At 70.9% G+C, this 47,444-nt stretch carries 43 protein-coding genes (1 of these 43 cut by a window edge); 17 read left to right on the top strand and 26 right to left on the bottom strand.

All coding sequences use genetic code 11. The features are described 5' to 3' along the window. Nucleotides 1–807 precede the first annotated feature (807 nt). The 5 genes from ACFPP6_RS30645 to ACFPP6_RS30625 form a co-directional block, all read right to left on the bottom strand. Nucleotides 808–954, bottom strand: coding sequence for a hypothetical protein (locus ACFPP6_RS30645; RefSeq protein WP_382049353.1), 147 nt, complete (start codon nt 952–954; stop codon nt 808–810). A 73-nt stretch (nt 955–1,027) separates the two neighbouring features. Next, the gene (locus tag ACFPP6_RS30640; protein ID WP_382049351.1) at nt 1,028–1,195 is read right to left on the bottom strand and encodes a hypothetical protein; all 168 of its coding nucleotides are present in this window, start codon (nt 1,193–1,195) and stop codon (nt 1,028–1,030) included. Nucleotides 1,196–1,315: 120 nt separating this feature from the next. Beyond that, entirely contained in the window at nt 1,316–1,954 is a 639-nt protein-coding gene (locus ACFPP6_RS30635; RefSeq protein WP_382049349.1) for a hypothetical protein, read from the bottom strand. Nucleotides 1,955–1,957: 3 nt separating this feature from the next. Further along, the gene (locus ACFPP6_RS30630; RefSeq protein WP_382049347.1) at nt 1,958–7,768 is read right to left on the bottom strand and encodes a DnaB-like helicase C-terminal domain-containing protein; all 5,811 of its coding nucleotides are present in this window, start codon (nt 7,766–7,768) and stop codon (nt 1,958–1,960) included. A gap of 275 nt (nt 7,769–8,043) precedes the next feature. Next, nucleotides 8,044–8,625, bottom strand: coding sequence for a hypothetical protein (locus ACFPP6_RS30625; RefSeq protein WP_382049345.1), 582 nt, complete (start codon nt 8,623–8,625; stop codon nt 8,044–8,046). Between the two features lie 889 nt (nt 8,626–9,514). On the opposite strand from ACFPP6_RS30625, the gene ACFPP6_RS30620 reads away from it, so the two are divergent. Next, complete coding sequence (locus tag ACFPP6_RS30620; RefSeq protein ID WP_382049343.1) at nt 9,515–9,784, top strand: hypothetical protein; 270 nt, start codon at nt 9,515–9,517, stop codon at nt 9,782–9,784. Between the two features lie 118 nt (nt 9,785–9,902). Here the strand turns inward: ACFPP6_RS30620 and ACFPP6_RS30615 are convergent, their stop codons facing one another. From ACFPP6_RS30615 to ACFPP6_RS30590, 6 genes are all read right to left on the bottom strand, one after another. Continuing rightward, entirely contained in the window at nt 9,903–10,982 is a 1,080-nt protein-coding gene (locus tag ACFPP6_RS30615; protein WP_382049341.1) for a hypothetical protein, read from the bottom strand. A 198-nt stretch (nt 10,983–11,180) separates the two neighbouring features. Beyond that, complete coding sequence (locus tag ACFPP6_RS30610) at nt 11,181–11,420, bottom strand: hypothetical protein (protein WP_382049339.1); 240 nt, start codon at nt 11,418–11,420, stop codon at nt 11,181–11,183. A 112-nt stretch (nt 11,421–11,532) separates the two neighbouring features. Continuing rightward, the gene (locus ACFPP6_RS30605; protein ID WP_382049337.1) at nt 11,533–12,105 is read right to left on the bottom strand and encodes a hypothetical protein; all 573 of its coding nucleotides are present in this window, start codon (nt 12,103–12,105) and stop codon (nt 11,533–11,535) included. Between the two features lie 13 nt (nt 12,106–12,118). After that, the gene (locus ACFPP6_RS30600) at nt 12,119–12,697 is read right to left on the bottom strand and encodes a hypothetical protein (protein ID WP_382049335.1); all 579 of its coding nucleotides are present in this window, start codon (nt 12,695–12,697) and stop codon (nt 12,119–12,121) included. A 347-nt stretch (nt 12,698–13,044) separates the two neighbouring features. Then, nucleotides 13,045–13,269, bottom strand: a complete 225-nt coding sequence (locus tag ACFPP6_RS30595; protein WP_382049333.1) for a hypothetical protein — start codon at nt 13,267–13,269, stop codon at nt 13,045–13,047. Nucleotides 13,270–13,438: 169 nt separating this feature from the next. After that, complete coding sequence (locus tag ACFPP6_RS30590) at nt 13,439–13,951, bottom strand: hypothetical protein (RefSeq protein WP_382049331.1); 513 nt, start codon at nt 13,949–13,951, stop codon at nt 13,439–13,441. Nucleotides 13,952–14,156: 205 nt separating this feature from the next. Between ACFPP6_RS30590 and ACFPP6_RS30585 the strand changes: the two genes are divergently transcribed. Then, entirely contained in the window at nt 14,157–14,351 is a 195-nt protein-coding gene (locus ACFPP6_RS30585) for a hypothetical protein (RefSeq protein ID WP_382049329.1), read from the top strand. Between the two features lie 72 nt (nt 14,352–14,423). Further along, nucleotides 14,424–15,242 carry a hypothetical protein gene (locus ACFPP6_RS30580; protein ID WP_382049328.1) on the top strand — a complete coding sequence of 273 codons (819 nt, stop codon included), beginning with the start codon at nt 14,424–14,426 and terminating at the stop codon, nt 15,240–15,242. A 1,245-nt stretch (nt 15,243–16,487) separates the two neighbouring features. Here ACFPP6_RS30580 and ACFPP6_RS30575 read toward each other — a convergent pair. From ACFPP6_RS30575 to ACFPP6_RS30525, 11 genes are all read right to left on the bottom strand, one after another. Beyond that, on the bottom strand, nt 16,488–16,757 hold the full coding sequence (locus tag ACFPP6_RS30575) for a hypothetical protein (protein WP_382049326.1): 270 nt from the start codon (nt 16,755–16,757) through the stop codon (nt 16,488–16,490). Between the two features lie 294 nt (nt 16,758–17,051). Further along, nucleotides 17,052–18,020 carry a hypothetical protein gene (locus ACFPP6_RS30570; RefSeq protein WP_382049324.1) on the bottom strand — a complete coding sequence of 323 codons (969 nt, stop codon included), beginning with the start codon at nt 18,018–18,020 and terminating at the stop codon, nt 17,052–17,054. After that, nucleotides 18,017–18,490, bottom strand: coding sequence for a hypothetical protein (locus ACFPP6_RS30565; RefSeq protein WP_382049322.1), 474 nt, complete (start codon nt 18,488–18,490; stop codon nt 18,017–18,019). Before ACFPP6_RS30565 ends, ACFPP6_RS30570 begins: the two co-directional genes overlap by 4 nt. A gap of 13 nt (nt 18,491–18,503) precedes the next feature. Further along, a complete protein-coding gene (locus tag ACFPP6_RS30560; protein ID WP_382049320.1) occupies nt 18,504–19,490 on the bottom strand; it encodes a hypothetical protein in 987 nt (328 codons plus the stop codon). Nucleotides 19,491–19,618: 128 nt separating this feature from the next. Beyond that, complete coding sequence (locus ACFPP6_RS30555) at nt 19,619–19,933, bottom strand: hypothetical protein (protein WP_382049318.1); 315 nt, start codon at nt 19,931–19,933, stop codon at nt 19,619–19,621. Then, a complete protein-coding gene (locus ACFPP6_RS30550) occupies nt 19,933–20,133 on the bottom strand; it encodes a hypothetical protein (protein WP_361528094.1) in 201 nt (66 codons plus the stop codon). The genes ACFPP6_RS30555 and ACFPP6_RS30550 overlap by 1 nt, the downstream gene beginning before the upstream one ends. A 210-nt stretch (nt 20,134–20,343) precedes the next feature. After that, entirely contained in the window at nt 20,344–23,055 is a 2,712-nt protein-coding gene (locus tag ACFPP6_RS30545) for a hypothetical protein (protein WP_382049316.1), read from the bottom strand. Nucleotides 23,056–23,575: 520 nt separating this feature from the next. Further along, nucleotides 23,576–23,752, bottom strand: coding sequence for a hypothetical protein (locus ACFPP6_RS30540; protein WP_361528098.1), 177 nt, complete (start codon nt 23,750–23,752; stop codon nt 23,576–23,578). A gap of 156 nt (nt 23,753–23,908) precedes the next feature. Beyond that, nucleotides 23,909–24,166 (bottom strand): WhiB family transcriptional regulator, encoded by a 258-nt coding sequence (locus tag ACFPP6_RS30535; RefSeq protein ID WP_382049359.1) that lies wholly within the window; start codon nt 24,164–24,166, stop codon nt 23,909–23,911. 105 nt (nt 24,167–24,271) lie between these two features. After that, nucleotides 24,272–24,472, bottom strand: coding sequence for a hypothetical protein (locus ACFPP6_RS30530; RefSeq protein WP_382049313.1), 201 nt, complete (start codon nt 24,470–24,472; stop codon nt 24,272–24,274). Between the two features lie 253 nt (nt 24,473–24,725). Then, nucleotides 24,726–24,992, bottom strand: coding sequence for a hypothetical protein (locus ACFPP6_RS30525; protein WP_382049310.1), 267 nt, complete (start codon nt 24,990–24,992; stop codon nt 24,726–24,728). Nucleotides 24,993–25,521: 529 nt separating this feature from the next. On the opposite strand from ACFPP6_RS30525, the gene ACFPP6_RS30520 reads away from it, so the two are divergent. Further along, nucleotides 25,522–25,968 carry a GntR family transcriptional regulator gene (locus ACFPP6_RS30520; protein WP_382049308.1) on the top strand — a complete coding sequence of 149 codons (447 nt, stop codon included), beginning with the start codon at nt 25,522–25,524 and terminating at the stop codon, nt 25,966–25,968. 15 nt (nt 25,969–25,983) lie between these two features. Here the strand turns inward: ACFPP6_RS30520 and ACFPP6_RS30515 are convergent, their stop codons facing one another. Next, complete coding sequence (locus ACFPP6_RS30515; RefSeq protein ID WP_382049305.1) at nt 25,984–26,619, bottom strand: hypothetical protein; 636 nt, start codon at nt 26,617–26,619, stop codon at nt 25,984–25,986. Nucleotides 26,620–26,846: 227 nt separating this feature from the next. On the opposite strand from ACFPP6_RS30515, the gene ACFPP6_RS30510 reads away from it, so the two are divergent. From ACFPP6_RS30510 to ACFPP6_RS30455, 12 genes are all read left to right on the top strand, one after another. After that, nucleotides 26,847–26,969: a hypothetical protein gene (locus ACFPP6_RS30510; protein ID WP_361528110.1), complete on the top strand. Its 123-nt coding sequence runs from the start codon at nt 26,847–26,849 to the stop codon at nt 26,967–26,969. 834 nt (nt 26,970–27,803) lie between these two features. Beyond that, nucleotides 27,804–29,558 (top strand): hypothetical protein, encoded by a 1,755-nt coding sequence (locus ACFPP6_RS30505; protein WP_382049302.1) that lies wholly within the window; start codon nt 27,804–27,806, stop codon nt 29,556–29,558. A 330-nt stretch (nt 29,559–29,888) separates the two neighbouring features. After that, a complete protein-coding gene (locus ACFPP6_RS30500) occupies nt 29,889–30,323 on the top strand; it encodes a hypothetical protein (protein WP_382049299.1) in 435 nt (144 codons plus the stop codon). Nucleotides 30,324–31,983: 1,660 nt separating this feature from the next. Next, the gene (locus ACFPP6_RS30495; RefSeq protein WP_382049296.1) at nt 31,984–32,850 is read left to right on the top strand and encodes a hypothetical protein; all 867 of its coding nucleotides are present in this window, start codon (nt 31,984–31,986) and stop codon (nt 32,848–32,850) included. A gap of 98 nt (nt 32,851–32,948) precedes the next feature. Then, nucleotides 32,949–33,227 carry a hypothetical protein gene (locus ACFPP6_RS30490; RefSeq protein ID WP_382049293.1) on the top strand — a complete coding sequence of 93 codons (279 nt, stop codon included), beginning with the start codon at nt 32,949–32,951 and terminating at the stop codon, nt 33,225–33,227. Further along, nucleotides 33,224–34,408 carry a conjugal transfer protein gene (locus ACFPP6_RS30485; RefSeq protein ID WP_382049290.1) on the top strand — a complete coding sequence of 395 codons (1,185 nt, stop codon included), beginning with the start codon at nt 33,224–33,226 and terminating at the stop codon, nt 34,406–34,408. Before ACFPP6_RS30490 ends, ACFPP6_RS30485 begins: the two co-directional genes overlap by 4 nt. Nucleotides 34,409–34,440: 32 nt before the next feature. Continuing rightward, the gene (locus tag ACFPP6_RS30480) at nt 34,441–34,767 is read left to right on the top strand and encodes a hypothetical protein (protein ID WP_382049287.1); all 327 of its coding nucleotides are present in this window, start codon (nt 34,441–34,443) and stop codon (nt 34,765–34,767) included. Next, entirely contained in the window at nt 34,767–35,387 is a 621-nt protein-coding gene (locus ACFPP6_RS30475) for a hypothetical protein (protein WP_382049284.1), read from the top strand. Before ACFPP6_RS30480 ends, ACFPP6_RS30475 begins: the two co-directional genes overlap by 1 nt. 58 nt (nt 35,388–35,445) lie before the next feature. Continuing rightward, nucleotides 35,446–38,052 (top strand): ATP-binding protein, encoded by a 2,607-nt coding sequence (locus tag ACFPP6_RS30470; protein ID WP_382049281.1) that lies wholly within the window; start codon nt 35,446–35,448, stop codon nt 38,050–38,052. Then, nucleotides 38,049–40,655: a hypothetical protein gene (locus ACFPP6_RS30465; protein ID WP_382049278.1), complete on the top strand. Its 2,607-nt coding sequence runs from the start codon at nt 38,049–38,051 to the stop codon at nt 40,653–40,655. Before ACFPP6_RS30470 ends, ACFPP6_RS30465 begins: the two co-directional genes overlap by 4 nt. A gap of 350 nt (nt 40,656–41,005) precedes the next feature. After that, nucleotides 41,006–41,425: a hypothetical protein gene (locus ACFPP6_RS30460; RefSeq protein WP_382049275.1), complete on the top strand. Its 420-nt coding sequence runs from the start codon at nt 41,006–41,008 to the stop codon at nt 41,423–41,425. A 13-nt stretch (nt 41,426–41,438) separates the two neighbouring features. Beyond that, a complete protein-coding gene (locus ACFPP6_RS30455; protein WP_382049272.1) occupies nt 41,439–42,911 on the top strand; it encodes a peptidoglycan DD-metalloendopeptidase family protein in 1,473 nt (490 codons plus the stop codon). Nucleotides 42,912–43,070: 159 nt separating this feature from the next. Here the strand turns inward: ACFPP6_RS30455 and ACFPP6_RS30450 are convergent, their stop codons facing one another. The 3 genes from ACFPP6_RS30450 to ACFPP6_RS30440 all read right to left on the bottom strand — a co-directional run bounded on the left by ACFPP6_RS30450 (nt 43,071) and on the right by ACFPP6_RS30440 (nt 46,425). Then, on the bottom strand, nt 43,071–43,613 hold the full coding sequence (locus ACFPP6_RS30450; protein ID WP_382049269.1) for a hypothetical protein: 543 nt from the start codon (nt 43,611–43,613) through the stop codon (nt 43,071–43,073). A gap of 720 nt (nt 43,614–44,333) precedes the next feature. Continuing rightward, entirely contained in the window at nt 44,334–44,966 is a 633-nt protein-coding gene (locus tag ACFPP6_RS30445; RefSeq protein WP_382049266.1) for a M15 family metallopeptidase, read from the bottom strand. 139 nt (nt 44,967–45,105) lie between these two features. Further along, a complete protein-coding gene (locus ACFPP6_RS30440) occupies nt 45,106–46,425 on the bottom strand; it encodes a helix-turn-helix transcriptional regulator (protein WP_382049264.1) in 1,320 nt (439 codons plus the stop codon). Between the two features lie 267 nt (nt 46,426–46,692). Between ACFPP6_RS30440 and ACFPP6_RS30435 the strand changes: the two genes are divergently transcribed. Continuing rightward, nucleotides 46,693–47,444, top strand: the 5' portion of a protein-coding gene (locus ACFPP6_RS30435) for an NAD-dependent epimerase/dehydratase family protein (RefSeq protein ID WP_382049261.1). The gene runs 286 nt beyond the window's last position; only the first 752 of its 1,038 coding nucleotides appear in the window; it begins with the start codon at nt 46,693–46,695; its stop codon lies off the right edge, out of view.

Raw genomic sequence — 47,444 nt, 5'->3', positions numbered from 1 at the left:
CTCCTCCGGAGACATGACGCGCCGTCACTTCGCGACGGAATGCTGTTGCGTTGCTCCGCAACGCCGAGGCTAGCAGTGATCCGGGGTGGTGACTCTTCGTGGTGATGGAGTCCAGCCGGCTAATCGAACGGTACTGCCGTCTTCTGGCGCCGGCTTCCGGTTCGTCTTGCTCTGATCTGGTATTTCTGCTGGTCAGAGCCTTGTGTTGTTGTTTTTCGGTGGGCCTGCGGCGCCCTCCGGGCTTCGTGGGCCCGACCTCTCGGTGGTTACAGTATGGCAGCTACGAGAGGGGGTCGGCAACTGGGCGCCGTCGCCGTCTTTCTGATGCCTCATCATATGGGCTTGTTACGGGTCTTGGCAAGTGGTCTATACCTCTTGCCTCTTTGTTACGTATTCTAGCTCCCGAAAAGCGGGCTTCGGAAGCCTTGGCGTGGAAATCCTGATCGGATTCTCACCATGGCACGTATAACCGGTGTTTCAATTGTATGTGTCCCCACGGAGTGACCCGTAACAAATGAGGTGATGGATTTCGTCGTCAGACCCGTAACTATTCGCGTCCGCGTTTTGTGATGGAGCGTTACGGGTTTACAGGACGACGCGAATTCAAAAGGGGCTTTGTGTTGCCTGTTGTGAGGCGTTCGCCGGACGGCCCCACCGGGCCGCAGGTCTTCGGTGTGCAGCTGGCCGCGCACGGCCGCCTCGTCCCGCCCGTCCCTCCACCGAGGAGGCGCAGCGGCGTGTCCTGGTCGGGGGTCGGCTCGTTGGAGGGGTTGGGGTGGGGTGTGCCCGCGTGGGGGGCCGACTTGTTCAGAGCTGCTGGTGCATCCAGGTGGGGAAGCGGTGGGCGCAGCTGGGGCAGTACAGGCGGTGCTGGACGGTCTGCCAGCCTCGTGCGGCCGCATGGACGTGGGTGATCTCGGAGATGCCGCAGGCGGCGCACGAGGGCTGTTCCACGGGTCTTTCCTTCTTGCTGGACGGGGTCGGCGCGGGCTACGCGCCGACGGCGCACCGAGGGCTTCAGCAGTCGCTACTTCTTCTTGGCCGCACGTTGCCGGGCGCGCCGGGCCGCGCGGCCTGTCAGCTGGCTGCCGGCGGGTTCGAGGCTCAGGACGGACTTGCTGACGCCGCCCTTCCTGAGGGTGCGGTCGATCCGTTCCGGGCTTGCCGGTGTCCCCGGGCTCTGTTCTACGGCCATCACTTCTTCTCCTTCGGCTGAAGTGTTCGGTGGGCGGCTGGGGAGAACCTACTGCGGGTCGTCGATGCCGGGCTCAAAGCCTTGGGTAGGGTCCGGCGCGGGCGCAGCGAGGCGCGGGGTTCAGGCTCCGAGGCCGACATAGGAGACGTAGGTGTAGGCGCCCCAGTCGCTGTCGAGGTCGCTGATGACGTCGTCCCAGATCTCTTCGAGCTTCTCGGCGTCGCCGGCGGCCATGGCGTCGACGGCGTCGTCCCAGATGTAGCGGACGGCGGGGAGGGAGCGGATGCCCTGGTCGCCCATGAGGTTGCGGCGGCGGGCGTGGTCGTCGACGAGGTCCTGGTTGATGGGGTGGATCTCGAGGGGGGTGCCGCGGCCGCGGTTGTTCAGGTGCTGCTTGAAGGCGCCGAGGTTGCGCAGCACGTTGTGGGCGCGCAGGTTCCAGTAGGCGGTGTCGATGAGGTCGAGGTTGGCGCGGCGGGGGGTCTGGGTGTGGGCGAACCAGTTGTTCAGGGCGCGGTCCTGGACGGTGACGCCGGCGGTGCGCAGGGCCTGGCGGCCGGCGTCGCTGTTGAGGTAGTTCAGCCGGGCCTTGAGGCCTCGGGGGGTGGTGACGGGGGAGCGGATGCCGCCTTCGCGGATCTGGCGGGAGAGGGCTTCTTCCATGGCGCGGCCGAGGGCGCGGCCGCCGCGGACGTTTTCCGGTGAGCGGTTGGCGCCGTAGGCGCCGAAGTTGCGCCAGCCGCTGTCGTCGTACGGCATCGGTTATTTCCCCCCGAGGGTGTACAGGCGCTTTTCCTTCATTTCGGCTGGCTTGCGGCCTTCTTTGAAGACCTGGCGCCAGTCGCCTCCGGCGACGTGGAGTTCGTCAACGCCGGATACCTGGACCAGGATAAGGCCATTCTGGTGGGCCTTGAATGCTTTCAGCCAGAGGCTTGCGTTTGCCTGGGAGCGAATGGTGTGGACCCACTCGGGTCGGCGGATCTCGCTGTTCTTTGCTGAGTGGCCGATAGTCGAGGTGAACTTGGAATACATGGCCTTGACGTATTCGATCGTGGCCGTGTCCTCGTTCTCGATCGCGGTCTGACGGGCCTGCTGGAGAACACGGCGGAACTTCTCCAGCAGCGCCTCCGAGGCGCCGGACGTCCACGACTCCAGGATCCGCGGCGCCTCGCACAGGTCGAGTTCGTGGCAGCGGATGAGGAGGCGCAGCGTGGCGTCGTCGAGGTAGTACGGGCCCGGCTCGATGCGGTTGCCCAGGGGGCTGGGCAGGTGGGGGTGGGTCCATTCGAAGTGGTCGACGCGGTGGATGCCGGCGCGGCGGCGGTCGAAGCCGCCGTTGGGGTCGTGGAGGAGGGTGCCGATGGGCAGGTGGGTCTTGAACGCGGAGAGGTAGGCGGCGTTCGTGTCCAGGGCCGTGACGTCCAGAGGGTCGTGTGTGCCCTTTTTGATAGCGGCGGCGAGGGGCTCGTTGCGCCATTTATGACGGGCTTCCCACACCTCGTCAGGTTCGCCCTGGGCAGGCTTGGCCAGGAAATCGAGCGAGCGCGGGTAAGCGGTGTGGACGTAATTCCCCCCTACCCGGGTCAGCTTGAAGAGGGCCATCGAGTCCGGCACGGCTTTCCGGACCAGGGCCTTGGTCGCGGCCTCCACGTCCCCGTCGTGCTCCTGGAGAGCCTGGTCCACCGCATCGGTGATCTTGTTCAGGAAGAACGTGTACACCCGCGCGCTCGTACGGGCCGCCGGGACATCGGCCTCCGGCGGCGCGGTCGTGTCCTGGAACGACTCCGACCCCACCACCTCCTCCTCGTCGTCGGGCGCCTCCGGCGCCTCGGCGGGCCCGGCAGCCGGGCTGGCCTCCTGGTCGCCGGGCGCAGCAGGCGTGGCGGCGGGGGGCTGCGGGGCGGGCTCGGCGACACTCAACGCCGCCGCGGGGGCGGGCGGGAGGGCGTCGGGGGCGATGCCGGCCGCGGCCGCGGCGGTGGCATAGGCGTCCAGGGCGGCGCGCAGGCGGGCGGCGTCGGGGGACTTGGGTAGACGCAGGCGGCGGGTGGCAAGCTCGGCGGCCCGGGCGCGGGCCGCGGGCAGAGCGGCGGTGTTCTCGGGATGCAGCGCGGCACGGAGCGTCTGGAGCACGTTCATCGCGGCCGCGGACAGCTTCTCCGGTCCGCTCGTGAACACCGCGGCCGCGTCCAGGAGCTCGGTCTCGACGGCCGCCAGACCCCCGTCCGGCCCAGGGGCGGCCGGGCTCCCGGCCGGGGCGGCGGCGGGCTGCGGGAAGCGCACCGGCCAGGTCCCGGCCGTGTGTGAGGGGGCCGGGGCGGGCGCCGTGGACGCGGGCGCAGCAGGGGCGGAGTGTGCGGTGGCATAAGCCGCGAGCGCGGCCTGAAGACGGGCGCCTTCAGGAGTCTCGGGCATGCGGGGGGTACGGGCAGCGAGGTCGGCCATCGTCCGGCGCAGCCCCACCAGCACGGCGGCCTGCTCCATCTCCGGCTCCGGGCGAGCACCGGCCGCCTCCGCCCCCGCGCGCTCGCCGGTGGCGGTGGCGGTGCGGGCGTCGCGCAAGGCGGCCATCGTGCCCGTCAGCCGTGCCGACAACCCTCCCTGGGCACCGGCGAGGAACGGGAACGCCGCCTCCAGGAGCTCCGCCTCGGCCACGGCCAGGGACTCCCCGGCGACCGGCGCACCGGCAGGGGCCGGGGCGGGGGCGGTGGTCGACGTGCCGGGCGCGGCGTGGTCGGCGACCGGGCCGGTAAGCGGCGCGGCCCCGGCGGGCCCGACCGCGGCGGCGGTCGCGGTGTCCGCAGGGGAGGCGGGGGCCTGCGGCCCAGCGGCGGCGGGGAGGCCGGAGCCAGCGGGCCGGCCGGGGTAGGGGGCGGTGGAAGTAGCGGTGCTGTGCGTGCCGGTGACGGCCTGTTTGGTCACCGGCGGGCACGAGGGCCCAGCGACGGGCCCAACGGGCGCGTACGGGCCTGTGAGGGCCGGGGGCAGGGACGCCGAGCCGGGAGCAGCGGGCACGGCGGGTGCGGCGGGGTGTGCGGCGCCGGGGGTGCCGTGCTGCTGGGTGCTGTCCGGGGGTCCGGCGTCGTCGGGGCGGTACCCGTGGGCGAGGGCGTACTCGACGAGCGTGGTGAGCGCGGCCGCCAGGCGGCGGCCCTCGGCCGTCTCCGGCAGTCGCGGGTGATGGGCGGCGTGGTCCAGGAGTTCGGTGACGAAGCGGCGGGCGTACGCCTCGTAGCCAGGGCTGAGAGAGCTGCGCAGGTAGCGCAGCAGCAGGACCAGGCTGGCCGGCGGGAGCGCGAAATCGTCCCCGTCGGGGCCGTCCTGGTCGGGGTCGGGTGTCTCGGCGAGGAACGGCGTGGCCGCGGCCAGGACGTCGTCGACGAGGGCCCGGCCGCCGGGAGCTGTGAGGATCCCGGCGGCATCGAACAGGGCGGGCGCCTCGGTGAAGCGGGCACAGGCCAGGTCCGCGGTCAGCGGGAAGACGGCCAGGCACCCGAAGTCCGGCTCCACGACAGCCAGCTCGGCATGCTCGCCGGCACGGGTCAGGGTCAGCGTCAGGCCGGGTGCGAGCGCGGCCACCGCGTGCGGGTCGTCGGTGTCCAGCACCGCCAGCACCGGAACCTGATGGGTGCGGGCGAGGTGGGCCAGCGTCCGCGCGGCCGCGGGCAACGCCGGGCCCGAGAGCGGCATGGCGGGGTCGTGGGCATGCTGGAGACGGTCCACCACCACCAGCGCCAGACCCTCCACGTCAGGGACCGTCTGGGCGATCGCGTCGGCGGTCAGGCCCGTGCCGTCATCAATGAGCAACGGCGCGCCCGCCAGCTGCGCGCGCACCCCGGCCGCGGCCTCGAGCTCGGCAGCGGTCAGGGCACCGGTGCGCAGGCGGCGGTAGTCCACCGGCGCGTGCGCGGCAACGATCCGGGCCGCCACATCCGCGCGGCTCAGGCCCGACGCGGCGTAGAGGACGGGGAGATGGTGGGTCAGGGCGGTATGCCGGGCCGCGGCCGCGGCGAGGAGGCTTGCGCCAGCGCCGGGCGCGGCCACGAGCAGGATCAGACGACCCGGGGTGAGGGTGGCGAGAGCGTGGTCGAGGGCGGGCAGACCGAAGGAGACCGGGCCACCCACACGCGGCGCAGCCGGGGCCGCCGGGGCGGCGGGGGTCAGGAGCTCGTCCAGCACGGTCGCGTCCAGGCCCCGCAGGGCACGGAGGCGCGACGGCGCGGCGGCCGTCCCGGCCTCCCCGACAGGAACACCCTCAGCACGAGCAACGGCAGAGACAGGGGCGGAGGCGTTGCCGGAGGAGGCGTTGTCGGAGGCGCTGTCGCCGGGCCCGGCCAGCACGGCAGCGACATCGTCCTCGCCCTCGGCGGGCGCGGAACTACCGGCAGCCGGGGCACCGTCGACGACGTCGTCGTCGAGGGCAGCACCGGGCGCTGCGGGCGCAGCGGCCGGCGACGGCACAGCAGCAGCCGCGGCGACCTGGTGGTCGACACGGTCGTTGGGGACAGCCGGACCGCCCCCGGACACACCCGGAACGATGCCGACGTCGACACCATCACCACCGGCAGGCACGGCCCCGGCAGCGGGCGCGGCAACGTCAGCCGGAACGACACCCGGACCGGACCCAGCACGCGCGGCACCGCCGACGAGCTCGGCCGGGACGTTGCCGGCGGAGGCCTGCGGGCTGCCGGGCGACGGCACAGCGGAGGCAGCAGGCGCAGCCGGGGTGTCGTTGGGAGCGGCCGGGCCCGGGGACACCGCGCCCGAGCCGGACTCGACACGCTCGGCGCCAGCGGGCGCAGCCAGGGCGCCGGACACGGCCGACGTCGCGGCGCGGGCCGGAACCGCCGGAGACGGGGACGGCGTGACAGCGGCGTCTCCCCCACCGGTCACAGGCTCCGCCGGCACAGCCACAGGCACGGCGGGGGCGGCCGGCTCACCAGCAACCCCAGCGCGCGCGCCGGACACGTTCGCGGCCACGGGCACACCGGGGGCGGCCGGGTCAACGCCGGCGGGAGCAACAGCCGGGCCACCACCGGCGGCGGAAGCGGCCACCGGCGCCGGGGCCGGGGCGCCGCCGGACCCAGCCAGGACATCACCACCGGCTTCACCACCACCGCCACCGGCGCCGGGCATGCCGTCGGCAGGTACGGCCCGGGCCGGAGCCGGGCCAGACGAGGCCGGGACGCCGGCGGAAGCCTGCGGGCCGCCGGCGGGCCCGGCGGACGACGGCACAGCGGCCGCCGAGGGCGACACGGCCGGCCCGTCAACAGGACCGGGGGTGGATCCGGAGGTCGGGGGCGTGGCCGCCTCCGGCGCCCGTACGGGCATGCTCTTCCCCGGCCCGGCAGGCGCAGCAGCTGACGGCACGGTCCCGGCCTCGGCGGCACCGACCGGGACACCGGCGGCGGGAGCGGACACGGAGGCGTCCCCACCCTCGGCCGCCGCCTCGCCGCTGCCGGGGCCGCCGGGTACCACGACCAGGCCGCCACCGGCAGGGAGCAGCTCGGCGGCCACCAGGACCGCTACCGGCGTCGTACGGTCACACAACACCTGCGGCACCCCAGGGGTGGTGGGCGTGCCGACCGCGTCACGGACCAGGTCACCGAGCTTCGGACGCGCCTTCGTCCGCGGCCAGGACGGCCACGACCCCGCACGCGCACGCGAGCCCGCATCCAGACGCCCCAGCGGGACCAGCGCCGCGGTCAGCTTGCCCTTCGCGATCAGCGTCACCTGGTTCCTGGTCTCGTCACAGGCGGCGTCGACCAGCTTGTAGAGCTCCGGGCGGGCCACGGACACCTGCTTCGGGCCCACCACATCGCCGGACGACACCGCAGACACGGACCCGGGCGCGGGCGCCGAGGAGACCAGCAACCCTTCACCCCCACCAGCGGCAGCAGCGGACGCCGAGGGAACCGAAGAGCCGGGCTCGACCTCGGCCGGCACAGCAGGCCCGGATGAGTCCGGGACAGCTTCAGTGAGCGCAGCACCGCCGTCGGGGGCGGAGGCCGGCGGCTGGCCCGACGCGGCCAGGGCGGCGTCAGGGGCCGCGGGGGCGCAGGCATCGCCCGGGGCGGCGGGAGACCCGGCGGGAGCGGTGGTGTCCGGGCCGGGCGCGGCGGCGGGTACCGGTTCCCGCGACGCGATGACGGGCACGCGGTGGCGGATGCGCACGCATGATTCCAGGTTGGCCACGGCGGGGTGCCGGAGCAGGGTGGCGAGGCGGTCGTCACCGGTCAGGACCAGGGGGAAGTGGTCGGGTACTCCGTGGGCCCACAGGGCGTAGAGCAGTTGCAGCGCGGTGGTGCGCAGCTGGTGGGCGTCCGCCACGATCACCAGGCGGGTACTGCGGCGCAGTTCCCGGGCGATCAGGTCCTCGGTATCGGCCAGGACCCTCGGCCGGGTGCGGTGCCGGTCCAGTCCCAGGGCGGTGTAGAGGGAGCGAGCCATCGCGGAGCGGTCCCAGGGCGCGGCCGCGCGTACCTGCACCACGGCAAGACCACCAGCAGCAGCGGTGGTGGCGGTGGTCTGCTCCACGACGGTGGTGGTGGAGTCCGGGTCCGGGCCGGTCACGCACACGATCTCCCGGCCCGCGATGGCTTCCTGGAGATCGCCTGCCAGGGGAAAAGCCGCACACGCGGCAGCAACGGAAGTGGCAGCGGGTTCCGGCGATGACGCGGCAGACATCAACAACTCCAGAGAGATGACAAGAGGAACAAGCGGGCGAGCAGGGGATGGGGACTCAGCCCAGCCCCCGCGCACCCCGCGCGGGGCTGGGCGTCCGTCGCACGGACACAGCGGCCGGGACGGGCGCCGACTCCTGCTGCTTACACATCCCGGTATGTCTCCTATCCGGCGGTACGGACGTCAGCGGCGCGTAGGACCTGCACCTCGCGAACGGTCCAGCCGGTGCCCTGGTAACCAGGGAGCGTCTCGTCGACGAGCTCCCCGTCACCGTCCCAGCGCAGGACAGCAGGCTCGGCAGGGTCCTCATCCTCCCTGTAGCGGGCCTCCGCGAACGCGCGGGCGGTGGCCCCATCCGCACAAGGAACGGCCCCCGGGCCCTCGCCACGAACAACCAGCCACACAGCCAGCCTCGGCCCGGCGGGAGAGCGCCAGGCCGCGTACTCCTGCCGGATGTAGGCACGCAACTCGCCCAGAGAACTGTCCGAGGAGAGGGAACCCGGGGCCACGGGCCCGGCGGCAGTGCCGTGCGCCCGGTCGTGCGCGGCCAGCTTCAACGCGGCACTGAGGACGTCCTGGCTCGCCTTGCCGTCCGCCTCGGGCACGGCGAGCGTGCTCCGGTCGGCGAGCGCGGCACGACGCACCAGCCGCTCCCGCAACGGAACCTGGGACATCACCCGCACGAGCTCCTGGTGCTCCTCGTAAAGGTCAGGGGCGGCGCTGTACGCGGATTGGGCATCCAACACAGTCTTCCTCCGGGGAATCGGGGGCGAGCAGAGCCAGGACGAAGTCATAGCGGGCGCAGCGACGCGGCCTGGGCCGGGGACCAACGAGCGGCGCGGCCAGGGAGGCTCAGGACCGGCCCGGGAAGCCCGCACCACGCCGGACACGCGACACCCGCGCACCCCGGACACGGGACACCGGCAGCACCCCGTCACACACCTCGCAACGCCCCGCCCACCGCGCGTTGTTCGTGTCACACGCCCGGCACTTCAACACCTGAGACAAACCGACCACTCCCCGTGATAACGGAACAGACCGAACAACGAGACACACGACAACAAACCGGTCAGGCAAACAGCGAGCAGCGGCCGGACCAGCGGGGCGGGCCTTCCGTCAGCCAGCCCTGCCAGAAACACAAGAACGATCGAGTAGGCGCACCACAGGTCGGCAGGCACCGATCGAGCCAACGGACAGCACACGACAGGCAGGCAACAACCCAACACCGACACGGGAGTTGAACCCTCCCCCACCAGACACGTAACACCCTACCCGACCCGTAACACCAGACGCCAGCAGAAGACGCGAAGACACGTAACAAAAGGCGAGGGGAAGGAGGGGGAGAGGGAGGGAGGTGAGGCGCGGGCGAGCAAACAGCCACGAGACGGAAGGACGACGAGCCGGAGAGACGATCGGAAGGCCCGGACAGCGGACAGGCGCAGCGGGGGTCAGCAGCAGGCGGACCGCACGGGCACGACGCAGGGGTCGGAGACCGGCAGAGGACGACTTCGGCTGGCGGGGCAGGCCACAAGCCCGGCTTGCAAGAATGAACGCACCGCCCCCGGCGGGGGCGGGCAGGGCCCGGCATCGGGCTCTCCCCAAAGGGCCGTCCGCCGCGAGGCAACAAGGAGAATCATGGATCTTCAGACAGGTATGCGCGTCTACCAGTTCGTCCGCGACCGCCAGGACGAGCAACGGGACAGGCAGTACCCAGAAGGCCACGACACCTACGTCCAGGAACGGCACAAGGCACACCAGCTCAGCCAGAACTACGCCGACGCCGTGCAAGCAGACGACACCGGTGAAGCCGACCGCCCTCTCGGAGAGCTCACAAGCATGGCCAGCCAGTGGAACACCCACCCCCACTACCCCCACCCCCACCTCCAGACCCACCAGGCCCTCTAAGGGGCCGCTCCCCCCACCCTGCGGGGGACAACAGACCCGGACGCCGCGGCCGCCGACGAGCAGCAGGCCACTCCCCCCACCCGAGGAGAAGGCGGAGACAAGGGGCGCGGGGCGGGGGTCATCCGTCGTAGGTCAAGCGGACCTCCCAGGGCACACCCGGCATGCCGCGGCCCGGTTCCGGGGCCAGAACGGGGACACCGTCGAGATTCAGATGCGCCGCGAGGCCGCAGAGCTCGGAGAGCACCATCACGCGGTGGATGTCGTGCAGCGCCCACTCCACGGCCTCATGCTCGGTCTCCTGCCGGCCCCCGGGCGGGGACCACGCGCCGGACACGATGGTGCCCTCCGGCGCGGTCACGGTCACGGCGTGCGGGCCGAGCGTGAGCGACTGCCCGGGCAGGGTGCCGACGTCCGCACGGGCCACCGGCGGGGCGGCGGCCGGGCGCGCCGGAGCCGCCGCCTGGCCGGGGACCGGGCCGGAGCCGGCGCGGGAGGCGGGACCGACGGTGGGCTCGGCGACGGGACACGGGGCGGGGGCGCGGCGCAGCAGCGGGGCTTTCCCAGCACCGGGGGCAGTGCCGGAGTTGGCGAGGGGGTCTCGTTCGGCGGCAGGGCTGCCGCCGCGCCCATGCGCCGGCTGCACCTCGACGACCCCGACGACGGTGGCGGCGGCTCGGGCCCTCGGGTAGGTGAGCCACAGGACGACCGCGCCGTTCCCGTCCGGGCCGTTGTCCTCGTCCAGCGGGAAGTGGGGGTCGGGGCGGTGGGGCGGGAAGACCTGCCGACCGCAGTAGGTGAACCACTCCCCCACCTCGTGCACCAGCAGCGTGGCGAGCGCGTAATGGGCCTGCGCCACCGCCAGCGCCAGGACCTCGCCATCACTCGCGCCGTGCGCGCACGCGGCGATGAGCTGGTCATCCACCCAGTACTCAAACCAACGCAACTCGATCGCCGCACCATGCGGGTCACCCACGTCAGGAGCGGACAGGCGCACCCGCGGAGTGATGGCCTCCGGGCTACTGCCGGGGCCGGACCAGTGCAGACGCACACCACGGTGGTCGTAGGTGATCCGGGCCAGCAGCGCGGCCAGACGGCCACCGTGGACGTCGACCGCGGCCCGCCGGCACGGGCGGCACAACGACTCCTCCGCCGTGAGCCCCCACCCGCCACACACGCAGCGCGCAACGTCGCGGGTCAACGGCGGCTCATACGGAACCAGCCGGGGAAGGTCCGGCCGCCCGCCCACGAGCACCGGAACGGGCACCGCTAGGGACGACGGCGACGACAGGCACGAGGCCACAGCGGACGACGACACGAGCGGCACAGCGGACGGCATCAACAACTCCATCAAGAGAGCGCAGGACAGCGGCGGGAGGAAGCGGGAAGGCGGGAGGAGTCAGCCTCCTTGACGGGAACGCAGCACGACCACACGGACACCGGTAGCCATCAGCAAGGCCGGGGCCACCCACAGAGCCCCCAGGGCCACGCACTGCGCCGCCCGGTAGAAGAGGCGGTCCACCATCACCGGAAGACCCTCACCCGCCGGCTCGGGAACCAGCAACGCCACCTGATGAGCCACGAGCAGCACCAGCACACCAGCCACACCGAACACAGCAGTCCGCCACGGCGTACGCATCAACCCTCCCCAACACAGCCGGCCAGCACCCCGACGACGACGGCCACGGGCTGGTGCCCGGCGAGCAGGACGGACACAGCGGCCGGGACGGAGGGCGTACGGGGCGCGGCGGTCACAAGATCCTCCACTGCTGCGGGAAGTCGGGATCCGAGCGGCCGGCCACCGGCAGCGGCCGGCCGTCGGCGCTGATCTCCTCGCGGGTCACCGGCCGGGGCACAGCCCGCGTAACGGGACCGGACAAGTGCGGGCAGAACCCGGACGCGATGTCCTTACACCCCTCATGCAGAGCGGCCTGCAGCACCAGACCCCCCGGCGTCACGAACACCCACGCCCGGCGAGGGAGCGCCTCACCGCACAGCTGACACAGCCACTCATTCTGAGCCCGCGCGAGCCGCTCGCCGTCCAGCGCACGGAACCACACCCGCCCGTCAGAAGCGACCGGGGCGATCCACGGCACCGGCATCCCCCGGTAGACCGGCCGCGGAAGACCCACCACCGCCGACACAGCCAGCCCCGCCCGCTTCAACACCCGCCACACCGGCAAGTCCATCCCCAGCGCAGCACACTGCCCATTCCCACACACAAAACGCGAACCCGACACATCGAAAGACAGCGGCCCGGCGCACTCCGCACACAACGGCACAGACGGCACGACCGAGACGGCCGGCTCCTGCTGCTTGCTCATCCCGGTATGTCTCCTATCCGGCGGTACGGAGGTCAGCGGCACGCAAGACCTGTACCTCGCGAACGGTCCAGCCGGTGCCCTGGTGACCAGAGAGCGTCTCATCGACGAGCTCCCCATCGTCATCCCAGCACAGGACAGCAGGCTCGGCGGGGTCCTCATCCTCCCGGTAGCGGGTCTCCGCGAACGCGCGGGCGGTGGCCTCATCCGCACAAGGAACGGCCCCCGGGTCCTCGCCGCGGACGACCAGCCACACGGCCCCCCGCGGCCCGGCGGGAGAGCGCCAGGCCGCGTATTCCTGCCGGATGTAGGCGCGCAAAACGCCGAGAGGACTGTCGGGGCGCAGAGAGGCAGGGGCCACGGGCCCGGCGGAAGTGCCGTGCGCCTGGTCGTGCGCGGCCAGCTTCAGCGCGGCGCTGAGGACATCCTGGGTCACCTTGCCGTCCGTCTCGAGCACGTCGAGCGAGCCACGGTCGGCGAGCGCCGCCCGGCGCACCAGCCGCTCACGGAGCGGGATCTGGGACATCACCCGCACGAGGTCCTGCTGCTCTTCGAAGAGGCCAGGGGCGGTGCTGTACGCGGTTCGCACGTCCATCTCAGTTCTCCTCTGCTCTGGATAGTCAGTGATGAGCCGGGCCGCGCCCGATCAGCTCGGCCGACGCCTCCGAACCTTCGTCATCAGCCGGTCCAGCACCGTCGGGTGCGTGTGCCGCCAAGCGCTACGAGCTAGACCGTACGGCGCCGCAAAGTGCCGGACAGCACCACACGTACACGCCCACTGATAGGGCGAGGGTCCGTCACCCCGCGTAGCAGTGACGACAGCCCCGGCCCCATCGTGACGACCGTGGTACGTACCGATCCACAACTGGTCAGATGTCACAAGAACCCCTCCATGGACAACACCAACACCCGAACAACACGGACAACCCCGGGAAGGGCAAGTCAGCTTCCTTCACGGAAACGCTGCAAGAAGGCGCGCGCGACGGTAACTACCAGCACCGTTGGCGCCAGATAGAACGCCCCCACGGCTACACCCTGGGCGACCCAGTACAAGCGCCGCTCCATCAACGTCCGGAGCCGACCACCAGTGCCGGTCGGCTCCGGGTAAAGCAATGCAAGCTCACCAAGGAGCTTCAGCCCGAGCACCGCAGCCATGCCGATCGCCACGATCCGAACCGACCTACGCACCACACCTCCACATGACAGGCGAACAAACCACGCAAGGCGGGCCACGGCGAGCCGGGATCCGAGGGAGCGGCCCAGTTGGGGCGAGGTGCCGGAAGACCGGACGCCCCACGGCCCTGTGCTGGATCGGCCGGGAATCCGAGCTGCGCCCTCAGCCCCCCATGCCGGGCAACCAGCGCGGCTCCGGCAGCCCCTCCGCCGTGACGAGCATGCTGGGGAAGCCGAGCGCGACAAACCACTCGGTGACCTTGACGACACAGTCAGGGATGTACGGAAGCTCGCCGAAAAACCGGGTCTTCTCCGTACGCAGCGCGCCCTTGATCACCAGGTCCCAGTGCAGCTGCCGCACAGCACGCTCCATCGCCGACACGGCGGCCTCCGGCTTGCCGTTGCGCTCGATCCAGGCGCGGCGCTCCTCCTCGCCTGCTTCGAACGTACAGAACCCCAGCTCCTCGAAGAAGCGCAGCACATCGCTGGTGAGCTCGACGCCCTTGGGGTCGATGCCCGCCAGGAACAACGACAGCGGACGGCTCTCGTGGGACTCGGAATCCTCATCCTCCCCCCAGCCGTGCTCGTCCCGAGTGAGGAGGTCCAGGAAGAACCGGCGCACTACAAAAACGTACGGGTCGATGCTCGTCACGGCCCCCGCCTGAACGCTCGTCATAGATCGTCAACTCCTCGATTCATCCGGACATTCGCCGGCCGACTCCAGGGCCTCGTCACGGCCGCCCTGACACTCATAAAGATACCCCAATAAAAACAGTTAAGCAATATGACGACGATCACTGCCGTGTGATCACGTCATTCCTTGACTCCGTCAAGCTGATGCGACAGCATAGACCTTGACGCGGTCAAGGCTAGGGGAGAGAATGGCGAACAAGGACGTCAAGCAGCTGATCAAGAAGCTGAAGGAGCAGGAGTTCGAAGTCACGCGGACCAAGACCAACCACTACCTCGTTCGCAAGAACGGACGAATCATCGGTGGCCTCGCGAGCACCCCGTCCAACCCTCGGACCCTCAAGAACTCCATAGCCGACTTCAAGCGAGCAGGCTTCCAGCCCTGACATAGGGCACTCGCCGGGGGGACATAGATCCCCCCGGCGGCCCCAACCGCACCCAAGGAGAATCCAGCACCTATGACCCAGCCGTGGAGCGTGAGCATCGAGCTCGACTCCTCCGACATGACCGCGGAGAGCATCGAGGAGACCATTGAGTCCCTGATGCAGTCGCTCGCCACCCATGAGCCATCCGTCAGGCAGACGCCGAGCGACAACGTCGCGGTACGTCTGTTCGTCGAGGCTGATGATGCGCTCACGGCGAACGCGGCGGCGCTGGAGATCATCATCGCTGCCGCGCGCGCCCTCGGTATCAGTGAGCGCGTCACCGGCTTGGAGGTGATGAGCGAGGAGGCGCTTGACGAGTACATCGCCTCACCACTGGTTCCCCCGTTGGCGGGCATCACCGAGATCGCGACCATCTGCAACGCCAGCAGTAAGCAGCGCGCCAAGCAGTTGACCGAGCTCAAGGGCTTCCCTCCCCCTGTCCAGGTGCTCGCGGCCGGTCCTGTCTACGTCGCCCAACAGGTCGAGGACTGGAACGCGAAGAAGCGCAATCGCTCCCGCTGGCCTGCGCCTGCGGAGCTCACCGACGCCGAGCGTGCCGTTCTCCTCGCCCTGGTCGCGGCCGGCCGAGGCGAGGAGCTCCCCAAGGCCACGGATGTCCAAGAGCGCACGATCGGCGCTGTTGAGGCGACGTACAGCCCCACGCACATGCTGCTGCACTTCGGCCGCGCAGAGTCTGACGACATCCGCGAGACCTTGTCGGATCTGAGCGACAAGTCGCTCGTCGCCACCCGGCGACCGCCGAAGAAGATCATCAGTGACGCCGAGCACCAGGCCGACATGATGGTCGCCATCACGGCCAAGGGCCAGCGTCGCGCAAGCGCCCTGCACTGACGTTCCCCTCCTCCCGCAGACCGCGTGTAGGAAGCGCCCCCCAGGGCGGACAGCCCACATGGGCTCTCCCTGGCCTCGACGCCCACCCCCACCCTCACGACCGTCGAGTACAGGGAGAGGGGGCGCAGCACCGCCCCGCCCCCTCTCCCCCCGCGAGCGGCCTTTGCCGATCGCCCCCTCTCCCCGCTAGGGGAGCGTCCTTCGCACCGCGCGCAGCGGCTGGTGCCGGAGCAAACATCGCCGAAGCCGACTGCGGCATCCACACGATCCATCCCCTGGAACCCACGCAACCGCCCTGGGACCGCGACCACACCACCTGCCCAGAGCCAGCCATGATCCACCGTACGAACCACCTTCACCGATCACGTCCCACTCATCAGTCCGTCCGTAACGAACCCGTCTTATCGCAGTACCGCATTCCGCATAGTTCTTCCTCTCTCCTCGCTTCGCACCTCAGCTCTTCGTTTCTCCTCTCAAGCTCTTCCGTTCCTCCGCTGACGCGGTGGCCACACAGAAGTAGTCGGCAGGATTTCGCTTGCTCTATCAGGGGTCTGACCAGGGGTTTTGGTCTATCCGGGCAGGCTTGTGGAAACAACCTGACAGGCAACTTGAGAAGCAACCTGGTGCACAACCTGATCCACAACCTGAGGTGCAACCTGAGAAGCAACCTTGGCGGATACACGCGCATCCCGCAGCCGGCGCAGTTCCAGTCCGCCGAATCCGGCAGGCGACCGGCCTGCTGATCAGGCCGTTGGCAATGGGCTGCGCTCCGGTCTGGTGACAACCAGCCTCCTTCGCCGGTGCCGAATCGCAGGTTGATGGCCGGCCTCGGTGACACCTATCCTGCGTCGGCACGCCTAGGCTGCTCCTGCCCTTCTGGGCATCCGGTAGGGGAGGTAAGTTCTCCTCTCCGGGTGGGGAGGCGAGCCGGGCATTCGCAGCCGAGCCAGGGGGGTGAATTCACCCTCCGCGCCTTACCGTTGCCGCCACTGCGATCCAGTGATCGATGCTCGCCAACGTGTCGCCAATCTGGGGTGGGGGGGTGAATTCTCCTCTCTGCCTGCGAGCGTTGGGCACGAGGCGAGTGGAGGCCTCTTGGCACAGGGGGGTGATCTCACCCCTCGGCAGACGAACGCACCGCGGGCAACCTTGCTCAATCGTGCTGACTCCCCCGTCACGGAAACATCTGCCGTGGCTGCCGAGGGGATTTCACCCCCGCGGAAAATGCCGGACGCTCACAGGCTGTCAAGCGGTCAGTTTGTGAACGAGGCCGGCGAGGACGAGAACAGCCACGATGGCGAGGGCTACGGCCTCGCCCTTCTCGGGTCGCCGAGGGGCGCGCCGAGAGCTGTGTTCGATGTACTCGCCGTCTGGATAGTCGTCGCCGTGGAAGCGGTTCCGGTGCCCTTCACCATGCGATCGCGCCTTCTCCTGGGTGAGGTAGGGGCGGGAGCTGGTGGCGCATACGGGGCAGCGGTAGCGGAAGGGCACTGCGGTCTCCTGGGTCCGGCTCACGGTGTGGTCCGGACTCTAGAGGCGGCCGATGCCAGCCATGCTGGTTTCGGCGTCTCCTCCTTGACTATCCCGCTTCTCGCCATCTCCTACTTGACTGTTCGGGTTTGCGCATCCTTCCCCACATTTGCCCGCATGCTGCTTGTTTCTCCTTGACTGTCCGCGTCTTGGCAGTGTCGACCGACCGTAGACGGGAGTGTCGACGGTTGTAGATGGGCTTGTCGAAGCTGTAGATGGGGCGGTAGATGGCCTGGTCAGCGGGTCATCTACCGCCCATCTGGCGGTTCAGACGGCGTGCTAGGGAGAGGGGTCGGAAGCGGGTTGGAAGTGGAGCGTGATGGGAGGGGGTTGCTCGGCCGGCGAGACGGCCTCCGCAGGGGCGGAGTGTGCACCCGGCGCCGGGGCGGCGGAGTCGCCCGCAGCACGGGCTCGAGCGAGATGCTGCGGGAGGGTCGCTGAGGCCTCCCGCAGGGGTACCTCGAGAGCCTGTTCCAGTTGATCTGCGCGGACTCCCCAGGTGGGGCCTTTGCCTTTGGCACGGACGCCTCGGTCAAAGGGGATCTCGGTGGTTGTGCACCACGCGCGCAGGCGGGTGGTATCCCAGGCTTCGAAGCCTTGTTTCTCGGTCTTGAGCCGTTGCAGAAGTTCGGTCAAGTGGACGCCCTTGTGGCCTTCGCGATCGGCATCGATGACAGCGCTCACGATGAATGAGGCAAGCGCTAGGTCGAATTGGTCTTCCGGGTCCTCACCGTGCTGATCCCCCAAGGAATCTTCTTGTTCATCATCAGGTTCCGGTGCACTGACAGGGGGAGCGACTATCCACGCTGTAACAGTCCATACTGCCATCAGGATGACGGCGATCCACTGCGCATAGTTCGCTACGTACGGTGCCGCAAAATGCCACACCAGGGCAATCCCGGTGATAGCGATTCCTAGCGCGATGAAGACCACCAGGAGTGCAACGATGAATGCCGAAATCCGTCCGTCGGCGGATGCGCCACCAGTTCGCTTCGACCTGTGACTGCCGGGCCTTCCGCCGCCGGCACCCCGGACATCCGTACGCTTCGAGTTTGTGTCGTTCTCCGCCGACGTGTCCTGCGGGGGCGCAGCGTCGAGCTGCATGGCTGCTGCCCAGCCGAACTTGATGCCCTTGGCCAGGCAGCGGAGCAGGTAGACCGTCATTACGCGAGAGCCCGCAAGGAAAAGCTGTACGGCCTCTTTGCTGCCTTGGAAGGGGATGGCGATTTCGTGGAGCAGCCGCTTCATGCCATGCGCTCCAGAAAACCGCCGATGAGCTTGTACAGGATTCCCCAGTACGCTCCTGCGATGCCCCAGGAGACGCCGGCCCCGATCCCGAAGAATGCGGGCGGGACGCGCCTTTTCCACTCGGGCAGGAAGGCAAGGATGGTCTGCGCCAAGGCGATACCCGCCGGGGTGACACTGCCGGCGAGGTTGGGGTCGGAGAGCGCGGAGGAGGAGAGGTCGTGCACGCCGTAGGCAATGGCTTTCCACGTCCCGCCGGCGAGGACGCACAGGATGCCGAAGGTGGCGGCCAGCCCGGCAAGGTGGCGCTCGTCATCGAAGTGCCTTTTGACGACCTTCGACTTGTTGCGGATGGCCATGACGACGATGGCACCGACGGAGAAGGCGAGGGAGGACAGCCCGACCGACCCCAGGATCTGTGTGGTGCCGGCACCGGATGAGGCCGCGGCGAGGTGCATCTGCGTGTGGATCACGGGTGGGTGCCTTTCAGGCGACGGGGCCGTTGGTGTAGAGGGCGCAGACCAGGACGGCTGTTGCGAAGGGGATATGGGCGAACCAGCGCACGAGCAGGCTTCGGCCGCGGACGCGCCAGGTCAGCCAGCCAGTGCCGCCGCACAGGAACAGGCCGGTGATCAGGAGGGCTGTTTGTTCCTGGTCGAGGCCGAGGTACTGGTTGGTGTACTCGGCGGCGAACGGCAGGGCCGCGGGGCCAAGGCGGCGGCCGATCTCGGCGGCGGCGACGACGAGTACCAGGCGACCGAGCGCGCCGAAGGGCAGGAAGTTCGCGACGATCTTGGTTCCAGCGGCCTTCCAGGCCGTGGCGCCGGCGACGAGCGCGACGGCCAGGGCCAGTAGTCCTCCGGCGGCCTGAACGGCTGCCGGAGGGAACTGGGAGAGGTAGGCACCCAGGCCCACGGCGTAGCCGGTGGCGGCCGCGGAGCCGCTGAAGAGGCAGAAGCGCCAGAACGGTGTGCGGAACTTGCGAAGCCGCCGCGAGCCGGTGACGGCCGGGATGTGCTGGCGCCGTGGGCGGGGCTCGTCGAGGTCTCCGGGGGCGGCGGTCCTGTCCAGGGTTTCGGCACGAGCTGGCGCTGTCGCCTCGGCGGCGGGCTGGGCCATCGGATTCCGGTTGCCCGGCCCCGGCTCCGCAGGCTGCTCGGGGTCGGCCTCGTCCTCGCGGGCCGGTATCTCCCCTTGGGCCGGGCGCGAGCCGGCGGCGTCCCGCACGGACCTGCCGGACGCGTGGCGCGGTTGTCCGGTGTTCGTGTCGAGGTCCGCGTCCTGGTGCTGGTAGAGCTCCGTCCACCAGTCGTCGTCGGCGTCGTCTGATGCCGCGGGTGCGGGTCTGGTCTGTCGACGCGCCGAGGCTGTGCTCCGCAGGTTGGCCGGCTTGGTGCCGCCGTGGGCCGACGTCGTCGGACGTACCGGACCGGCTGCGGTCTTGGGCTGCCCGGGCTCGGGATCCTCGCTCACCTGGTGCGTGCTCGCAGGAGCGGAGGGCGTTCCTTGCGTGTGGTCGTCGGCGGGGGCGGCTTGTACCTGGGCCGTTGTTTGCGGCCCGGGTTGGTCGGGTGCAGGAGTGGCTGTGTCGTTGGCCGTCGTCACGGTCGCACCCCCATCTCGCGCAGACGGGTACGAAGGCTGGCTTCGGCCTGGTCAGCCGCGCCGTGCGTGGTGGCGGCCGCCGTCGGGAGGTCGCCCGTCGGCGCAGGATCCGTCGCGGGCACGGATTCGTTCGTGCGGCTGGCTGTGGGAAGCCGTGTGCGGGTGGGCGCCTCGGTGTTGGTGTTCGAGTTGTCGGTCAGGTCCTGCTGGGCTGCGGGCGTGTGTCGCAGCGATCGTTTGTGCAGCCGTCGGGTGAGCAGGGACGCTGCCGCGGCCAGGAATGCTCGCGCGCGGGACTCCGCCGAGGCCATCAGCGCCTCCTGCCGCGCTTGAGGTCCTGGCGCTCGCGCTGGGCGTCGGCCCAGGCCCATCCCTGCCGGTCCGCACGGGCGGCATTGCGGTGGTGGGCTTCTCGTCGTTTGCGGGCCGCCTTTTCGCTGGCCGACTCGCGGTCCTGGTAGGCGGTGGCGGCGAGTTCCTTGTCGTTGCCGAACAGTCCGAAGAAGGCCATCAGCGTTCATCCCCGATAAGGGGACGGCCGGCGGTGTCGTGGTGCGTCATGCTGGTTTCAGCTCCTTGCAGTTCGAGGAGTCAGGGAGGGGATCCCGGCCGGGCCCTGGAAAGCGGGCCGGGATCCCCGGGGTCGGCCTGGTGGCCGTGGCCGTCCCCAGACCTGCGGGCTGGGGACGGCAGTGGGTGCCAGGACGGGACGGTCTCGGTCTCAGCCGGTCTCGCGGAGGTACAGGTCTCGCGCTGCCGCCAGACGCTTGGCGGCGGTGGACTTTGGACGGCCGGTCCGGGCGATCGCGTCGTCCAGCGAGACCTTCAGTCCGCCGCCGCGAGACCGCATGAGATCGAGCAGGAGCTCGGTCTCGGTCTTGGGGTCCCGCAGCGTGGAGACCGGGACCTCCGCGCTGGTCCCAGTCCCGGTTTTGGTCTCGGATGTGGCGGTCCCGGTCTCGCCCGGCGTGGTCCCGGTCTCGGTCTCGCCGTGCACGCTGGTCTCACCCGTGGCGGTCTCTTCCGGCATCGGGCCGGTGGTCTCCGTGGTCTCGCCGGTCTCACCCGCCGGGATCCGGCACGGTGCGCCGGTGCCGCCCTGGCAGCGATCGCTCGCGGCAGGAGGCGGCGTGGTCTCGCTGCTCTCCCCGGAGGGAAGGGCGAGACCGCTGGTGCGAGGCCCACCGGTGGTCCCGGTCTCGGCGCGGGTCTCCAGCCGTTCCAGGACCACGGTCTCGGTCTCGCCGGTCTCACGAGCGGCGAGACCGGGGAGACCGGCGGGAGTGAGACTGGCCGAGACCGGGACCACCCGGAACGTCGCCGGAAGCGGCGCCCCGTTCCGGGCGGCGCGCAGCGCGCGCTGCCGGGCGATCTCGGTCTCGGCGGCGGTCCACGCCAGGTCCACGGTCGTCAGCGAGGCGTCGTTGATCGTCAGGGACCACGCGGTGAACGAGCGCCTCGAGTAGCGGACCCAGCGGATGAAACCGATCCGCGGCCGCGCCTTGGCGATCATTCCGTGCTTCCGCAGATACTGCCGGTGGATCAGGGATGCGTACAGCTCCCACAGCAGCATGCCGACGATGCTCATCGCGGCGAACGCGATGGCCGCCTGGGTCGGTGCCCCCGCCGGTCCGCAGTTGTGGGCGTAGTTCATCCCGGCCGCGCCGAGGGCGAAGACCCACGTCATGACCCGGTACTTGAGTCCGGCGTCGCCCTGGCTGCGGGCCTGGTGGTACATCCAGCCGGTGAAGGCGGTGGTGAGCTCCCACGCGGCTGCGAAACCGAGCGCGAAGATCATCCACCAGCCGAAGGCGTCCATGGCGTAGCGGGTCTGGGAGTACCAGGCCACTGCCATCGGGGCGATGATCGGCCCGCCGACCAGCACCCGGCGTGCCTGGTTGCGCACCAGAGTCCGGGCCCGGTCGGTGAGCGTCGGGTGGCCGACCCGCTCGGCCTTGCGCTTGGCTCGGGCTTCTTCCCGGCGCCGGTCGACAGTTTCGCGGCGTTTGTCCCGGGCGTTCTGGCGGATCTTCTTGCGTTCCAGGCGCCGTTCGGTCCTGGAGGTGGCCCGGCGCATCAGCGTCTCGGCCTCGGCCAGCATCTGCTCCGCAGTCTCCTGGACACCGGCCGCGTCTTGCTGTCGCTTCTCGGCCTGGGCCAAGAGGGCCTCGGCCGTCTTGTGCTTCTCGGCTGCCGTCCGGCGGGCGTCGGCGAGGATGCGGTCGGCCTCCGTCTTCGCGTCGCTGGTCATGCGGTTGGCGTCCTCGGACGCCGTCTGCCGCACCCGCTTCGCATCGTCCTCGGCCAGCCGGCGCACCCGCGCTGCCGCCGCGGCGGCGGATGCGCGTTCCTGCGCGGCGTCCTCCCGCTCGAGCCGGGCCTGCTCTCGTACCCGCCCGGCATCAGCCTCCGCCGTCCGGCGGATGGAGGCGACCTCGTCCTCCGCCGCCTCCCGCACCTGCACGGCCTCCTGCCCACTGGCCGCCAGCAGCCGCTGCGCACCCGCGGAGATCTCCTCGGCCCCGGCACGGGCCCGTTCCACCAGCGCGGCCGCCTCCGACGCCGCGCGCTGCTCGAGGTCGGCGGCCTGCTGCCGGGCCTCGCTGAGAAGCCGCTCGGACTCGGACCGCGCGGTGTCCATCACCTCGGCGGCATGAGTCTCGGCCGCCTCGCGCTGCTCCTGGGCCTGGCGCTCTGCCTCGCCCCGTAGGCGTACGGCCTCGTCCTCGGCCTCCTGGCGCGTCCGGCCGCCGGCCGTCTCGGCGTCGGTGGTGATCCTCTGCGCGGACACCTCGGCGTCCGCCACCAGGGCCTTGGCCTTCTCGGTGGCTGACTCGCGGACCACACGCGCGGCGGCCTCAGCCTCTTCGATCAGACCCGACGCGTGGGCTTCGGCTTCCGCCAGCTGCTCCTCGGCCTGTTCGCCGGCCTGCGCCCGCAGATCGTCGGCGTCGCGCTGAGCAGCGGCGAGAAGCCGTTCGCTCTCCTCGCGGGCCTGCCGGGCGGCCTCGTAGGCGGCATCCGAGCGCTGGTCAGCGGCGGCAATGAAGTCGCTGGCCTGCTTCGAGGCGTGGGCAAGCGTCCTCCGGGCGCGCGCGTCGGCGTCCTCCCGGATCCGCTGCGCCTGCTGCTTGGCCTGGCCGACCACCTCCACCGCGCGCCGCCTGGCGACGCCGAGAAGGCGCACAGCCTTCGTACGGTCAGCGCTGGTGCTCGCCAGTATTTCCCGGGCCTGCTCGGCAGCGACCGCGAGGATGTCGGCGGCGCGATCCTGCGCGTCCGCCAGGCACTCGTCAGCCGCATCCCGCACGGGCACCGGCTGTTGCTCGGCCTCCGGTGCCGGAGCAGTCGGGGGCTGGGGCGCTTCCGACGGGGCGGAGGCGCGGCGCCGTCGCTGCGGCGGCACCGGGTTCTTCTTCGCGCGACGTCCCACGCCGCGACTCCTTTCTCAAGCCACCGGTCCGCGCCCCGTCGGGGCGCGGACCCGCGCCGGCTGGCCGCATGCGGCCTGCCGGATGATTCGGGCGATACGGGTCGCGCCGCGGTGATCCCGGCCCCAGCTGGAGCTGACCTTCCGCGCGCCGCACCCTCAGCGCTGCTGCTCACGTCTGTCGCGAACGGCCGACTCGATGCGCTGGCCGGCGATGGCGATCACGGCGAGCCGCGCGTCCGTTCCGCGAGGCGAGCCCGCATGTCCGCAGCGGTGAGCGGAACCCGTCGGCAGGCAGGCACCCGCGCGTCGGCTGCTCGCACCTGGGCCAGGAGACAGTCGCTCAGCAACTGCTCGGCGGGCGTACGGCCATCAGCCGCCTGGGGGTCCGGAGCGGTATCCCGGGCCGAGACGCGGTCGCCGACCATGTGGCTGGCGGCCTCGCGCTGGCCGGGCTGGCGTCTCACCCTGCCTCGCCACTCGCAGGGGCAGGTGGTTCGGACCACCGGGCTGAATCTCGTGGTCAGAGCTTCTTGTTCTGCCCCCGGTGCGTGACGGGGGTGGCACCGCGGCGCTCGCCGCGCTGGAGGCGGGCCTCGGCGGCGGTCTCCGGGGCGTGGTGGCGCTGGTAGTCCCGGCGCGCTTCCTCGTGGAGCCTCTCGACGTCCGACGACGTCTGGTGTGCAATGCTCTTCGGCACGGGTCTTCTCCCTCGTAGTCGGGGTGACTCGTACGACGGCCCTGGGGCGCTATCCCGGGGCCGTCGCCTTGTTCGGTCTCTCATCACGAGCGACCACGGCCCCCGGCACCGGCCACCGTGGACGGTGGAGGTGTCGGGGACTGCAGTGGCTGGTGATCAGGCGGTCGCGTTGCGTGCCCGGTTGCGGGCGGCGCGGCGCTTCATCGCGCGGCGCTCGTCCTCGCTCAGCCCGCCCCAGATGCCGGCGTCCTGGCCGGACTCGAGCGCCCATTGCAGGCACTGCTCCATCACGGGGCAGCGGCGGCAGACGGCCTTGGCCTCCTCGATCTGGAGGAGGGCGGGTCCGGTGGTGCCGATAGGGAAGAACAGCTCGGGGTCCTCTTCACGGCACACGGCGTTGTGGCGCCAGTCCATTTGTGTGTTCTCCATTCAGTCGTTCGATTCGCGTGGTTCGGTGTAGTGGGCGGCTCGCCGCTGCGTTCGGCGGCGAGCCCGTTGTCGGGTGTCGGTGATGGACGGTCAGTCCCGGTTTGCGAACCGGATGCGGTCGAATTCCAGAGCCTCAGCGAGCACGCGCCCCGCAGTAAGTGGCGCGTGCTGGTCCGCGCACTCGTCGGCCCAGGACTGGTGGCGGTAGCAGGTCTGCCGATCGTCGGCGTGCATCCCGGCGTCCTCCAGCCGGTCATCGCGTGCGATCGCCGCGGCGAGCTTCTTATTCATCAGACAGTCCTCTCTCAGGTGGGACTGGGAATCGGGCACTCAGTCCGATGCGGTCCGGGCGGTGGCCTCGGCCTCTGGCGGAGGCTGGCCTTCCGTGCCAGGCCGGTGCATGGGAGTCAGGTACTGGTCCGGGCGACGGTCTCGGCGAGCCGGCGGGCGGCATCCTGCGAGGCCTTGAGGTCGGCAGATGCCCGGCGCCGTGCTTGCTCGAGGTCAGCGGCGGCTTTCGGTGCTGGGGCGCTGGATCGGCTGCTCATCGCGGTCCACCACCGGGGGTGCTGTCGGCGAGGCGGCGGGTCATGTCCGCGAGGGTCCGCGGCGTTTTCCGGCCCGCGCGGAGGGCGCGGGTGTCACCGTCGACGACGAGGTGCTTGACCAGGGCGTGCAGCTGGGCCTGCGGATCTTCCTGGGGGTGTCGGGGGCTGGTGGCCGCCGGCTGGCTCGCGTGGTGCGCAAGTCGGTACACCGGGGTAGTACCGCTGCCGTTCGCGTGCGTGGGCCGTGCCATGCTGGTGATCACGGGTTCCTCCACAGGGTTCCTGTACCGACGGCTCTGGGGTGCGATCCCGGGGCCGTCCTTTTTTGACCGCTCGTCACGAGTGGGCACGGCCCGCCGCACCCTGGCGCATCGCCGTGATGCGGGTGCGGTGGACCGTGAGCACTGGTGCTCAGGTCCTCGATGTGTCCGGCCCGGTGTGGGCCGGGGCGGGCGCCTTCTTCTATGCGCCCGCGGGAGGCCCGCTGAGGGCCTCGTTCAACTCGTCCACTCTGGAGTTCTCAATGTCCGGCTGGTCTCCGGTCCGTCCCACACGGGAGTCGCCGGCCCGTTGGCCGCCTCGTGGGCCTGAATGTCGAGGCGAGGACCTGGTCCTGGCCGGGTCCCGGTGCCCAGGAGTGCCCTGGGAGGACACCTCTGGGGTAAGGCCCCGTCTTGTCTCGGCGTGACCTTGCATATAAGGTACTGCCATACATACAAGGCATGTCAAGGGAGATCCGCCATGACCCTTCAGGGGGCGCAGCTGGTAGCGACTGCGGCGATGTGCTGCACTATGTCCACCGCGTACAGCCATGTGGATATAGAGGGGTCGACATTGGGGGCCGGACAGCCGGAGTACCAGCGGGTCGCGGATGACCTGCGCCAGCAGATCGCCGACGGCCGCCTAAAGGCGGGCCACCCGATCCCTTCAACCAAGAAGCTCAGCGAGCTGTACAGCGTCTCTCCCATCGTTGTCCGCCGCGCCGTGGGCGATTTGACGAACGAAGGGCTGCTCTACGGAGAAAAGGGCGTTGGCGTCTTCGTCAACGAGGGAGGGCCGACCAAGGCCGCGCGGGGCGCGTCCGTGGCGCAGGCACTCAGTGGGATCGACGCCCTACAGAAGCAGATCGACGACATGCGCGCCGCTAACGAGATCGCCCTCGAGAGCCTGAGCAGAGACTTGACCGTCCTGCGCCGGCAGGTGGTCGAGCTGAAGGAGCGTCCGCCGGCCCAGGAGTAGGTCGCACTGCTTGAGTCAGGACGTCGTGACGGCGAACGGGTTCAGGAGGTGAGCAGGGTGGGTCGGAGGCTCTACAGCGTCGCCGGCCTTAGGGCGCAGCGCGGCGAGCGCTGCCTCGAGCGTGGGAGGCGGCGTTTTGGCATCCCACCCTTCGGGGACTGCGAGCTTGGTGCGCGGGCGGTGGGGTGGTCCGACCCGGTTCGGGAGGCAGTCGACTACGGGGACCAGGCCGTAGGTGCGGGCGAAGAGGAGGACCGGCTTGCCTGCCGCGACCACAGTGCGCAGTTCGTCGCGGGCCGTGGGGCCGAGCCGGTAGACCTTCCCGCCGGGCTTCTTCTGAGGCGCGATCAGCACCAGGCCGTCGAGCCCCTGGGCGAACTTTTCCCAGCGCTCGGCATAGTCCTCGCCGCCGGCGAACGCGGTGCCGTAGGTGAGAAGGTCGATACCTCGCGGAAGACGGGTTCGCACAGCTTTGACCCTGTCGTCCCAGTTATCCCGTTCGGCAATGAGGGGCGGCGCGCCCAGGTAGACGCGGACCGGCGCTCCGGGTTCGCGGGATGCGGCGATGCGGCGCATGGCCGTGATGTATCCGCGCTGTCGCGCCGGCGGGGCGTAGCTCTTCGGCGGGGCGGCGGCAGGGGCGGCAGGCATGCCGCTCATGATGCCGCGCCTGCGGCCTCGACACCCAGTCAGGACATCTACGCCATAGGGTCGTATTCACTGACGTACCGACACGTCCCTTGGTTCTGGTCGGTAAGTGGCTCGGCCGGGACGCCCGGTAGGGATAGGCTGGCAGCGTCCTTGATCTATCGGAAAAACAAGGACCCCCGAGGCCCTAGGAAGCCACGGGGGTCAACGAGCCTGTAAGGGAGGCTCTGATGGCACCACTGTACCTTCAGCCGGCCTCGCACTTCCCGGCTCTCCGTTCCGATCTCGCCATCCTGGCGACGTCCACGCCCGCGCCCGGGCAGCCCTCCGTGGTGGAGGTCGAGATGACGTAGAGGGATAGGGCGGCGCCCGTACGACCTACGGATTGACTGCCGCCTGGGCTCATGGGGCCCGGTGACTTGCCCGTCACCAGACCCGACGCCCGTCTGCTCTCCGTGAGGCTTGCCCGCCTCGTGGAGGAGGTGTCCGACCCGGTTGCCCCCGGCTTCGGACTCTTCAAACTCAGGTTCGCCAGAACCCACAGCCCTTCAAGAAGGGCTTTGCCATGCCCGCTGCACGCAGGAAGGCATCTCCATAGTGCACGACCATCTGCCAACTTGTCAGCTTCGCACGCCCACCCACAGGCGATCCTGTGGCGCGCATCACAGGCTGATCGTTTCGCCGTACGGCTCGGCTGACCGACGCCCGGCGCTCCTCGACACCCAGCCACCCGCTGCCCCGGCCCGGGGCGGTCGCTCCGACGCGCCGCCCCCGCCCTGACCGGGCCGCGGTCGGCCAGGCCGTTCTCGGCCCCGCGCCGAGACGGTCCGGCGACGTCGCCGGTGTCAGCTCTGCGGTGCCCGTGACCGTGCGGTCAAAGAATTTCCGATCTTGCTGTCACACGGGCACCCGCCATCACACCTCTATGGCTGACCCCCGACCCGACCCGCGTCGCAGGAACGCCCTTAGCTCACCAACACCACAGCCCCGCCGGAATCCGGCGGGGCTGCGAGACCCAGCGCAGCGGCTCCATGGCTGTCACCTGACCGCTGCGCCAGGAGAAGTGTGTCCAGCCTAGCCATCAAGTGGGCGTCGTTCACGCCTGTTGCAGCGATCGCGCACCCGTACGTCCGCCCGCTCGCTCCGTCCGCGCCGGCCCAGGCGCCCGCCCGGTCCCGGGAGGCGCAGTGAGTGCCGCACCGGCGCACAGCCGTGTCCCGCGAGCGGTCGCGACGACCGCGGGGTGCTCTTCGGAGCGCCGCCAGCGCGTCCGGGTTCCCTGGCGTCTGATTGCCTCGGCCTCCTACGCCGACGTCGCCCTGTCCGTGTACATGAAGGTCAAGGCTCTCGGCGCCCGCCCGGAGGGCTGCACCGCCGGGGCCGAGAGGCTCGCGTCGTACCTGGGGATGTCGAAGTCCTCCGTCGAGCGGGGTCTGACCCAGCTGCGGCGCCCGGCTGCGGACGGAGTCGTGGAGCTCCCGGAGAACGTCCGGCGTTCGCTGCCGGGCGGCTCGGGCACGACGGCGCGTCGCCGGGTGCGGACGATGTCGTCGACGGAGCGGTTCGTGTGGCTGCCGGTGGCGGCCTGCGAGGACCTGACCCCACGGCAGCTGCGCGCGTACGCCGTGCTGATGTACAGCCAGAAGCAGCGGATCCCCCTCACGCTGGGCGAGATCGCGGGCTTCCTTCGGCACTACTCCGGACGGCGGGCCGGCCTGCCGGTCACCGCGGAGGCTGCGGGGGCCGTCATCGACGAGCTGGAGGCCGCGGGCTGGGCGACGGTGCACCGGCGCGCCGGTGCGCAGGGCCGTCACCACTACATCGCGCACGAGATCCCTCCGGCTGCCGACGAGCACGGCCAGGAGCCCGCCGGTGCGCCCGGTGACGCTGTGGACACCCCGCGGCCAGAGGCTGGTCCGGGTGCGGGAAGTACCGGTGTTGGTGACGGATCGGGTGCCGATGCTGGTGACGGATCGCTCGCGACTAAGGAAGACCTCGGGACTGTCCGACCTGATGACGAACGCGCGCTGTTCTTCCCCGCCGTAGGCGAAGTTCAGGTGGGAGAGGCTGTGGAAAACCCGGCTTCCGGCTCCACGAGCGTCGTGGAGGAGGGCGGTCTCGCGCTGCGCGCGGGCAACAAAAACCTCCCCTCCTCCGACAGCACCACGAGCCCGGCCCGGCCGAAGGCGGCCCCGTACGACGGGCCGGAGCTCACGTTCAGCCCCCGCATCCACGCCGCCCTGGAGCCGGTGGCCTGGCTCATGCAGCAGATCGGCAGCGTCTGGGTGCTGCGCCGGATCGGCCGGGAGGTCGGCCGCCAGCTGAACGAGGGCACGGACGCCGACCGGCTGCGCCACCGTCTGACCGCGCGCCTGGCCGGCGTCATGGTGTCCGACATCCGCGACCCGGGACGTTGGATCCTCGGCGCGGCGCTGCCGCGATGGGGGTGCGGGAACCGCGACTGCGAGTCCGGGGTGCGGTGGTCCACCGGGGAGACCTGCGAGGTGTGCCAGGATGCCTTCGCCGCCAAGCAGGCCGAGCGCCAGCGTCAGCAGCGGCTGGCCCAGGGGCTGTGCCCGGAGCACGGCGTACTCATGGTCGGCGACGAGGGGTGCGTTGAGTGCCAGCCCACGGCTCGGCCGGTTCGGCCGGTGCGAGCGACGTCGCCGGCGCCCCGGTCCCAGGAGCCGCGCGAGGTACCGCGCGGGATCTGCCGTGCCTGTGCGAGTGGGTTCCCCGAGGCGGAGGCGGCGAGCGGCGACGGACTCTGCGCAGCGTGCCGTCCGACCACACAGGGGGAGCCGGAGGAGCGGGTACAGGAGGCCGAGGAGCTCAGGTGCGCTGGGTGGGGCGGTGAGTCGTGCGACCGGCTCGCGCTGCCCACCCGCTTCGTGTGCCTGCGTCACCACGCCGCCGCGCTGGCCGCGAACGCGGCGTCGTGAGTGCCCGCGCGGACCGCATGGTGGCGCACCGGGCTGAGGTCTCGGCGAGGCGTGGTGCGGCCGGTGCGCACCGAGCTGGTGCGGTGCCCGCTAATCCCGACCTTCGCACGCGCACCACACATTCGAAGGTGCACGTCCTTGACGCACCTTCAAATGAACGGCTATCAGGTTTTGCTATGCGTGCATCGTCAGTCAGGAGCCGCTCGTCGGTTCCTGTTGCCCCGCCGGCTGCGCGCCGGGGGACGGGCTCTGGTGCGGGGTAGTGGACGGCGTGAGCGCACCGCCATGGAGACTGTGCGGACGGGAGTTCGCACCGATGAGCAAAGGGAGATGCCAGTGCGGTTGGACCGCTTCGCCATCGACGACGGGCACCATTCCCCCCGGCTGATCCCCGACGAGGACGCGTCCAGCGCTGCGGGTGCCGCTCGCTTCCGGGCAACCTGCTCGTGCGGGCGGATGCCCCGTCACCGTCCCGGGAGCCCGGAAGAGGCCCTTGCCGCGCACCGCGCTCATGTCGACACCCGGCTCGGCCCCTCGCGAGGGCCGGTATGGCTGCCGCTCGAGGCCAGGCTGGTCCTGCTGCTCGTGGGGTGTTTCGCACTGTTCGCGTCCAGCCTGCTGGGGTCGACCGCGGTGACGAGGTACCTGCACGCGACCGGCGCCGCATCCCTCAGCATCCGGGCCAGCGGGGTGCTCGTCGGGTTCCTTGCCGCCGCGTCCCTGATGGTCGCGGTCCGCCGGTACATCGCTCCGACCCGAAGCTGAGCACGAGCCGCCCAAGGGGGGGTGCCGACAGCCCGAGTGGCTGCCGGCACCCCCTTTCGTGCAACAGGTCCGTGGTGGTTCCTGCATGCCACGGAGGCCTTGACTGGGCTCTGGGACGGGCTGGCCACAGAGGTGAAATCACCCCCCTTCCTCGCAGGGAGGTGATCTCTCCCTCCCGCCTCAAGGGGAGCACCCACACCCTGACGGCATGTTCAGCGTGAGGGCGCACGCGGTGCGCCCCGGGCGCGCGGTCAGCCAGCCCGGGAGCCGCTGCGCCGCCCTCCCTCCTCTTCGACTCGGCACTCCGCCGGCCTCGGTCGAGCCCTGCGGGAGGGGTGGGCCGCTCCACCGCACCGCCGCTCTGCACACGTGCGCAGCGCACCTTCGCCACCGCACCGCACTCACCGCATTCGGTCCGTGGCGCCCTCCTGCGCCACGTGCGGTGCGCTTGCCCAGCCTCGTTCTGAAGTGCGGTGCGCCGCTCCGGGGAGCGCGGCCGCACCGCATGGTCGCCGTGGTGCGGTGCGTGCCATACCCAGAGGCCCGCTGTGGCGAAGCCGTGGTGCGGCGCGCCCTGCGGTCGGCGCTTGCGGTGTTCCGCTTGCCGCCGCCGCGGCCGACCTTGCGGGAGCCGCAGGCCGACACCGTCCGACCGCTGGCGGGGCGAGCCGCTCGTCCGGCACAGCGGCTGGTGAAGCCCACGGGCATGCGCACGGACCGTAGTCATCTCGTCGGGGCCGCCACCCTTGCAGCGGCCGCGTCCGTTGAACGGCTGCACCTGGTTCCGGCTCTCGCCGAGGGACGAGCGACGGGAAGGGCGGGCCCGGACACTCGGTATTTCCCCTGGACAGCGCTCGCTAGCGACTGCCCGGCACCCCTTGACACACCCCGCTAGTGATCAACTAGCTACACCCAGTGGCGATCTGGGGTGAGGGGAGCCAGCGTGGAAGAGGGGTTGGAAGCGCCGGGCGGATCCGGGGCGGTGGCTACCCTCCGCAGCGGCCGCCCCTCAGCGGCACCCTGCGCTTCGTGCCTCCGCGAGTCCTCCTTCGCCCCTTCATGGCTCACCACGGACGAGGGGCGCGGCAGGGCGAGCGCGGCTGACTGGTGTCTTCCGCTTCGCCGCTCGCTCCGGGCTCGAAGGCCGGCAGCCGGCGGCGGACCGGAGGGCCCGCACCGGACCGTCCGGTGCGGTGCACCTCCTGCGCCGCCCTTCTTCAACGCCAGCACCGGTGCGCACCGCACTGCCGCACGTTCGCGCCGGTGCGGTGCGGTGCGCACCCGGGGCCCCGCACGTCATCGGCGCACCGGTGCGCCTGGTGCGGCCCCTGCGACCGCACCAGGCGCACCGCACCGGGGGCGTGATGCGGAATCGCATGGCCGGCCGACGGTCTCGGCGCACCCTCGCCGGCCAGAGTTCTGCGATCGCCCGACCGGCGGGTAGCGGCGAAGCGCGGGTCTGGCCAGCCAGGCATGTCAAGGCGTTGCGCTGGGGCTAGCAGCGTCGGACAGACCTTTGTCAAGGGGGCCCCAGAGAACGTCTGCGTCATCCACCAATCCCGGTGACGCGAAAGGACGGCCTCAGGACATGGGCACCAACATTCACTTCCGTGCAGGCAGCTCCTCCGCGTCCGGACGTAGCTCCAGCTCGATCGGGCGCATGAACCGTGACTGGGCCGACCTGGCCCGGGACCTCCGAGCGGCCGACCACGTCGCCTCCTGGTCGGAGAACCACCCGGAGCTCGGCGGGGCCTGCACCCCGCAGGGCGTCATCGACCGGCTGGCCGGCCTCCAGCGCGCGGGGGACTGGCTCACCCACGACGCCGTGATGAGGGTGCTCGTCCAGCGCGCCGCCGCGGGCGGCTTCGACGGTGACCTGGCGTGGCGGATCGCGATGCGCGTCCTGCTGCCGAAGGTCATCTTGATGACGCGCACACAGCTGCGGGACGGGGTCGAGTTCGACGAGATCCTCGCGACGATGCTGAGCGCGCTGTGCGAGGTCGTGCGGACCTACCCGCTCGAGCGCCGCCCGCGTGCGCTGTTCGCCAACCTCTCCATGGACACCCTCTCGCTGGCCCAGCACATCCTGGCCGCCGACTTCGACGACCGCGCCAAGCTGCGCGAGATCGCCCACGGCATGGTCCCCCTGGCCGCCGACTCGGCCACCTCGGCACTGCTGCTCGGCGAGGCCCCGGACCCGTACGAGCAGGTGCGGCTGGCCGAGCTCCTGGTGCGCGCCGTCGAACTGGACCTCGTCAGCGCCGAGGAGCCCGAGCTCACGGACGGTGCCGCGCGCACCGAGCTGCTCGCCCTCGTCAGCTGGGCCGTGGACATCCAGGCCCTGTCGCCCGTCGAGGCCCAGCGGATCACCGAGTACCACCTGTCCGCATCCGACGTGCCCGACCGGGCGCACCGCACCACGCGTGCCATGGGCGCCGAGGGCGCCCGGCTGCGCCAGCGCGCGAGCCGCGCGACCCGAAGCCTCCGCCAGGCGGACACCGTGAACGCCTACCTCGCCGCTGCCTGAAGTTTTTTTGCCGCCGCGCGTCACACCGTGCCCTGCGCCGACACCTCTATGGCTGATCCCCCCATCCCGCCCCCTGCCCGATCCAAGGGAGTACTGCTGTGTCCACGCCCCCTCCCCGACCGGCCCACGCCGCCCAGGTGGCCGACGCCGAGGAACTGCTCGTCGCCCGCGCCCGGCGCCAGGCCCTCCTCCTGGCCGCCGCCCTGGTCCGTGAGCCGATGAACCGGAAGGTCCACCAGGACCTGCGCACCTTCGTGGAGAAGGACTCCGAGCCGGCGCTGCGCGCGTGGGAGTCGCTGATCTCCCGTCACCCGGACGAGCTGCGCGAGCGCATCCGCACCGTGCTGTGCCGCCGCACCGCGGGGAGGGCCTCGTGAAGCGGCTGCGCCGAGGCAAGAAGAAGGGCGACACCTGGGGCGAGGAGAGCGCCGCCGCTGCGGCGGAGCAGGAGGCCCCGGCGGGGCAGCAGGGCGAGCTGGCCGATGACGGTGAGGACCGCACCGGCTGGCAGACCAGCACCGCCGGCCTGTCCGGCATGACCCGGCTGGCCCGCATCGGCGCCTGGGTGCTCGTCGCTTCCGGCCCGCTGATGGGGATCGCCGCGCTCGCCGCGTCCTCCGGCCCTGCCCAGGGCGCGCCGAAGAAGACCGCGGCGGTGCGGCAGGCTTCGGGGACGGGCCCGTCCGGCTTCGCCACGCTGTATGTGACGGCCTTTCTGGAGGCCGGCGAAGGCACCGAGAGGTCCCTGGCGCCGTACTTCTCGGGTGCTGTGAACTTGACCGTTCCTCCCGGGACGCGGAGCGTGACGCGCTCGGCGGTGCTCGGCGCCCGTGAGACGGCGCCCGGCTACTGGTCCGTGACGATCGCCGCGACGGTCACGGTCAAGGACAAGAAGGGCACCGCGGGCCCGGCCGCCGTCCAGTACTACCGGGTGGGAGTGCAGGCGCTCGGCCCGGAGAACGCCGGCGGCACCTCTTCCTCCGGCGACGCCCTGGTGGGGTACACCGCCACGTCCCTGCCGGCGCAGGTCGCAGCGCCCGAGGCGCTCAAGCCGGGCGCGCTGGGCTACGGGACGTCCCGCGGCAGCAGCACTTCCGACCCGGCCACGGAGACGGCCTCCGGCTTCCTGGGCGCCTACCTCGCCGGCAGCGGAGACCTCTCCCGCTACACCTCTCCCGGCGTCCGCCTCCAGCCGGTGGCCCCGGCCCCGTACACCGCGGTCAAGGTCACCCACGTCGACGACGACTCCCCGAGCGCCGGCGACCAGAAGGTGCCCGGCGACGGCGCCAAGCGCCACCTGCTGGTGAGCATCGCCGCCACCGACAAGGACGGTCGCGCCTGGCCGCTGACCTACGCCCTGGACCTCAGCTCCCGCGCCGGCCGGTGGGAGGTCGCGGCCCTAGCCGACGCCCCGGTGCTCAAGCCGGACAGCCAGCCCTCCGCAGCACCGGCCACGGCCACCGCTGCCCCTGACTCCGATGGCGCGAGCACGCCCACGGCCACGCCCACGGCGGCTTCGCCGGCCGCGAGCGCCTTGCCCTCGCCGTCGAGCTCCTGATCCCTCCTCATCTCCATACGAAGGAATCGTTCATGCACACCATCACCACCGACCCGAACTCCGTCGTCCTGGCGGGCGACCTCCTGGACTGGGGCAACACCAAGGTCGGCCAGCTCCGAACCCTCCTGCTCGCTGCCGCGGGTCTGATGGCCATAGCCGCGGTCCTCACGGCCTGGTGGCGCACCAAGTCCTGGGTCGGCACCCTCGTCGCCTTCCTGCTCGCGGCTCTGGTCCTGTGGGGCATCGCCAACATGAACGTCTTGAAGACCAAGGTCGGCTCCGAGGTCGACGACGCCGGCGCCGTGACCGTCGTGCAGATCACCGACAACGCAGCCCGGGCTGAGAACGGGCTCGTGTGATGAGCGACCTCGACGAGGACCTGATCGGCCACTCCTACACCCGGGCGCGCAAGCACCCGCTGGTCATCGGCAAGCTCCCGGGCGCCGGACGGCTTCCGGGAGGGCCGTACACGATCACGCAGATCGTGACGATGGTCGTCACCTTCGGGGTGCTCATCATGACCCGCGAGCTGTGGGCGCACTTCGGCTTCGGGAACTTCCTCGTCCTGGTCGCCTTTCCCTGGGGGCTGGCCTGGGTACTGCGGTACGCGCGGATGGACGGGCGTGACCCGGCCCGCGCGCTGCGGAGCCTGCTCATCTACTCCTCCGCCCCGGCGGGCGGCCGGCTCGCCGGCCGCCCGCAGCGCACCGCCCGCCCTCGCCTGGCCACGGGCAGCTGCACCATCCACGTGCGCGCTCTGGACGCCGCGCCGGCCGAACAGCCGGCCGCCGCCGTCCAGCCGGCCGTCCGGCCTGCGGCGACCGACCACCGGCCGGAGGCGCGCCCGGTGGCCGCGACGTCTCCCTCTCCCGCTCCGGCCGCGGCCGCGGTGCCCGCCGCCGGGGCGGGCACCGCGCCGGTCTCGCCCCGCACCCACTTGCAGGCGCTCCTGGCCTCGCTCGACAAGCCCGCCTCCTGACGGCCCGCCATCGCCGCCTGCCCCTCCTTCTTTTCACTCTGCAAGCAAGGAAGTCCCCATGCGTCTGCCCGTCCGGCACATCAGCGGCCACCTGATCTGGACCACCTCCGCGACCACCTGGGCGTGCTGGCGCGTGGACACCGACAATTACACGCACGCCTCCAAGTCCACCAAGCGCGAGCGGCTGGATGCGCTCGAGTCGCTCTTCAAGGCCCTGCGGGGCGAGGCGCTGCTGCTGAGCCTGTGCCCTCAGGTCGATGCCGCGAGCGTGGTCACGCGCATGACGGCCGGCGTCGACCTGGACGCCTCGCCCGAGTACGTCGATCTGTCGCTGCGCGTCCTGGACCAGCTCGAGGGCCTGGAGCTGACCGGCCGGGTCGACTTCCTGTGCGTGCCGCTTCCGCACCTCGATCTCAAGGACACCGTCCGGGCGGTGGCGTCCTCGGTTCAGGCCGAGATGATGGGCGCGCTCGGTCTGCCTGTGGCGCCGATCCGTCGAGAGGAGGAGAAGGCCCGCCTGGAGCAGGCCAAACGGATGGCCGCCGGCTGGCCCGCGGGCATCAAGCTCCGCCCGGCCACCGAGGCCGAGATCTTGTGGATCTACGGACACAGCGCCCGACGGGGCATCAGTGAGCCGCTGCTGCCCGAGGACGGCACCCCGCGCGCCCTGCGCGGCCGCGGACACACCGTGCGCGCCCACACGGAGGTCATCCTCGACGAGGGCGGACGCAGTGACCGCACCTCGAAGGCGCCGTCCAACCCCTTCCGCCGCCGCTACCTCAAAGTCACCTCGGAGCACGGGGACTCTTACCAGGCGTTCAGCATGCTGTCCGAGATGCCGGAGTCCTTCCGTTTCCCGGGGTCGGAATACCTTTCGATCCTGGACGAGTTCGGGTTCCCGGTGGACTGGGCGGTGCGCCTGCACGTGGAGGCCGGCGCCAAGGCCGAGCCGAAGAGCCGCCGGCAGCAGCGCGAGCTGGCCCACCAGCGCGGCGAGTACGCAGGTGAGACCGCGGGCGTCCCGGCGTCCCTGGACCGGGCGAGCCTGTCCCTGGACGAGTACCGCGACCGGCTCACCTCCTCCTCGACCGAGGTGGAGATCCGCCCTGCGGTAGCGATCTGTGTGTGGGGGGAGACCCCGGAGGAGGCCAACCAGAGGGCCACTGCCCTCGCGCATCACTTCGGCGGCAACGAATACACCCTGGTCCGCCCCGTGGGTGACCAGGCCGCGATCTTCCACGGCATGCTCCCCGGCACGAAGACGCCGCGCCCGATGCTCGACTACGCCCAGGTTCTGCTCGCGAGGGACTTCGCGATGGCCATGCCCTTCTGCGGTGCCGGCCTGGGCGACGACGCCGGCATGCTCTTCGGCCTCCAGCTCAACGGCGGCGGCGTGCGCCCGGTCCTCGTCGACTTCTCCCACGGCCCCCGGGTCAACGCGAACGCCTCCGCGGCCTTCGTCGGCGAGCTCGGCTCCGGCAAGTCGGTGGCCATGAAGTGCGCGATGTACTCGATCCTCACCACCGGCCACCGCACCGACACCAAGAAGTCGCGCGGCCGCGCCCTGGTCATCGACCGCACCCCGCAGCAGGAATGGTCGCGCTTCGCGGCCGCGTGCCCGGGCACCACGCAGATCATCCGGGTCGACGAGAACGCCGGTGTGAGCCTGGACCCCCTGCGCGTCTTCCGCGGCCCCCGGGCGGCCCGCTACACCGAGTCCTTCCTCACCCCGCTGCTGGACATCGGCGGCATGTCCATCGAGGGCATCACCCTCGCCGAGGCCATCGAGGCCACCCGCCTCGCCCCGAACCCCAGCATGACCGCGCTCATGCAGACCCTCGCCGAGCGCGCCCGCACCGAGGACCCCGAGGAACCCAACGACGCCGCGGTACGCGCCGCCGCCTCCGAGCTGGTGCGCAAGCTGCGCAGCCTGGCGAAGAAGGACCTCGGCCGGGTGATCTTCGACCCGAACCTGCCGGTCGTGCGGATCACCGACGCCGACTCGATCGTCTTCGCCGTCGACCGCCTCGGCCTGCCCTCGAAGGAGGAGCTCGCCGAGCACCGGCTGGTCAGCCTTGAGGTGGAGAAGCGTTTCGGCTGGCGCCTGATGTACCTGATGACCGCGCTGTGCCGCGAGATCGCGTTCGCCAACCAGGACGAATTCTGCGGGGTCTTCCTGGACGAGTGCTGGTGGCTGACCAGCTCGGCCGAAGGCTCCAACCTGCTCCTGGAGCTCATCTCCGACGGCCGCAAGCACCACGCCGGCGCGTTCGCCGGCAGTCACGACCCCTACGACATCGGCCCGAAGAACGAGATCGGCGACAAGATCCGTGCCCTGCTGAGCCACGTCTTCGTCTTCCGCCACCGCAGCAAGACCCTGGCCGCCCGGTGCCTGGAGTTCCTGGACCTCGACCCCACCGACGCCGAGATGATCAAGCGCATTACGGAGAACCTCAGCCCCATCAACCTCTCCGACAGCGAGCGGATCCTGCGGGCCGGCGAATGCCTCTACCGCGACCTGCGCAAGCGCGTCGCCGGCATGAAGGTCCTCATCCCCGCTGATGAGCGCGCCGCCGAGGCCATTCACACCACGCCCGGCCAGCATCAGGACGCCACCGAGGCGCTCCTGGAGACGCAGGCCCTCGACGAGGGGGCCCTGGTATGAGACGCCACACCTCCTCCCGCGCGGGCGCCCCCCGGCGCCGACGCCGCGCGCTCTGGCTCACGCTGCTGGCCCTGCCCCTCGCCCTGCTCATCGACTTCTCGGCGCGGGTCGCCTTCGCCGACCCCAGCCCGGGTCCGGGGCCGACGCCCGGGGCCTCCGCCTCTCCCCAGCCCGGCCAGTCCGCACCCGCCACACCGGCACCCTCCGCACCCGCCTCACCGGGCACCAGCGCACCCTCCGCGCCGGCGCCCCCGCCAGCGACGTCGGCTCCGGCCCCGCAGCCGCCGAGCTCCGAGAACGGAAACCGCAGTCGGATTCCGAAGCAGTCGGACGACGAGATCACCAAGCCCGCCGAGGAAGGCAGCGGCCTGCTCTCGCCCTTCGACGTCAACGACGAGAACGGCGTGCCGATCTCGAGCTACGGCGTGGACGCCGACACCGGCGGCTGGAAGGACATCGACCTCAAGATCTGGAACCTGATCGCCCAGATCTTCTTCAGCATCGCCAAGTGGGTCGTCGGCTTCGCCTGCTGGCTGATCGACTGGGCCCTGAATTTCGGCCTGGCTAAGATCCTCGTCGGGCCCGTCGACGACATCGCCACCACGCTCAAGACCCAGGTGATCGACCGCCTGGGCCTGCCGGGCATGTTCCTGCTGTTCGCAGGCCTCTACGCCGGCTGGCACATCCTCTTCCGCCAGCGCAGCCGCGGCTTCGCCGAGGCCGGCCTGTCCCTGGTGATCGCCGCGCTGACCACGACCGTGCTCGTCTCCCCAGCCCAAGTGCTTCTCGGGCAGCACGACCGGCCCACGCCGCAGGGCTCCACAATGCTGCTGTCCGAGGACGGCCTGCTCGGCAAGGCCAAGGGCATGAGCCTGGAAGTCTCCGGGATCATCCTGAACAAGGACGACGACGGCGGCACAAAGCCGGAGAACGTCAGCAAGCCCATCACCAACGCGCTCGTCGACGCGCTCATCGTCAAACCCAACCAGCTCATGCTGTACGGCCGCACGTTCGACGGCGCGTGTGCCAAGGCCTTCGGCAAGTACAAGCTCGCCGAGTACAACCTGTCCCGGTTCGGCCTGAATTACTGGGAGGCCACCACCTTCGACTTCACGGTCAGTGAGGAAGTCAGGGCGCGCCTGAAGTCGATCGGTGAAAACTTCATCAAGACGTGCAACAAGGACGGCAAGACCAAACTCCAGTCCCGGCGGGCCTCGGCCGACATGGCCTTCAGCGCACTTTTCATCGCCATCGCCGCGCTGATCGTCTGCATCCTGATGGTCCTGGTCACCGGCGGGTTCCTTACCGCACAAGGGTGGCTGGCCTTCGAAGGCGTCCGCGGCCACTGGGCCCTGTGCGCAGGCATCCTCCCCGGCGGCGGGCGCGCCACCTTCTATCGCTGGCTAGCGGCCATGGCCAAGGCCGTGCTGAGGGTGCTCCTGTCCATCTTCTTCCTCGCCTTCTTCGTCCTGGTGATCCTCGCCCTGATCCACGCGGACACCGGCGACGTCCTGGCCGTGAAGTTCATGGCGATCGACTTCGCCGCCATCGCCGGTCTCGCCGGGCACAAGAGGATCGCGGCGACGGCACAGCAGGTCGCCGTCAACCTCAACCGGCGCCTGGCCAACGCGCGCGTCGGCGGCACCGGCCGGTCGATCTTCAACAGCCCCGGCCGCTACGCCGAGACCGCGCCCGGTCTCAAGCAGCTGTGGGGCGAGGCCCGCGGCGAGGCCCGCAAGGCTGCGGCCCCGCTCAAGACGGCCAAGGACCTGTGGACCGGATCCCCGCAGGCGGCCTCGAAGGCGCGCAGCAAGCTGCGCATGGCCGCGCGGGCAGCAGCAGCCGCCGGTACCGGCGGCGCGGCCGCAGCCGCGCAGGCCGCAGCCCGCCAGACGCTGAAGAACCGCCTGTCCGCAGCAGCGAAGAACAAGATGGCCGGCACCCGGGGCGGCCGGGCCACCATGGCCACCGGCAAGGCCGCGCTCGCCACCGCGAAGTTCGGTGCCAAGGCCACAAAGTTCACTGCGCTGGCCACCGTCGGGGCGCCGGTGGGCATCCCGAGGGGCGTCGCGGCGACCAAGCGGGGTGCGCAGGCCACCGCGCAGCGTGCCACGGCAGTCAAGGACCAGCTCGTCGCGGTGAAGGACCGCAAGGTCAGCGAGGCCAAGGCCTTCGCGACCGAGTACAAGACCAACGTCGCCACGATGGGCCGGTTCGTCGGCCGTCACGCGACCAACGCACAGCTCGGCCTCGCCCAGCCGCTGGCCCCCCAGCCCCCGCAGACGACACCCGGCCCCCGCGCAGCCGCCACCGCTCCGGCCGTACCCGGCGGCACCCCGCTGCCCCCCTCGCCGCCGCCCGCGACCACGCCCGCACCTCCGGTGCTGCCCACCCCCCAGCTGGCGGCCGCCCCGGCCAACCCCCCGCTGTCCGGCCCCGCCGTCGTACCGGCGATCCCGGCACCGTCCGCCGGATCCCCCACGCCGCCGCCAGCGCCGGCGCCGAGCGCCGCGCCGCCCGCTACCCCGGCGACGCCGGGCAGGGGGCCACGAGGTCCCCGGCGCGCGACCCGGCCGGCCGGACCACCGTCCGCGCGGCCGTAACCCGGCGCTGGAGGTGAGCCCGCACCCGCGGGCCCACCTCCAGCGCCAGCCTCTGGCGCCGTCGGCGCCCGTCCCACGAACCACCTGACCGGGAGTGCACTATGCCCACGCCCACACCGCCGCGGCGCCGACTCGCCGGTACCATCGCCCTCTTCGCCACCGCTGTACTCTTCGCCGGCCTAGGCATCGCCCTGCTGGTCGCCCCCCAGTCCGCCGACAAGCCGGCGCCCCGCCCTGCGCCGGCGGCGGGCACTTCATCCGCTCACCCGAGTGCCCCCCAGGCGGCTCCGCCTACCGCACCGGTCCCGCCCCCGCCCGGGAACCAGGGGCCCGCCTCGCAGCCAGCTGCCATGCCCCAGGGGCTGCCGCAGCCCATCGCCGAGGCGGCAAAACGATTCGTCACCGCCTGGGCCAGCCACGACGCGCGCCCCGGCAAAGACCGCGACTACAGCGACGCCGCCGACCGCGCCGCCGCGGAGGCCACAGCGGACTTCGCCGCCCGCCTGCGCGCCAAGACCGGAAGCGCCGGCGCCCACCAGTGGCAGCAGTGGCAGACCAACCGGACACGCGTCACGACGGACTTCACGCGCACCACCGTCCCCGACGGCGCACCCGCCCCCACCACGGATACGGCGTACGTCCGCGTGCTCTACACCCGCACCACCGCCCCTGAGCACGCCGAGCCCGTTGCGAGCCCCCAGCAGGTCGCCCTCCGGCTCGAGCGCGGCACCGACGGCCGGTGGCGGGCCGCCGGCATGCCGAACGCATGAGGCGGAGTACACGATGAAGAAACTCTTCCTCTCCGTCGGCTGCGCAGGCATCGCCCTCTTCGGCGTCCTCGTCGCCGCCGTGCTCGCCGTCACCTCCGCCATCGGCAACGACAACACCAGCGACAGCATGACCAACGCCGGCTTCGGAGGCGGACTGGCCAACACCAAGGACATCCCGGACTGGGTCCGCCCCCTGATCACCGGCGCGGTGCAGAAATACGGCTGCCCGGAAGTCACTCCCTCGTTGATCGCTGCCCAGATCTACAGCGAGAGCTCCTTCGACCCCAAGGCGCAGAGCTTCCACGTGGAGACCGACCCCAAAACGGGAGAGAAGCACAAAATACCGATCGCTGACGGTATCGCCCAGTTCATTCCCGAGACCTGGGCAACCGAGGGCGTCGACGGAGACGGGGACGGCGTCAAGGACGTCTGGAACCCCAAGGACGCCATCCCGGCCGCGGTCTCCTACGACTGCCACCTCGCCAAGGACGTCAAGAACGTCCCCGGCGACAAAACCGACAACATGCTCGCGGCCTACAACGCGGGCCCGTACGCCGTCATCAAGGCCGGCGGTGTACCTGCCATCGAAGAGACGCAAGGGTACGTAAAGGAAATTCGGGCTCTTGCCCGCAAGTGGGCAGCACCGATGACCGGCAGGCCGGGGGCCAGCGGCCGACTCGGCGACGTCGTCCAGGCCGCACGCTCCGCCCTCGACACGCTCTACGTCTGGGGCGGCGACTGCCAGCCCCCCTTCGAAGGTGCAAACGGCTGCGACTGCTCAAGCCTGGTCAAGATGGCCTGGTCCAAGGCCGGCGTGAACTTGGCCCGGTCCACGTACGACCAGGTTCGCGAAGGCAGCGAAGTGCGGTCCGTGGGCGACCTGCGGCCCGGTGACCTGATCTTCACCGGCGGCAGCGCATCCGCACCGGAGCACGTGTCCATGTACATCGGAGGCGGGGAGGTCATCGACGCTCCGCACACCGACGCGAGGGTGCGCATCAAGCCCCTGTCCTACTGGGAGTCGCAGATCCTGACGATAAGGCGACCGGCCTACACCGAACCGGCAAGCGGAGGCTCGGGCAGCTGGGGTACCCCTGTGAGCGACGACTCGATCGGCACCGGCTACCACGTTCCGGGCTCGATGTGGAGCAGCGGCTACCACACCGGCATCGACTTCCCCGTCTCCACCGGCACCACGATCCACGCGGTCGGGCCGGGCACCGTGGTCACCGCCGGCTGGAACAGCGCGTACGGAAACCAGGTCGTCATCAGGCACGACGACGGCAAGTACTCGCAATACGCGCACATGTCCTCACTGTCCGTCAGCGATGGGCAGCAGGTGGGCGGCGGCCAGCAGATCGGCATCTCCGGCGCCACCGGCAACGTCTCCGGCCCGCACCTGCACTTCGAGATCCGCACCGGCCCCGAATACGGATCGGACATCGACCCTGTGGGCTACCTCCGCGGCCACGGAGTCAACCTCTGACCCGACTCTGCCGGCGCTCTGGGCTTCCGCGGAAGCCCAGAGCGCCCGGAAGGTGTGACCGCCTCCGAGGCACGGCCCGGGCCGAGAGGACGCGGGTGTTCCATGGACGGTGCACGGGCTGCCGGCCCAGGCCTGTCGACCGGGGCCGAGTGTGGGCTCTCAGTTCGAACGAGGTTCGCCCAGCGGGGGCGTCATGACCGGGTGTCCGGTGTCGGTCCAGTCGACGCGGCAGGTGATCGTGTCGGCCCAGGAGCGCCATCCGTGGAAGGACGGGTCGTACTCGCCCCAGATCTTCGCCGTGAGCACGCGTGCGGGTCTGCGCGGTACGGCGGTCTCGTCCCATTCCAGGACATCGACGACCGGACGCCCGTCCAGCACGGCCCACCCAGCGTCGGCGACCTCGCTCTGCCAGTGGTGCCGCACGGACATCTGCCAGAGCGGCGGCTGGCCGTACTCGGCCTTGTAGCTGAAGAACAGGCCAGGGCCATCGTCCGTCTGACGGATGGCCACCTCCGCTTCGGGCACGACCGGCACACGGCTGGAGTCGTGCCCCGCAACCTGGCTGCCCGCCCGGAAGGCCGGTGCCGGCAGTGGGTCGTGGGCGAAACCGAAGTCCTCATGATCCTCCGCGAAGCTCCGCCGGACTGCCGTCGTGACCGCTTTGGCGATCGCGTCACGGGCGGAGAGCTGCGGCTTCCTCACGGATACCTCCCCGGGGTCGGGCCAGCACCCTACCGGTCAGGGGCTCTATTCGCCGAGATCATCCCGCCCACGCCGTGCTCAACGAGGGACCGGAAGCGCCTCGAACCAACGACTGCCCGGTGGTCCCCACGGCCGGACGAGTAACCGGCCGCAGTCCAGGACGGTCGTGCGGTCCGCGCGGAACCAGCCGGACGGGGTGCAGCTGGCAGGCAAACGGGGGCTCCTTGGAGGGGTCAGTGGTGGTTGCCGAAGAACAGGAAGAGGACGACGAGGACGAGCCCGGCGACGAGGATGGTGCTCGGAGGCCACGACGTACGGTCGGGGGCCTGGTTGCCGTCCCCGTCCGGGGCGCCGCCGTGGCTGTGCTTCGTGGCGGTGGAGGTCGCGGTCGGTCTCGGCCGCGTGCTTCAGGCCCTCGACCCAGGTGATGCCGCATTTGACGCACTGGTACCGATAGTCGGTCATAGCGTCGCCCCTTTCCGGCACGAGTGCCCGTGTCATGGCCGGGAATCTGTAGGGCTCCCGAACCCTAGTGCTAGCCGCAGGGGGCCGGGAAGCGTCTCCGGCGGGCTTCCCACGAGGGAGAACCCGCAACGGCGCCGTGGAGGCGGAGAGACGGAAGAGCCTGCGGGAGGGGTCGTGCGATTTTCCGCACGACCCCCATCGCGGAGGTGATGGCGAGCACCTGGCCGGCGCTGGTGAGTGCCATCACCTCCGTGGTCAGATCGGCCCGTACAGCGCGCAGGGCGCCCCGGTGGTCAGCGCCCAGTAGCGGTCGCCGTAGGACCAGTGCCACCACTCGCTCGGATACGACACGAACCCTGCACCGGCCAGAACCTGGGCGAGCAGCGCACGGTTACGGCGGGCGTGCGGGGACAGGCCGGGGGCATCCAGGGGGCAGGAGGCGGTGCCGCCTGTGCGGTGGGCGTTCACCGCGCCACCCATGTCCAGCTCGCGGCCGTCGGCGTCAGCGAGGGTGATGTCGAGAGCTGCGCCCGCGCAGTGCGGGGCGACTTCGACGGGGGAGACGAACGCGCTCGTGCGGCGGCGCAGCTCTGCGGGCTCGGTGATGCCTTCGCAGCGAAGGCGGTCTTCGTAGTAGGCGAAGCGGCGCTGCTGCTCGTCGGCTGGGCGGTGGCCTTCGATGACGAGGAACTGGACGCCGCTGGGAAGGGCACGGGCGGCGAGGCGCAGGCGGTTCAGGACTCCGGTGCGGGCGCGCCCGTACGCTCCGGCCGCGTCCCGCTCGCGGTGGTCCATCAGGACCTCGGGGACGGTGGTGATCTCGGCGAGGGGTTCGCCGTTGTCCTGTACGGAGACAGCGAGCACGCGCGGGTCGCTGAGCAGGATCACGGGCGCCTCCATCGGGATAGGCGTGAGGGGTCGTGCGATTCTTCGCGCGACCCCTCGGCGGAAGGTGATGCGGAGCACGGCGCCAGCGGAGGCGATGCCCATCACCTCCGCCGGCGCCGTGATGTGGGTCCTGCCGCGGTCAGCTCGCGCGGGCCAGCTGCAGGAGTTCGCCGACGCCTTCGGCCGAGTCGTGCCCGCGAAAGCGCGGCAGGAGGCCCTGGACCAGCTCGACGCAGCGCGGGGCGCCGATGCGGTTCGCCATCGTGAGCGCCTGCGTGGCGGTGGCCGCCGCCTGGTCGTACTCGCCGTCGCGCAGGTACGCGTCGGCTTCGTACGCGAGGAAGACGGACTTCGTCTTCGTCCGGGCGACTGGCAGGACGTCGGTGCCGTCCTGGATGAGCTGGTGGGCGCGGCGGCGGTGGCCGAGGTCGAGGAGGCACCGGCCGGAATCGACGGCGAGGTCCGAGGCGGACATCCACACGCACCAGGTGGGGGCCGGGTCGGCGGACTGGGCGCCGAGCTGGTGCTCGGCGGCGGCCAGGGCCCGGCTGCAGGAGAGTTCTTCGCCGAGGGCGGCGTGGGCGCGGCCGAGCCGGAGGTAGAGCACCGAGCGGGCCATGGGGTGGTCGGCGCGCCGGATGGCGTACTCGAGGACTTCGACGGCGGCCCGGGGGTCGTCCAGCCACAGCGACTGGTAGGCGAAGTCCGCGAGGACTCCGGCGCCCAGGTCGCGGTCGCCGGTGGCGTGGGCGCTGTGCAGCGCGCCGTGCCACAGCTTCCCGGCCCCGGCGTGGTCGCCCTGGTCGAACCGGTACCAGCCGAGGGTCTGGGCGAGGTTCGCGGCGAGGGTGTTGAGGCGGACTCCGATGCCGGTGGTGTGGCGGCCGTCGGCGATCAGGTCCGTGACGGTGTGCAGGTGGGCGTCGAGGAGCCGGTGGGCGTGCTGGCGCTGCTCCGTGGCCAGGGTCGCCAGGCGCTTGCTGGTGTCTTCCAGCATGGTGACGAAGTCGGCGTCCACGCGGCGGCCGCGCAGGGCGGTGGCGACGGCGTGCGGTTCGTCGGTGGCCCATTGCAGGGCAAGCCCGGCGAGCGTGGCTCCGGTGTAGGCGGTGAAGGTGCGGCGGTAGAGATCCATGGTGGTTCGCAGGGCCTCTCGAAGAGCGGTCACGTTGCTGTAGGGGCCGAGAGGCAGCGGGCCGTCCATGCCGGGGAGCCAGTTCGGCCAGCCGAGGGCACGTACGGTGCCGGGGTCGATGCCGAAGACTTCGGCGAGGAGGTCCTGGGATTCGTCGTCGGGCGTGACGCGTCCGGACTCCCATTTCGATACCCGCTGGGGGATGGCTCCCGACCGCAGCCCCCGGCGCTCGGCTGCCTTCCGGATCAGGCGGGCGAGGTCGGCCTGCGACAAGCCGCGCGTGATCCGGGCGTATGCGAGTGGGTGGCGGATTGGTTTGTCCACGCGTCCCATCCCATCACCGGCAGGACTTCGAAGCCTACCGCTGAAGGCGTTGGGGCTACACCGGGGCTAGCCCCAACGCCTGTACGAACAAGCCGAGTTGACGCTGTACTCGTCGCGACGCAGCGTGACACCCACGTCGGGAGTTCCGCAGTGGTGAGCAGCACGGGGCCTGTGGGGTTTTCCCGCTGAACTATCAAACTCCGGCCGCTGGTGGCCACGGCGGACAGTGACGATGCTGCCGAACCGGATCGACAGAAGGGATCGGTTGTGAACATCGAAGACCGCCTCGCGTCCCGCCTGGCCGGTGCCACCGTCGCCGTCACGGGCGGCTTCGGCCTCGTCGGGAGCCGCATCGTGCACAAGCTCCGCGCCCTGGGGGCCCACCCGGTGGCCGTGGGCAAACTCGACGCCTACGAGCCGCAGGTCTGCTCCAGCCTCTTCGGCATCAGCCCCACCGACGGCGACGTGATCGCCGGGGACATCACCGACGCGGCCCTGATAGACCACGTGATCTCGCACAGCGACTACGTCATCCACGCCGCTGCACTCGCCGACGTCGCAGGATGCACGCGTAACCCGACGGCGGCCCTGCACAACAACGTCACCGGTACCCAGACCGTCCTGGCCGCCGCCGCGCGCCATGCCCACTCGGTCAAACGCCTGTGCTTCGTGTCGTCGGCCAGCGTCTACGGCCACGGCGGCGGCGCGGAGGCGCCAGCGCAGTTCGCCGAGGACGATCCGCTGCGCCCGGTGTCGGTGTACGCCAACACGAAGGTGTGGGGGGAGCACCAGACCGCGCTGACGGTGGGGGAGGCGGGCGGCTCGTACGCGGTCGTGCGGTACTTCTCCGTCTACGGTCAGCCGCAGACGATCAAGAGGGGATCGCACTCGTGGGTGGCAGCGTGGATGGCGATCCACGCGCACCTCGGGCTGCCGCTGCATCTCAACGGCGGCGGCCACCAGGTGCGGGACTTCGTGCACGTCGATGACATCGCTGACGCGACGCTGCTGGCGACGGT

This window comes from Streptomyces aureoversilis (assembly GCF_042657885.1).
GTDB lineage: Bacteria > Actinomycetota > Actinomycetes > Streptomycetales > Streptomycetaceae > Streptomyces > Streptomyces aureoversilis.
This window is presented reverse-complemented; position numbering and strand designations above follow the sequence as displayed.

Bases quoted from the DNA above. Each gene is read 5' to 3' on its own strand.
- ACFPP6_RS30640 (WP_382049351.1), bottom strand. From the start codon at position 1,195: ATGGCCGTAGAACAGAGCCCGGGGACACCGGCAAGCCCGGAACGGATC.
- ACFPP6_RS30635 (WP_382049349.1), bottom strand. From the start codon at position 1,954: ATGCCGTACGACGACAGCGGCTGGCGCAACTTCGGCGCCTACGGCGCC.
- ACFPP6_RS30620 (WP_382049343.1), top strand. From the start codon at position 9,515: ATGGATCTTCAGACAGGTATGCGCGTCTACCAGTTCGTCCGCGACCGC.
- ACFPP6_RS30610 (WP_382049339.1), bottom strand. From the start codon at position 11,420: ATGCGTACGCCGTGGCGGACTGCTGTGTTCGGTGTGGCTGGTGTGCTG.
- ACFPP6_RS30605 (WP_382049337.1), bottom strand. From the start codon at position 12,105: ATGAGCAAGCAGCAGGAGCCGGCCGTCTCGGTCGTGCCGTCTGTGCCG.
- ACFPP6_RS30600 (WP_382049335.1), bottom strand. From the start codon at position 12,697: ATGGACGTGCGAACCGCGTACAGCACCGCCCCTGGCCTCTTCGAAGAG.
- ACFPP6_RS30590 (WP_382049331.1), bottom strand. From the start codon at position 13,951: ATGACGAGCGTTCAGGCGGGGGCCGTGACGAGCATCGACCCGTACGTT.
- ACFPP6_RS30585 (WP_382049329.1), top strand. From the start codon at position 14,157: ATGGCGAACAAGGACGTCAAGCAGCTGATCAAGAAGCTGAAGGAGCAG.
- ACFPP6_RS30580 (WP_382049328.1), top strand. From the start codon at position 14,424: ATGACCCAGCCGTGGAGCGTGAGCATCGAGCTCGACTCCTCCGACATG.
- ACFPP6_RS30570 (WP_382049324.1), bottom strand. From the start codon at position 18,020: ATGAAGCGGCTGCTCCACGAAATCGCCATCCCCTTCCAAGGCAGCAAA.
- ACFPP6_RS30555 (WP_382049318.1), bottom strand. From the start codon at position 19,933: ATGGCCTCGGCGGAGTCCCGCGCGCGAGCATTCCTGGCCGCGGCAGCG.
- ACFPP6_RS30550 (WP_361528094.1), bottom strand. From the start codon at position 20,133: ATGGCCTTCTTCGGACTGTTCGGCAACGACAAGGAACTCGCCGCCACC.
- ACFPP6_RS30535 (WP_382049359.1), bottom strand. From the start codon at position 24,166: ATGGACTGGCGCCACAACGCCGTGTGCCGTGAAGAGGACCCCGAGCTG.
- ACFPP6_RS30530 (WP_382049313.1), bottom strand. From the start codon at position 24,472: ATGAATAAGAAGCTCGCCGCGGCGATCGCACGCGATGACCGGCTGGAG.
- ACFPP6_RS30520 (WP_382049308.1), top strand. From the start codon at position 25,522: ATGTCCACCGCGTACAGCCATGTGGATATAGAGGGGTCGACATTGGGG.
- ACFPP6_RS30515 (WP_382049305.1), bottom strand. From the start codon at position 26,619: ATGCCTGCCGCCCCTGCCGCCGCCCCGCCGAAGAGCTACGCCCCGCCG.
- ACFPP6_RS30510 (WP_361528110.1), top strand. From the start codon at position 26,847: ATGGCACCACTGTACCTTCAGCCGGCCTCGCACTTCCCGGCTCTCCGT.
- ACFPP6_RS30500 (WP_382049299.1), top strand. From the start codon at position 29,889: ATGCCAGTGCGGTTGGACCGCTTCGCCATCGACGACGGGCACCATTCC.
- ACFPP6_RS30495 (WP_382049296.1), top strand. From the start codon at position 31,984: ATGAACCGTGACTGGGCCGACCTGGCCCGGGACCTCCGAGCGGCCGAC.
- ACFPP6_RS30480 (WP_382049287.1), top strand. From the start codon at position 34,441: ATGCACACCATCACCACCGACCCGAACTCCGTCGTCCTGGCGGGCGAC.
- ACFPP6_RS30475 (WP_382049284.1), top strand. From the start codon at position 34,767: ATGAGCGACCTCGACGAGGACCTGATCGGCCACTCCTACACCCGGGCG.
- ACFPP6_RS30470 (WP_382049281.1), top strand. From the start codon at position 35,446: ATGCGTCTGCCCGTCCGGCACATCAGCGGCCACCTGATCTGGACCACC.
- ACFPP6_RS30465 (WP_382049278.1), top strand. From the start codon at position 38,049: ATGAGACGCCACACCTCCTCCCGCGCGGGCGCCCCCCGGCGCCGACGC.
- ACFPP6_RS30460 (WP_382049275.1), top strand. From the start codon at position 41,006: ATGCCCCAGGGGCTGCCGCAGCCCATCGCCGAGGCGGCAAAACGATTC.
- ACFPP6_RS30455 (WP_382049272.1), top strand. From the start codon at position 41,439: ATGAAGAAACTCTTCCTCTCCGTCGGCTGCGCAGGCATCGCCCTCTTC.